We start from the raw sequence: 57,671 nt of genomic DNA, 5'->3' as shown, positions 1-57,671 counted from the left end.
GCCGCCAAGATGATCATTGCGCAACCGGTGCTGCCCACGATCGAAAGCGTCGTTTCGCTATGAGGTGCGGCTATCCATGACGACTTGACTATAAATGACGACTTGGAAGGCTCAAAAGCGCCGTCAACGTCAGACCACCACAAGGAGGTTTCAGTCAAAGCGCGGGAACTCAGCGCGAGCAAGGATCCCCCATGGCCCAACACGGCCAGCGCGACCCCCGCCAGACCAAGGCGCCAATGCGCTGCTAGCGTATTAAGATTAAGGCGCGCGATGGCCATGCCAGCGATGAGGAAAGGAACCCAGGTCACCGCGGGATAGTAGCCGTTGACCATGAGGTTGAAGACCGGGTCGAGGAGGTTGGGGGCAACCGACAGAAGGGAGGAACGGACTTGCGGGAGAACTAATGCCGTAGCGGCAGCGATCAAGCCCAGCTGATATGCGCTGAGCCGATGGAGCGGCAATACCAACAAGAAGCAAATTCCGTAGTATTCTAGGATGACTTCGACCTGGGTACCGAGGCAGCCCAGGATTGAGCCAAGCGCGAGCAAAACAAGGGCACGAATTGCGACTCTGGCGATGGCCTGTCTACCGGCTATCCCCGACTTCGGCGCCTTGCGACCTGTAATCAGGAGGATTGAAAAACCGGCCAATACGGCAAACAGGGCCGACGGCCGCCCATGGGTTAGTTCCATCAGAAACCCGACTAGTCCTCCTTCGCCGGGGTCGGGACCGAGATGGGCGGCATACATCCCGAAGACAGCCAGGCCCCGAGCGAGGTCGATGCCGACCAGCCGATCTACTACCGACCCATTCCTAGCGTCGGCAACCGGTGCCTTCATTACCATGGTAGATTCCCTTGTTGGGTGTGTGGATCGCGGGAGCCGCGATAGGAGAGCCGGTCGGCTGCTGCCGTCGCCTCGTGAAAGGGTTCAAAACATCGCGCCATCTGGCGCATCGAGCCGGCGACAGAGCTGTTCAGCCATTAGCCTGGGGTAAGAACAACAGATCGGCTCACAAAGCCTGTGTCACGGACCTGAAAAGTGGTGTCGCGGAACCGTCGTTTTTTGCATGATGGCTAAGCCGAGAGATCCACTGCACCGACGAGAGACTCAGCGACGTTAGATATCCGATCAGTACGCCGCGGCTCCGCCGGTGACGATCACCCCGGGTGTCAAGGCCAGGGCGTAAACCTGCCATAATCTGTGGTAGTGCGCCCGCGACCAATCCGTTCGACAAAGCTCGGCGCATGGTCGAGCCAATCATATTCTTCCATGTGGCTGTTGCCTGAAAAACCGAAGACGCCGTTCGCTGGTCCAGCTCCAGACCTCGGCCTGCGTCGGTCATTAGAACCGGCGCGCCTGTTTCCCAAATCAATTTGCTGATGCAGCCGCCGGGGGTCACATTGAGCAAAAGTGCCGAGTTCAGGACGGGTTTCATAGGGGCTCTTCGTTTGGCTTTGTTAACGACCCCTTTCTTGCAAGTTGTAGCTGACAGCAGCCTGAAAGCTCCCCAAATAATTCGCTGCCGCCGGTTCAGCCTATTGTCAGCTTCGACCAATAAGATGGGAGCCTTGCCCTCATACCGGAGCTCGGCAGCATGATGCGAATACTGCTCACTGAAGACGATAAGGACCTTGGAAGTGCTATGCACGATCATTTGGTGGCTGGTGGCCACGCGGTCGACTGGGCCAAGAACCTGTCCGAAGCGCGCGATTATGCAGCTGTGGTCGGCTACGACCTTATTTTGCTCGACGTTCACCTGCCGGACGGCAATGGGATCGACTATCTGCGGGAGCTGATCAAGGAACTTGAATCGGCACCGGTCATCATTCTGACAGCCTGCGATCGGATTTCGCATCGCATCGAGGGCTTCAACGCTGGAGCCGACGACTATTTGGTCAAGCCGTTCGATCTGGGGGAACTCTCAGCGCGTATCCATGCAGTGGCACGTCGCCATGGGCATTTTCCGGAGCCGCAATTTTCGGTTGGGACGCTTTCCATACAGGCAGCCGAGCGACGCCTCTTCCGCGACGGGCAGGAGGTCTACCTGACTTGACGCGGATGGGCGGTGCTCGACTACCGTCTGCCCCAGCCCTGCACGGTCGTTTCAAAAGGGAAGATCGTGGACGCGCTTTTCGGCAGACGGCGCTGATTCATACTCTAAAAGAAAATTCGGCTTCCAGTTGCCTTGGCCATGACTTTCCTTCCCGAGAGATGGGTGACAGTTCATTCCGGATAGATGGGTTACACTTTCGGCCCTTTGCAAGGAGAGCAAGGTGCCTTGGAAGGAGTGTAACGTCATGGAAGAGCGGCTGAAGTTCGTCGCCCGGCTGCTGGACGCGAGAAGATGGCGGTGCTTTGCCGGGAGTTCGATATCTCGCGCAAGACCGGCTACAAGATCCTCACGCGCTACAACGACAGCGGCCTGGAGGGCTGACGGACCGATCGCGGCGGCCCTATCGCCACGCCAATCAGCTTCCGTTTCAAATCGAGAAGCTGATTGTGCGCCTCAAGCAAGACAAGCCGACATGGGGTGCGCCGAAGATACGCGAGCGGCTGGCCCGGCTGTATCCGGATGTGCACCGGCCCGCGATCTCGGCCGTGCATGCCGTGCTCGACCGCCACGGCATGGTCGAGCGCCGCAAGCGCAGGCGCAACAGGGCGACGGGGACACCACTTTCAAACGGCTGTCGCCCTAACGATCTTTGGTGTGCCGACTACAAGGGCGAGTTCGGCAGAGAACACGGCCGGGACAGGGGATCACAAACACTTGACCGTTCCAGACCCTGGCAGTGGCGCATCGATTGACCGTTGGCTCTGTTCGTGGGCACCGAAAATAGGGCCTTCTTGGTCCTCGGCAGAGAATATGGCCCGGACGGGGGATAACAAACACTTGACCGTTCCAGACTCTGGCAGTGGCGCATCGATTGACCGTCGACTCTGTTCGCGAGCGCCGAAAATACGGACGACCCCTATGGTCAAAGTGCACTTCTGACCTGCTAGGCACTGTTCGATAACTGGAGGCACCCGCTACGGTGCCCTCGTATTTAAGACACCTGTCAGTTTCAAGCCTGGACATTGACGCGTGGCGCGGCTGCCATTCGTTGACCGCCACGTCGAATTGCCCGCCAACCAGTGTACAGCCGCCGGTGGTCACATTGAGCAAAAGTGCCGAGATCAGGAGGGGTTTCATAAGGCCTCTTCGTTTGGCTTTGTTAACGACCCCTTTCTTGCAATTGTAGCTGACAGCAGCCTGAAAGCCCCCAGATATTCGCTGGCGCCGGTTCAGCCTACTGTCAGCTTCGATCAATAAGGCAGGAGCCTTGCCCTCATACCGGAGCTCGGCAGCCTGATGCGAATACTGCTCATTGAAGACGACGACGACCTTAGAAGTGCTGTGCACGATCATTTGGTGGCTGGTGGCCACGCGGTCGACTGGGCCGAGGGCCTGTCCGGAGCGCGCGGTCATGCAGCTGTGGCCGGCTACGACGTTATTTTGCTCGACGTTCACCTGCCGGACGGCAATGGCATCGACTATCTGCGGGAGCTGATCAAGGGGCTTGATACAACGCCGGTCATCATTCTGACAGCCCGCGATCGGATTTCGCATCGCATCGAGGGGCTCAACGCTGGCGCCGACGACTATTTGGTCAAGCCGTTCGATCTGGGGGAACTCTCGGCACGCATCCGTGCAGTGGCACGTCGCCAAGGGCATTTTCCGGAGCCGCAATTTTCGGTTGGGACGCTTTCCATACAGGCAGCCGAGCGACGCCTCTTCCGCGACGGGCAGGAGGTCCACCTGTCTGGACGCGAATGGGCGGTGCTCGACTGCCTTCTACGCCGGCCCGGTTCGGTCGTTTCAAAGGGGAGGATCGAGCACGCGCTTTATTCATTCAATTCGGAGTTCGAGAGCAACACAGTGGAGGTTTATGTCAGCCGGCTCCGCAAGAAGATCGGCGGGGATAGAATAGCAACCGTGCGTGGCTCCGGATACAGGCTCGTGGTCACATGACGAACTCGAACAGCATGACGAGAAAGCTGATATCGTGGTTAGGCGGGGCAACGCTCCTGGTTTGGATCGCCGCCCCAACCATTGCTGCGTTCATTTTTTGCAATAATGTAAACGAAAGTTCGGATGACTTGCTCCAGGGGAGCGCAGAGTACAGAGAACCAGAGCTGATCAAGGTCTTGAATGGAAAACACGTTGATCAATACAATAACCACTTGCCAACTTATGAAAAGTACTGGACCTATCGTGAGCAGGTTATTAATAAGTACGGGGTAGTGCTTATTTCTGAACCGGAAGAGGGTCAGCAGCCCTTCCCTGATGCTCCCCTGAGTAACGGCTTTTGGCGAAACGCTGATTACCGCGTCTACACAGAGGAGATCCAAGACGGCGTGTATCATCAGTTGGCCGAACCGCTTGATGGCCGCCGTACCACAATCGCGAAGGGCGCACTTTTTGTCTTCCTTCCGACACTCGTGCTCCTGCCCTTTAGCTTAGCTGTTTGGTGGATCGTGATCCGGCGCTCGCTGCGGCCAATCGAGGTACTGCGACAGCAGATCGGATCGCGCGACGGCGGCAATCTGTCACCAATGGACTTGGGCGATTTCCCGGCAGAGTTGGCTCCAATCGCGGCATCCGTCAATCGGCTTCTCGATCGTCTGCGGGCGGCTCTCGAGGCCGAACGCGAGTTCGCCGCAAACAGTGCGCATGAACTGCGCACGCCGATCGCAGGTTCAATCGCTCAGATGCAGAGATTAGTGGCCGAGCTTCCCAATGGGTCGGCCAAAATGCGTGCGCGCGGCATCGAGCAAGCGCTGTCGAGCCTTGGCCGCCTTGTCGAAAAAGTGCTTCAGCTCGCTCAAGCCGAATCGGGGGTTGGCATGGCGGATCACGCGATCGATCTTGTCCGATCGGTTCGGCTGGAAATCGATGACCTGAGGAAAAAGCCGCAATATGCCGGACGCCTGCATCTTAACGTCGACGGCTGCCCCACTTTGATGCGCAAAGTGGATGTCGATGCGTTTGGGATCCTCCTTCGTAACCTGATCGAGAATGCGCTGATACATGGACTGCCCACTGTTCCGACAACAGTTTCCGTCCAAACTGATGGAACCATCGCTATTGCAAACGCCGGACCGGTGGTGCCCCTCCCCGACCTCGAAGGGCTTACAAAGCGATTTAGTCGTGGTGCTACTCCTGCTGCGGGCTCAGGCCTTGGTCTACATATCGCTAACATGGTTATCCAGCGGATCGGTGGCAGTCTAGAGCTTGCGTCGCCCGCCCGCGGTCGCAATGATGGTTTCGAGGCGATCATACGAATTCCTCAATGACACCGGTGAATTCGACGACAGTTGGACACAGGGCGGATTGCTGGCAAGGCTGCTGACAGGGCGAACTGTACGGCAGTATGTATACGGCGTAGAAATCGTACTTCACACAACGCATTTCGGCCGCGGCAATCAATGCCGCTATCATCGTCTGAGCAGTTCGATCGAAGCGACACGACATGATCGGCAAAATCGAAGGCTCCGCCTCACCGCTCGCTCGATTTCGCCCGGGGAGAAAAAAGGCCATCCGAGAAAGTGCAAGCCGCCGCGCAAAGGCGACGTGTCCAATTGTCTGGGTGCCCCTGTGCGCCGGCCCGATCGGGTTGGCGCAGGTCCAGTAAGGACCCGGACCAACCATTCCATTTAGACGACCGGCAGGTTTTAATCGGCGTCCGGATCGCCGTCCCAAAATGCCCCAAGTATACGGCTAGAAAGGCTGCCAACGATCGAGCTTTGGTCGGAGGCGTGCTTGTCAGCGTCTTGGGTGCTTGACCGGCCTTTGCAATGGCCATCGCCATCGCAAGTATCGTGCGTGGCCAGTGAGACCGCAATTTCATCAGCCTGGAGCCGACCGTATCGGTGCTTTTTTATGATTTAGGGATTTTTCGTTTTCCTCTTGGATCATCACGGGTTTGGAGAGGATCTGGTGTTAAGTGCCATTCGGAGCGCCGGCGAACGGCCCGAAATTAATGTGGTCGAGTGATGAAGCCTCCCGAATGCGTTAAACGAGACCCTTTATGGCGGCCCTGGCTGACAACAGTCTGAAAGCTGCAAGCGGCATGCGAAAATGGGGCGATCCTGAATGACGACAGATGCTATCAACATGAAAGAGGCTCGCCCTGAAAGCTGAGCACGCTTTATGCTCAGGCTGCTGACAAGGCCAAAGCAGCGTAAGTGCGTAGTGAAATCCAAGGTCCACATGGGTCGTCGCGCGTCCCATGCGCCTGGGAAGGCGCCGGCCCGGCCAAGCTTTCCCAGCTCGTCCGCATGATGCTTCGCTGAGCGTCAATGGACGTTGGCGCGAGACCAAGGCGTCGTGCGTTGCAATCCGGACGGTCCAGGGTATCAGGAGTTTCACGGCCTCGGCCCGCTTGGCTGGCCACAGTTGAAGCTCCAACGTACCGGCTGGCACCGGGAAATTGGGCTCTGCGCTGCCTCAACGCTGATGGCACGGTCAATGCTTGCCTACCGATGGGGCCGCCCATGCCGTGATGCTGTCGGTCGACGTTCGCAAACCAGACCCTCGCGAGACCCAGCGAAGGGGCTCGCCGGTACGACGAGGGACCTTACCTCTTTATGCGCGGCATCATTATCGAGGATGACATGTTGCCTTACACGTCGTCCCTCGCGCTCGGGTCTTTGTGGGGCGGATGAAGTCCTGATCGCGGTGGCACTGCTGCATGTTTGCGTAAGACCCATCCAGTCACGATCGCGCTGTCCTTCGATGTCGCGGTGCTGATAGGCGGGCAGATCGGTGTGCGCGGCGCCCGCCAAAGGATCGTCGTCACGCCGGAGGAGGCGAGCGTCATAGCCGGCGCGCCGGCGAAAGGCGCTTTCTGTCGGATGCCCGACAATGTCGGATATCGCAAGTATCAAGGTTGGATCAAACCTTGCGAATCGGGGCTTTCTTACTTGGCACGGGGCATGCTCAGGTATCCGCAAACACCCAATGGATAACGAGCAGACTTCCCATGGCCTCACCATGCCGAAAGTTTCCCGGACGCATCCAAAGATGAGGCTCGCGTCAGGCCCAGCAACACGCTGACGGCTCATGTGGCTCGGCGTCGCGTGCCGATCCACTTTCTCCCAATAGGCGTTCGGGAGACATAGATCCTTCAAAATGAGGAACAGATCACTTTGCCAGGAACGCAGCCCATAACCCCACTCTCCCTACCAGAACTACCAAGCAAGCCCCGCACTCATGGGCTTCGCAGGACGTCCGTTGCGTCCGAGTTGGTCGGCGCGGGGCCGGCTCCGATCCCCGTCGCATGGGAGGACGGCAAGGCGAGGGATTTCGTGCTCGACAACGGCATGGAGGTGGTCGTCATTCCCAACCACCGGGCGCCGATCGTCACCCACATGGTGTGGTACAAGATCGGCAGCGCCGACGAGCCGCCGGGCAAATCCGGCATCGCCCATTTCTTCGAGCATCTGATGTTCAAGGCGACGACCAACCATGCGGGCGGCGAATTCGACCGCGCAGTGTTCGAGATCGGCGGCTCCAACAACGCCTTCACCTCCTCCGACTACACCGCCTTCTATCAGACAGTGGCGCCGTCGGCGCTCGAGCTGATGATGAGCTTCGAGGCCGACCGAATGCGAAACCTCATCCTGACCGACGATGTCGTCAAGACCGAGCGCGATGTGGTCATCGAGGAGCGCCGCTCAAGCACCGACACCAACCCGCAGGACGTTCTCCATGAGGAGATCGACGCGACGCTGTGGCAGAACCACCCCTATCGCATCCCGATCATCGGCTGGATGCAGGAGATCGAGCAGCTGAACCGCGTCGACGCCACCGTCTTCTATGAAAAGTACTACTGGCCCAACAACTCCGTGCTGATCGTGGCCGGCGATGTCGAACCGGACACGGTGCGGGCGCTGGCCGAAAAGACCTATGGCAAGGTGGCGCGCGGACCTGACCTGCCGCCGCGCATCCGGCCGGTTGAGCCCGAGCAGAACACCAGGCGCACCGTCACGCTCTCAGACGCCCGCGTCAGCGTGCCCAGTTTTTCGACGCAGTGGGTGGTGCCGTCCTACCACACCGCCAAGCCGGGCGAGGCCGAAGCGCTCGACCTGCTGGCCGAAATTCTCGGCGGCGGTAACCGCGGCCGGCTCTACCAGGCGCTCGCTGTCCAGCAAGGTATCGCTTCCAGCGCCCGCGTCTATTTCCAGGGCACTATGCTCGACGACACCAAGTTCGCCATCTATGGCGCACCGCGCGGCGATGCCAAGCTGGCTGATCTCGAAGCGGCGGCCGCTGCCGAAGTTGCCCGCATTGCCGAGGATGGTGTCAGCAACGAGGAACTAGGCAAGGCCAAGGACCACTATTTGCTCAATATGATCTTTGCGGAAGACAACCTGGACTGGCTCGCCAGCATCTACGGCTCGACGCTGGCCACCGGCGGTACCGTGAAGGATGTCGAGGAACGGCCGAATCGCATCCGCAAGGTTACCCCCGAGCAAATCAAAGCAGTTGCCGCCCGCTATCTCGCGTTCGACCGTTCGACCACGGGCTATCTCTTGCCCAAGACGGAGAATCAAGAGATGACGCTCGGCGCTCGGCCCCATGCTGCGATGAACATCCAGGAGGTGAAGTCCGAAAAGGGCATCATCGCCTGGCTGGTGGAGGACCACACAGTGGAAATCGTCAACATCGGCTTTGCCTTCAAGGGCGGCACCAAGCAGGACCCGGTCGGGAAGGAGGGGATGGCCAAACTGATGGCCGGCCTGTTCATCGAAGGCGCTGGCCATTACGACAGCGGTGCCTTCCAGGTGAAGCTCGACCATGCCGGCGCCGAAATGAGTTTGGACGCGCAAAGCGACGACATCTACGGATCGATGTGCATGCTTTCCAAAAAGCAGGACGCGGCGTTCGGCCTGCTTCGGCTCGCGCTGAACGCGCCGCGCTTCGAGCAGGGGCCGATCGATCGCGTCCGCGCCGAGATTGTCTCCCGCATCGTCGGCAGCGAGCGAGACCCTAACGCCATCGCTCAGCGCAAATGGCTGCGCGCGATCTATGGCGCGCATCCTTGTTCAAGGCTGGGAGAAGGCACAAAAGAGAGCCTGCCCGGCATCACGCCGTCCGACCTCCGCGCCTTCCACCAGGCCATTTTCGCTCGCGACGGGCTCCATATTGCCGTGGTGGGTGACATTGACGCGAACACGTTGAGGGAAAGGCTTGACCAGCTGTTTGGTGATTTGCCTGAGCAACAAACCCTCGTCCCCGTCTACGATGTCGCGCCGAAACTCGGTCAACTGGTGGAGGAGAACTACGACCTGCCGCAGACTTCGCTGACGTTGGCCTGGCCTGGCGTGAAGCCTAGCGCGCCGGATTTCTACGCGGCCGTGCTGCTGAACGACATCCTTGGCGGCTCATACTTGACTTCCCGCCTTTACGAGGAGGTACGTCAAAAACGCGGCCTTGCCTATCACGTCAGCTCTGAACTAACCCTTGACTCGCTTCTGGTTACGACAGAGACACGCTCGGACTGCGCTGCCCAAACACTGAGCATCGTGCGAGATGTGGTAAAGCAGATGGCGCAGCAAGGACCGACCGGGGCCGAGCTCAAGGCGTCGAAGAAGCACCTGATCGGCGCCTATGCCATCGACCAACTGGGCTCGACCCGCTCGATTGCAGACCGGCTCCTGGATTTGCAGATTCACAAGGCCGACGTCGACTACAACCAGCGTCGCGCCCGCAGCATCGGTCGGGTGACGCTCAAACAGGTCAAGGCGGCGGCCAAAAAGCTGCTTTCGGCCGAGCCCGCCATTTTGGTGGTCGGCCCGCCGCTGGGCGGCAAGGATGAGTAAAGAAACTCATCTCACCTTCCTTCTTCATCGGGGCTTCTCGTGGGAAGAGCGAATGTGGAGGCCCGTGGGCCAAGCAGATCATGCAGACGCGCGGAGTCGTTTTCGCCGACCTTGCGCGGCATTGGCGGTCCGGCGGCCTCTCGCCGAAATGGCGCTCCTCAGCATGTATGCCGCCTTTTTGCAGAATTCAGTCGCATGCCACCAGCAGGCATGGTGGATGAAGCAAACATCCGACTGCTTAATCCATCAATTGATGAACCGCGGGCACTCAAACTAACGAAACTGCTGTCTTTTCATCGGGCTAGCGTGGTCTACCAGCTGCTTTGCCGAGGCCCTACGACGAACCCACTGGTGCAGAATACACACTGACGGCCTGTCGACCTGGATGTTCGCTGCGTTGAGGAGGAATCCGGTATTGCCCCTGTGCCTGCCGATGATCCGCCGTCTGAAATCCCCGCACCTGTTTGGAGCCATCGACCGCCTGCCGGCACTCGGCAGACCAGTTGGCAATAAGACGTTCGAGGTCGTCAATCCGTCGACCGGCGAAGTTTTGGCAGAGCTTCCCGATATGGGCGTGGAGGAGACACGTGCTGCGGTAGACAAGGCCTATGTTGCGCAGTCGGGATGGGCCGCGTTGACGGCCCGAGAACGTAGCGACGTTCTTTGGCGATGGCATCAGCTGATCATCGACCATGCAGGCGATCTCGCCGCGATTCTGACTGCGGAAATGGGCAAGCCGCTTGCCGAAGCCATTTCAGAGGTATCGCATGCGGCGGCGTATCTGCAATGGTATGCCGAGGAGGCCAATCGCGTCTATGGCGAGACGATCTCGGCACCCTCGACAGACCGCCGAATGCTAGTGATCAAGCAGCCCATCGGCGTTGTTGGCACGATCACGCCATGGAATTTCCCGGCCTCCATGGTGGCGCGCAAAATCTCGCCGGCCTTGGCTGCGGGCTGCACAATCGTGCTCAAGCCCGCTGAACAGACGCCGCTCGTGGCTGGCGCAATGTTCGCCCTCGCCCATCAGGCCGGCTTTCCCGATGGCGTGGTCAACCTGATCTATGCGTCCGAAGGTGATCGCGTGGGCCGTGAACTCTGCACCAATTCCAAGATTCGAAAGATCAGCTTCACCGGTTCGACCGAGGTCGGACGGCTGCTGATGCGTCAGTGCTCTGACCAGATCAAGAAGGTCAGCCTTGAACTCGGCGGCAATGCACCTTTCATCATCTTCGATGATGCCGACATTGACGGTGCTGTTGACGGTGCGGTCCAGGCGAAGTTCCGCAATGCCGGCCAGACCTGCGTTTCCGCGAACCGCATTTACGTCCAATCGAGCGTTCACGATGAGTTCGTCAAGAAATTCGTGGAAAGAATCCGGCACTTGTCGGTTGGCGACGGATTCGATGCCGGAGTGGACATCGGACCGCTCATCGACAAGCATGCTCTGGCCAAGATCGAGTCTCACGTCGCAGATGCCATTGCGAAAGGCGGCACAATACGATGCGGGGGCCAGCGTATCGGCAAGAATGGCACGTTTTTCGAACCCACGGTCCTCACCGAGATTTCCAGCGTCATGGCAGTCGCGCAAGAGGAGACATTCGGGCCGCTCGCGCCGATCATTCGCTTCAACGATGCGGATCAGGTCGTGCGCGAGGCCAATGACACGATATACGGCCTCGCCGCATACTTCTATGCCTCAAACCTGAAGCGGGTCTGGCGTGTGGCAGAGGCTCTGGAATATGGCATGGTTGGCATCAACACGGGACGCATGTCCTCGGAGGCGGCACCGTTTGGCGGGATCAAACAATCCGGCATCGGGCGGGAGGGTTCCCGTCATGGCCTCGAGGACTATCTGGAAATGAAATATCTTTGCATGGGCGGGATTTGAAACCTGCTGCACTGTCTCTCCGCCCCACCGGGGGGCGGCCTGCGGTCAATGCCGCCACCTAATTGGAAGTTCCAAACGCCGTTGACCTGAAACACGGATGCCCGGCAGGAGACTGAGCTCGCTGTCGGGCCGGACATGCCTTGGGAGGGCATAAGTCAGCGCTCCTAGGGCCGATGGGCCACTCAGTTCGTGCGCCTTTTGCCGATTGCGTTGCATGTGCCGTGCCAAGCCAAAAAGCATTGATAAACCGCCGATGGATCAGCTTTTGCCCTGTTGCGCATTCTACATTGTGGGATATGCGACAATGCCCAAGCGGTTGAATCGTCGTGTTGCAGAACCCCAGACGGGTCATGACTGCTATTCTTAGGACAGTGCGCAGCAAGCCGCTACTCGCTGCACTCCAGGCACACCATTTCCATAATCAAGCGGTGGGTGCTATGTTGACCGAGCTGTCGACCAGGGAACGGTGTGAGGCCTCAGATCCCTCCATATTGTTGCACCCGCCGGTCCAACAGGACTGCAGGTCCGGCCTCAAAGGATCTTGGCTGCTATGGCGACATTGCGGTGCACGCCGCTTTCCGACCAATGATGTGCGTCCAGGTCGAGGCCGGCCCTAATGAACCACCGCCTTGGCACCCTCGCCCATCTCATTTCGGCATCGACAAGCTAGACCAGAGCGCACTTGCAAGGCGCCATGCAGTCCTGTCGGCGGGCGAACTGTTGGTGACGGGTACAGCTGCGAGCGAACGTTCATCCACCGACGCACAGCGCGGACTGTCGCTTTTCAAATTAGGAAATCTCTGTAGCCACCATTCATGAGCGCGCGGCCACGCGAGACGGCCCGACGGATGCGGTCGCGCAGATGATCGCGAGGATCCGCCCAGTCGGCATGGACGCGCCGTTGACCGATGAGAACTTCGGCGAGCTCGCGATGAGGTGCTCCGGCGAGCGAACCGTCGAGCGCACGAAGAACGAAGGACAAACGAACGCCGCGCTTTTCCGGCGCAAACAAGCGGGGGGGCAACTGTTGCCCTAGACTGAGAGCATTGAGGCACTCCAGTCCCCTCAGTCGATGCTTTAAAAGCACCGCGGGCCAGATGGCTTGCGTATGCAGGCAAACAGGGTGGAGGATATTCGCGCCCGAGACGGCGAGCTGCAGCGCGTGGTCCGCATTGCGAAGAAGAACATGCTGGCTCTTGTCGGGCGCCAGCAGGACGATTGCACGACAGGGCAATGCCGAGAGTTCGAACGGCGGTGTCGGCGACGAGGCAGGCAACCGTTCCGCAATGACCGGCAGCACATGGACGCACCAGAGCGGACACCAGAATACGACCGAAGCGCGGCCACAAGACTCCGCGAAACAGAACACCCCAGCGTGACAGGTCGCCGGCCGACGCGACCATATCGAGAAAGGATTGGAGAGACCAAGTCTTGCAATGCTGGCGCGCAGCGGTCAGATCGCGCTGGAACGCTGGATTGCGGCGTAAGAACTCCCAAGCCCACTCCCGCAGCGTCAGGCCAGCGGTGTAGTCGTATGATCTTTCATCCCGCCAATCGGCCTGATCCGCGCCAGTCAGGAGATTCATGACTGACATCCCCTGCCCGCGCCTGCGTGCGTCGAAACATTATGCCACTTCGCAAAGCATCGGCGAAGGCAGCAGACGTCGAAGACCCCGTTTCGTTGAAGCGTCAGCCATCGCCACTGTCGGCGACAGAAGATGTGCCCAAATTGCCACCAGACCGTCGAACTGGCACAGCGACGGCCAGCGCGACCTGGAATTGATCCCGTAACGGTCATCGGCTCCTGCGTCGCGATCCAGACGTCCCTTGAAGGCGCAGTAGCGCGGCAGTGGATCGCACGCTGCTTGTCGGCAAGTTGTCGTAGCGGCGGCGCCATAGGCACGGTCATCGGAGGGTCTCCTGCGGCAAGCTTTCGCCATTGGAGGCCAATCTCCCCGCTAGGGCAGCCTGTGCAGTTGCACAGGTGAAGCGGATCAATCAGGGGGAGCCATGGCGGAAACTGGATGATGGCGGCTTGAGGAGAGCGGCGTATCGAGGCGGGTGATGAAGCCTGCCAGTACCTCTCAAGGAGAGTGATACGCCATGAACGAGACTATCAACACATTGTTCGCCTTCGTCAGCCCGACGAAATCGATGATACCCTGACGGATGTACTTCGCAGCGGCGCGCGCAAATTGCTTGCGCATGCGATCGAGATGGAGGCCGAGGCGTATGCCAAGGCGGTCGACTGCCTGACGAAAGATCATATTGCGTCGCTGGCGCTCTACGATTTCCCCGCCCAACACTGGGATCATCTGCGAACGTCCAATCCCATCGAAAGCGTCTTTGCAACCGTTCGCTATCGCACGGTGCGTACCAAGGGCTCGCTATCCTCGAAAACCGCCCAGCTGATGGTCTTCAAGCTGTTGGCCGCGGCCAGGAAGTGGCGACGATTGAAAGGACAAAATCAGTTGCCGAAACTCATCGCAGGTGCCAGGTTCCTGGACGGAATCCAGGTCATCGAAACGAAGCCGCAGAGCGCCGCTTGATCAGCCTCGTCACCCAAATTCCAGCATAGCTCCATCGGAACTGCCAGCCTTCCTTGCCGATCAGGCGCATATCAGCGCTGACGATACCGAGGACGGCGATGGCGGTCACCTCCAGGCCGCCGAGTAACGACCCTCAAAACACCGCACTGGTCGAGGCCAGCCTGAACCGGTATCTTGTGCCTGCCCTCGGGAGTCGCTCTATCCACCATGTGATCGACACCGACATTGCTAACATCACCAAGAAGATCGTCGCCGGGGGTCACCCGCAAGCGGCTAACACGGCCTTCTGGTGTATGCGGGCATTTTTCAACTGGTGTCGCAAACCGCCGCAACGGCTCATCCGCGGTTTCCCCGCGAGGGATTGGAAAATCCGGATCCGGCCCCGATCGTCAAGCGCAAGCGAGTGGTGAACGATGCCGAACTGGCGGCTATATGAACGGGCTGTGAGCCCGAACCGGGCGATATCGGCTATTCGTTCGGCTCCATCGTCAAGCTGCTCATTCTGACCGGACAGAGGCGTACGGAAGTTGCCGCGATGCGTTGGTCCTCAACCTTGAAGCCGGAACATGGAACTATCGGGTGACCGCACGAAGAACGAAGAGCCTACGCTTATTCCGCTGTCCACACTGGCGGTGTCGGTCCCCCAGACGGTACCGAAGACCAATGACACGTTTTTTTCCCTGCGAGGGGCAACGAAAGAAGCCACTTCTCAGGCTACGCGAAGGGCAAGAAGGCTCTAGACGGCAAGGTCAATACTGACGGGGTGGCTTTGGAGAACTGGACCCTTCACGATCTGCGCAGGACGCTCGCGACAAATCTCGGCAGGCGGCAGGTATTGCCACACGTCATCGAGCACATACTGAATCACAAGGCGGCGTCCTTGACAGACATTGGCGAAATCTACAATCTCTATAGCAACGTCAAGGAGAAGCGCGAGGTGTTGCAGATGTGGTCAAATCACATCGAATGGCTGATCAAGCAGGCTGCGGATGACGCTCTGGCGGCGTAGCTGCTGGCATGGGCGGAAGATGCGGCGCAACAATCGTCAGAGCCTCATCGAATTGGAGAGCATGCTTGACCAGCAAATGCGCGGCCAATGCTTCGATGGCCGACCAGTGATCGAGTACTAGCCGGGCCGTGCAATCTTCGATCCGCCCCCAATCGGGGCGGCGCGGCATCAGGAACCGCAACTCACCATAGATTCGCTTGGCATCCGCGTAGTCGCTGCTCCCCTCATTCCCATCGGACGCATTCATCGCCATATCGCGCGGGTCCAGATAGCCTTCGAATGCGGATTCTGCAAAAGGACCTGCCAGACACGCAACTATCTCCCGGATCGCATCATCGCGTTCCAAACATCGATCCATATCGTCCTCGAAAATCGGCTTTCGCTTCGAGGTGAATCCTTGCGCTGAATAAAAACCCGCGCCTTCGACAACACCACCGCACTCTCCGTCACCGACGTCGGGGTAAATACTAACACTTGAGAAAGCAGGGAGTTCACGGTCGTCGTCGAACGTCTGACGGTGCAAAACGATGGCGGCCACCGCGTGCCCGGCTTCGTGATGCGCCACAAGCGGCAGATATTGGGAGGCTACATTCATGCGGTGCGGCTCTCAGGTCTAGTTTGCTTTTGCGCATAGGACCGCAATTGTCGTGCCAACTGGGAAAATCGTTTCGGGCAATGCGATCGCTCCGATAGCGTTGCGTCTCCTGTCTGACATTGTTGGGAAGTCGACACGCGCCCGTCGCAATGCGGTCGACCTTCCGCGCGAGTTGGGTGACCCGTGAAGGCGGCCGACCAGGACGATGTTGCGCTGATCGGCGACGAAGGCGCGGCCGGGCGAGATCGCGCATCAGGGGGTGACCGGCGTGTCGGCGAAGTCGAAGTCGTCGATGTCCTTGGCCAGCGGCAACTTGGCGACAGCGAACTGGTATTTGATGGAGCGGGCCTGCTTCTCCGATATCTCGGCCTGCAAGAGATCACCGACAATCCTGGGCGGCTCGTGCCGTCGCTTGATGGCGACGCGCCCATGATCTCGTCATAGGCTCTGCGCATTCCGTAGAGCTTCAGCGCTCCCATCAGTTCCAGTACCTCGGTGCGTTCCATGGCTGTTTGTCCTCCTGAGACTGTCATAGCGGGTGCAGTCGGCGACCGCTCGTGAGCTAGCTTCAGCGCTTGGGGAATGGAAAGGATCGTGCCCGGCGCCGGATCGCGGCTGCGGGCCAGGATGTTGAGGATCACCGGCGCCGACGATGCACCGTGCTCGATGGCTTCCTGACAGGCGGCCTCGACCGCGCTCAATCCGTCGGTCAGCACCCAGGTGAGGATCAACACCATCTGCCGGTCGACGTCATCAACCGCCTTGAGCTGCGCCGCACCTTCTCCATTGCCGACCGCACGACCCAGCCAAGGAACGGCGCGCGCCGTGTGCCAGGGATCGTAGGCGACCTCGTTGCGGCCAAAGGAGCGAACGTGTTCTCCCACGACCACGCCATCCTCTGGCGGATGCGATCCGATCGACATAAGCATGGATCTCGATGGGCCGACCGACGGCACTCGACAGCACCGAGTATTTGTTGTTGTCGAAGCGCACCGTGCAGGTCTTCGACACCGACGGGGGAATGCAATGGAAGCCGTCGAAGCGACCGGCAGCCGCTCCCGCTGCGGCTTGGCCGCATTCGCCGACAGCAGCCGGTCCCGCGTCTCACGCCGAGCTCCCATGCGGGGATAGGGCTGGTGCTTGCGCTCGTAGCGGAACTGCGTCTCCTCAGAACGCAGGACCTTGCGCACCACCTTGCGCGAGATCTTCAGCTCACGGCAGATCGCTTTGATCGACTTCCCCTGGACCAGCGACAGCCGACGTATCTTTGCAATCGTCTCTAAAACCAACATCCAAAACACAAATGCCTCCGATCAAGCCGGAGGCATCTTGATGACCCCATCGTTAAGGGGTCCCGTTTGGACGAAAATCACCCTTTAAACAGGGTCCCCATTCCACGAAAAATCAATGCACTACCTTCCAAAGCTGCGAGAGATCGCCACCGACCGCTTTGAAGGGGCTTTCGGCGGTCTCGTCAGCGAGGTTGTGGCATGAAGAAACATCAATCCACAGCATTGGGCCGAAGCATGCCACGGGCTCATGCCGCGGGAGAGCGGGAAGATATTCTTGAAAGAAGAAGCGGTCTCCGACATCAATACCGACAGGATGGGCAGCTTTCTCACATCACTTGAGGTCGAGCGTGGCAGTTGCGACCCGCAATGCAAGGCTGGCGGCGATGCATGCCTTTGCGCGGTTCCTGATTTCGGAGCACCCCGAATATTAGGATACGCTGCAACTGGTGGTGACACTTCCCTTCAAGAGGGCGCGTGGGTGGCACCTGTCGAATATCTCGATGAGCCCGGAAATCAAGAGCGTCCTGGCGCGTATCGTCCGCCGCACGCCTTCTGGACAGCGGGATTACGCTCTGTTTTCGCTGATGTTCAATACGGATGCACGAGTTCAGGGATCCTGAATCTTCGATTGTGACCTTCGTCTGGTATCGCCCTGTCCCGCCGAGCAAAGCAACGACCGCCCCACACTGCTCACCCGGTTCGGTGTTCCATACTTGCTGCGCACACATGGCTGCGGGCGAAGGAACCACCATGGCGGAAAAAAGCATCCATCATCGCCCTTTGCGGGACACGACGGCCATCCACCTCGTCAAGGCGGGTGTTGACATCGCCACCATCAGTCGATGGCCAGGCCACTCGGGCTGAACTAACGATGCGCTACGCCCAGGCCGGTATCGATATGAAGCGGCAAGCGCTCGAACAAGGCTTCCCCGACGTGATGTCATCGGCAAAAGATCAGACGATCATCGCTTTGATGGCTGGATGTTTGGCTGGCTGCACCGCTTGTAGACGCTCAGTTATGTGGAGTTGTATCGCGGGAAGTCGCGCGTCTTGGGCTTTTGCGGTGTCAGCTCCACATCTCTCCGCAGTGCACGTTGTCACTGTTGAAGAGCCGTTTGTTCAATCTTCGTCCTGGCACGGCAAGGGTTGTCGATATTGTGGGCGTCTTGCGCTTGCCGAGCTTGTCCGAAATCCAGCGCCGGATCAGGCGTGAACACTGTTGCGTAGTTCGTCAGCCAGAGCGCGGAGAACGTCGGCGCTTCCTTCCAGCGCCGTAAAAGCGTAGGGATTGAGGAACTGTCGGCCCCAGAACAGATTGCGATCTGTGCCGGATAGCGTAGCTTCCTCGCTGACACGCGGCCAATTCTCCGCAATGCATCGGAGCTGGCCTTCAACAATCGCAAGAGCTTCCGGCGCGCTGAGCAGGAAGTGATGCGCCGCTTCAAGGCAGGACGCTATCCGGCTCATGCGGTTATTGCCGCTGATGAGCATGGCCTGGCTGGCCTCCTGGCCACTGCGGGCCTGCGGACAAATATCGTACGCAGGCGTGAGGGTGAGCTTAGCGCCGTCCCAGAATGCCGCATGGTTGCGGGCATGATCGTCGGTGTTGCCGCAAAGTATGTTGAAGACAATGCGGCTGAACAACTCGCGCAGAGTTTCCGACGGCGCGGTGAATCGGTGGCGAATGATCTCCGCCAAATCCTGGTAGCTGGCGTAACGCGCCATCATCTCATCGAGCGCGAGCATCGTCAGCGCTGAGACCATGGATTTGCGTTGCCAGCCGCCCGTGACCTTGATCCGGTCGAATCGCTCGACGAGCAACACGTCGTTGCCTGCGGCGCGAACGAGCGAGACGGATGCCGCTCTGATGCCGCACAAGGCGGCAAGCCGCATGGCTATGAATTCTCCTTTGACGACGCTGTAAAGGTCGGCAGACGAGGAAAATTTCGCGACATGCTTGACGGCGTCACCCTCGATCAGCGCCTTTGGCCTTGCGCCGCCGATCGAGCTGCCGTGATGCAGCGCCTGATCTAATTCGGGGGTGAGCGGAATACCTTTCTCTACCCGCTCCGCCGATTGGACAAGCTCTTCGAGAGTGGCATTGGCCAGTGCGCGCGGCTCGTAATGCATTGGCGAAAACTGAAAATCGAGCGCGCCGATGCGGTCCGAGCCTGATTCCAGCAAGAACGTCAGTTCTGAAATATCGAGCCGCGCGATTTCATCGCCCTTCACACCGAATTTGCGGTTTAGGATAACCCGTCGTCCCCAGGCATCAGGGGCAGCATCGCGGATGCATCCCGGCATGGTTAGGCCAGGAAGCAAAGGCAATTCGCCTGCCTTCAGGGGCAGTTCCGGGAGATAAAGCGGGATCGCGCTTCCCAGTTCACGAAAGCTCCTGCCATAGTTGAAGCTGACGAGTCCGTCATGGGCATATAGCCGCCCGGCGACAACCGGCGCGGTCTCGCCCGGCAGCCAGACCCAGACATAGGCTTCGTCGTACTTGGGGACCTTAGAACTCATCGACGATCTGCTTGCCGGCCTTGTAGACGTGCTTCGGCAGCAGCGCGATGCGATCGTCCATGCGGCCTGTGAGGGCTGTGATGCCATTGCCGTCGGCATCGAACAGCTTCACACCGACAATGGCAGCAGCTTCGAACATCAGTCCGATTTCGACTTTGGGATCGCCCTTCTCGATGCGCTGCAGGGTGCTGCGTGAAACACCGATTCTCTCGGCTAACTCCTGTGCGGTTAACCGGTGCTGCATCCGGCCAAGCCGGATGGTCTTACCGAAAAGGCCAAGCGCTTCCATCGCGTAGCGCGAATAGGTGCGTTTATACGTTGCCTTCATTCGGGTCTCTGTGACCTATGCATGATCCATATCGCCTTCTTTCGAACTTTATATAGGTAATGTCACAGAGCGACTGCCAAAGTCAAGACTCCGTATCGCAAGCGTTACCCATCCGAACGAGGAAGGCGGATATTGCCGACGGCTCCTGCACAACCGGCCAGCTCTGCGCGTCTCGGGCGAGGCGGAGATCTGGCGCTGGATCGCGGACAGCCTTGAGACGCCTCGCATGAGTCATTCATGGGCGGTCCCTGGTGCGGGGCCGCGGCGCTCGACTGCTGGCCGACATTCTCGGCGGCGGGACCCGCATCCGGCTACACCAGCACTTTTCGACCGCATACGCGCCCAGCTTCTCTCCGAAATCATTGCCAATGAGCGCGAACCTCATGCGATCGCCGAGCTGGCCTGGCGGCGCGGAATCTACGCACGCATCCGTATTCGAGACCGCCCAAGGGAGGCTGACTAGCGTAACGCCCTCCGATCTAAGCGCCTTCCACAAAGCCGCTTTCGCACGCGACGGGCTGCATGTGGCGGTCGTAGGCGACATAGATGCCAAGCCCTGAGAGTAAGGCTCTACCAGCTGTTCGGCGATTTGCCTCAGAAACTGGCGCTTGCCGGCGCGAACCAGTGGTATCGCGAGGGCGAGCACGCCGAGCGCTTTTCCTCCGCCCTCCACTGACCACAGACCCGCACGCAACGAAGCCGCGCTCGATCTTATCGTGGCGTGGCTAGGTGCAATGTTTGCTCTCGCCATCAGGCCGGCTTTCCCGATGGCGTGGTCAACCTGATCTATGCGTCCGAAGGTGATCGCGTGGGCCGTGAACTCTGCACCAATTCCAAAGATCAGCTTTACCGGTTCGAACGAGGTCGGACGGCTGCTGATGCGTCAGTGCTCTGACCAGATCAAGAAGGTCAGCCTTGAAACCGGCGGCAATGCACCTTTCATCATCTTCGATGATGCCGACATTGACGGTGCTGTTGACGGTGCGGTCCAGGCGAAGTTCCGCAATGCCGGCCAGACCTGCGTTTCCGCGAACCGCATTTACGTCCAATCGAGCGTTCACGATGAGTCCGCCGAGAAATTGTGGAGAAGGTCCGGCACTTATCAGTGGTCCGACGTCTACTCCCGGAGCGAAGCCGTCGCCAACCCAAGATCGAGTCCCACATCGCAGATGATAATTCGATGCGGGGCCGAACGATAAATATGCATGCTTTGGCCACCCCGAGGCAGGGCTCATTGAGATGATCCGACCGCCTTGGAACAAAGATGGGGTAGAGCAGATGAAGCGTTGGCAGCGTGTCTCCATTCGACGCGAGCGCTTAGGATGGGATCACGATCATTCGCATCACGCGCAGCCGCAAGGGCGATGCCATGGCTACTTTGGAATCGTTGAAGTGGTTTGAGCCGGACAGTCACAAATACACCCGTTACGCCGCGGCTCAGGAAACGGGGCGGCGTCCGGCGGTGGAGGTGCTCGCTGACTTAAAAAGGGTGCGGGCAGTCGTTGCGCTTGAGAGCGACGACATTTGGGATCCGGCACGGGGTGACCTGCTGCCAATCGGCAGTTAACAGGGTCCGACAAAAGTGTGCACAACATGCTGCTGAAGTGGCCTCCGGAAGCGCTACCGGAAGTTACGCGTCTTGAACTTGATAGGGTCGATATGGTCATACTGCATCGACGATGTCGCGCCCCTTCGGCATGCCGCGCGGATCGATGCCCGATCCGCCGTGATGAGCCTCGTCCCTCGGCCGTGCGGCAACGGAAACGGCGTCTTGCGGTTTCCCACGCTGGCCAGCCCGGCCGACAGATCGGTCAGCTCGTGGGCGACGAGGTGCACCACCTCCTCTTCCGTCGGATGCGTCCGCGGACGCCGAGCATGGCCGAAGCAAGAAGCACGCGCCGGAATTTCTCGAGAGATCTTGACCCAGACGACGACGTTTGCCGCACCCGTCTCATCCTCCAGAGGAACATGAAGCCTTTGGCCGAGCCCGGCCGCTGCCGGACCAGCACCAGGCCGGCGGCCTCGAGCCAGCTTCTGCCTCGCGCCTGCATAGCATCCTGACAGGTCACGGTGCGGCGCCGGTTAGGCGGCACGCCGATTTTGGCAACGCTAGCCTGTGAACTGAAGAATGAAGGTCGGACTTGCGGCACATCGATTAGGTTCAAATGATAAGTTGCTGCCCGGCGAGGTCGTTTCAGCGCATCTCGACTGGTGGGTCGGCAAGACAATGCGGAACGGAAATGATCGCAGGCGTAAAGGACGGCTTTCGGGGCCGGAAGCTTCAGGCCTGGAACCGGACCCCAGTTTGGCGCAAGCATCGTGGCCTCCGCCCGGTCAGGCATTCACCGGCTCGCGAAATGCCAATTGATTCTGCTTAACCGGGCATACCTAAACGGCCACTTGCGTTCCGATCTCGACCACACGTCCGGTCGGGATCTGGAAATACTCCGTCGCGTCGGCGGCCGTGCGCGCCAAGCCGATGAACAGCTTGTCCTGCCACACCGGCATGCCGGAGTTGGGTGACGCCTTGAGCGAGCGACGCGACAGGAAGAAGGACGTCGTCATGATGTCGAACTTCCAACCCTGCTTGCGGCAGATCGCCAGCGCACGCGGGATGTTAGGCTGTTCCATGTAGCCGAAGGTCAGTGTCACCCGCATGAACAGCTCATTGATCGTTTCCATCTTGATCCGCTCGCTGTCGGGCACCACGGGCTGCTGCGCCGTCACCACAGAGAGGATGACGTTCTGTTCGTGCAGCGCCTTGTAGTGCTTCAGGCTGTGCATCAACGCGGTCGGCGCACTGGCGGGATCGCTGGTCAGGAACACGGCCGTACCGGACACCAGCTGCGGTTTCTTCTTCAACAGATTGCCCGCAAGGAAATCGAGCGGAATCTGGTTCCTGCGCGTCTTGTCAAATAGATACCTGCTGCCTCTTATCCAAGTCCACATGGTCATCACGATCACTGCGGCAATGGCAAGCGAGGCCCAGCCGCCTTCGAATACCTTGACGATGTTAGCTGCAAAGAAGCCGGTATCGATGAAGACGAACACCGCCATTAAGGCTATCGCGACGCCGAGCGGCCATTTCCAGATGCGCGTCATCACAACAAAAAGCAGTATGTTCGTCACCAGCATATTGCCGGTCACCGAAATACCGTAGGCCGAGGCCAGCCGGCTGGATTCGCCGAAGCCGACCACCAGCAGCATCACCACCAGCGCCAGCATCAGGTTGATGCGCGGCAGATAGATCTGGCCCGACTGTTTTTCCGACGTGTGCTGGATGACGAAACGCGGCAGCATGTTGAGCTGTACCGCTTGCCTGGTCAGCGAAAAGGCGCCGGAGATCACCGCCTGGCAGGCGATCACGGTCGCCGCCGTGGCAAGCACGACCATCGGAATAAGCGTCCAGCCCTGGTTCATCTCGAAGAACGGATGACCGACAACGCCGCCATTTGCCAGCACGAAGGCGCCTTGCCCGACATAATTGAGCAACAGACAAGGGAACACGATCGCCAGCCAGGCGAGCACGATCGGCTTGCGGCCGAAATGGCCGAGGTCGGCGTAGAGCGCCTCGGCTCCGGTGACGGCGAGGAAGACTGCACCAACCGTAACGAAGGCGACGTCAGGCGAGTTGACCAGGAACGACACGATGTAATGCGGGCTGATTGCCAGCAGGATTTCCGGGTCGTCCATGATGTGGTTGAGCCCGGAAAGGCCGATGGCCAGGAACCACAGCGCGGTAACGGGTCCGAACACCAATCCTACGCCGCCGGTGCCAAACCGCTGTACCGCAAACACGATCGCCAGGATGGCCAGTGTCAGCGGCACCACATAGGGCTGGAACGTCGGCGTGACGACATTCATACCTTCGACCGCCGACAGTACCGAGATTGCCGGCGTAATGACGGCGTCGCCAAAAAAAAGCGCCGCGCCGACGATGCCGATGCCGATGCCGATGCCGAGGATCACCGCAGAGCAGGTCGGGAAACTGTTGCGCGCCAGCGCCATAAGCGACAGCACTCCGCCCTCGCCTCGATTGTCGGCGCGGAGCACGAACATGATGTATTTGATCGTCACGGTGATCGTCAGGGACCAGATGATCAGCGAGAGTACGCCGAGGATGTCGCCACGGCTGGCGACGTTGCCACCCGCTGATGCATGCAACGCCTCGCGAAATGCATAGATCGGGCTGGTGCCTATATCGCCATAAACGACACCTAGTGCGCCCAACATCAGCGCCTTGGTGCTGTGCTGCTCGACCTCAGAATGGCTCGATTGTTCGACAGGTTCTGCCTCGTTACCAGCATTGGTAAGGGCCATGGACGACACTCCGATAAGCGCGCGGTGCTCTACGCTTGCTGCACTGCAATATCAAGTTCCGTCACGTAATGTCTGCCGTCTCGCCTGTCGTTGCTCGCCTTGGTAGACTCGCCAGCCCGCAGCCCTACCGAGCAGCAATAGCGCCCCGGCAGAACCCTCAATCGCCCAGATCAATGAATGGTTATCGCCCACAGTGCCCCCCCGCGATGCGGCCGATGGCGACCAGGGTGTCGTGGGCGCACAAGGATGGCGCTTTCCTGATGACGCCGTGCTCCAGGTGTGATCGCACCGTTGCTGCGCAAGCCATTTACTTGCTCGTCCCAGCGAGGACCGTGGCCAACTGGAACGCAGGGCCACGCCGCTCACCGGCCGCACTTTGCGGCGCAGATAACGATTCGATCTCCGCGGCGAGATTCTGGTTGAAGAAGCCACCAAGCTTGTCGAAGGACACACGGTCGTAATATCGACATGCCAGTATCCGCAACCCAGAAAAGCTCCTTGGGCTCCGCTGCGCGCGCCACGAACAACCCGATCTTCTCTGCGAAGAGGACGCCGTAATCCTTCAGGTTGAAGCCAAACCGGGGGGCGGCCGTGACGTATGGGCGAAGGGCTAGGAGGCGGGTTCGGTGAGGAACGGCATTGATGTCCACGCCGTCTCCTGGAAAGACAGAGGAATGCGGTGTCACCGACTGGCGCCGGAGGTTGATCCGGTGATTAGGAGGAGCACTCGTTGTCGGATTCTCGACGATGTCGGACATCTGACACAACGCTGCCAGAGCGATCACGTTGTTCCGAAACGATTTTCCCAGTTGGCACGACAATTGCGGTCCTATGCGCAAAAGCACTGCGATGCCGCACCGACTGGAAGAACTCATCAATGATCACGCTTTTCGAACATGTGGGCGCCGCTACCAACACTAAGCGTTCCCGATCAAACGGAAGCCTCTATCCCTTCTTTCTGAAGGCTGTCCGGACATGAACGCATTTGATGTCCGTCCAACGCTGGATGCTCCCGACGACGATCTCTATCTTTGGCTTGAAGATGTGGAAGGCGAGCGGGCACTTGCCTGGGCCGCCGGCCAGTCGGCAAAGACCCTGAAGCACTTCAGTGGAACGCAGTTCGAGCGCGACCGCGCGACTCTGAAGGCAGGCCTGTTCCCTAAGCGGCGTCGCATCTCCCCCGGCCGAGTCGCATGGCTTGAATCCGATATCAGGGCTTGGATGGAAACTAGATCTGAGAGCCGCACCGCATGAATGTAGCCTCCCAATATCTTCTCCCGTCTGTGGCGCATCACGAAGCCGGGCACGCGGTGGCCGCCATCGTTTTGCACCGTCAGATGTTCGACGACGACCGTGAACTCCCTGCTTTCTCAAGTGTTAGTATTTACCCCGACGCCGGTGACGGAGAGTGCGGTGGTTTTGTCGAAGGCACGGTTTTCTATTCAGCGCAAGGATTCACCTCGGAGCTAAAGCCGATTTTCGAGAACGATATGGATCGACATTTCCAACGCGATGAAGCGATCCAAGAGATAGTTGCGTGTCTGGCAGGTCCTTTTGCAGAATCCGCATTCGAAGGCTATCTGGACCCGCGCGATATGGCGATGAATGCGTCCGATGGGAATGAGGGGAGCAGCGACTACGCGGATGCCAAGCGAATCTATGGTGAGTTGCGGTTCCTGATGCCGCGCCGCCCCCGTTGGAGGCGGATCGAAGATCGCACGGCCCGGCTAGTACTCGATCACTGGTCAGCCATCGAAGCATTGGCCGCGCATTTGCTGGTCAAGCATGATCTCCAATTCGATGAGGCTCTGACGATTGTTGCGCCGCATCTTCCGCCCATGCCAGCAGCTACGCCGCCAGAGCGTCATCCGCAGCCTGCTTGATCAGCCATTCGATGTGATTTGACCACATCTGCAACACCTCGCGCTTCTCCTTGACGTTGCTATAGAGATCGTAGATTTCGCCAATGTCTCCGGTGCGGGCTCACAGCCCGTCCATATAGCCGCCAGTCTGCTGCCTTCGAGTGGCCCATGTTGGCCGCGGCCAGGAAGTGGCGACGATTGAAAGGACAAAATCAGTTGCCGAAACTCATCGCAGGTGACGGTCTGGTGGCAATTTGGGCACATCTTGTGTCTCGTCGCCAGTAAACACGGATGCCCGGCAGGAGCTGAGCTCGCTGCCGGCGGAAATCGTAGAGCGCCAGCGACGCATTCTGATCTTTCGTCAGGCAGTCGACCGCCTTGGCATACGCCTCGGCCTCCATCTCGATCGACCTGAACCGGTATCTTGTGCGCCATCCGGACGATCTGGGAAAGCTTGGCCGGGCCGGCGCCTTCCCAGGCGCACGGGAAGCGCGACGACCCATGTGGACCTTGGATTTCACTCCGCACTTACGCTGCTTTGGCCTTGTCAGCAGCCTGAGCATAAAGCGTGCTCAGCTTTCAGGCCGAGCACTCATCCATTGTTGACAGCACCTGTCGTCATTCAGGATCGCCCCATTCTCGCAGGCCGCTTGCAGCTTTCAGGCTGTTGTCAGCCAGGGCCGCCATAAAGGGTCTCGTTAAACAATTCAGGAGGCCGTTCCAATGAACAATCAGTTTGCGAGACTTTTTCGAGGACCAGGTATGCAGGCTTGTTTCAGGACAAAGAACTTTCTGGCGGCAACCACCGCGATGACGACGGTATTCCTGCCGGCTGTGTCTCTCGGGGTGGGTCTGGTAGCATTTCCAACTGGAGAAGCGTTGGCCGACGACCCGATTTCGATCCCGCTGGAGTATGTCGGGGAAGGCCATGACCGCCTGGGCATCTGGGCCAAGATCAACAATGGCAACGCGCAGCGATACGTATTCGACACGGGCTCGGACCAGCTCAACACGCAGATCGGGTCAGAGGTGACCGGGGTCCGCCCGATTGCCGACACGCCTTACGTATATACGTACGGGGACGGAACGTATGGTAATAAGCTTCAGAACGTGGAAATTGATAAATTTACATATGTCGATCCAGATCAAAAGATAACAATCGACGGGCCGTCTGTAAGCGATAAGAAATACCGGGCTGCTCGCATTCTCGATTTTGTCTATACCCATGCGTATTGCAAGGACAACAATCTTAAGTGCACGCCGGGATCCGTGACGGATGGACTTAAAGATATGTATGGTCAGGATCTCCAAGAACCTTATCACGCCGATAAGGAGCAGCGGGCGAAAATGACCGCTGGCAAGATGGCAGACGAAGGCGGCGATTTCGCAGGTACATTCGGGGCCGGCGATTTTCTTGGCAAGACAAGTGTCTGGGGCATGATGGGCAGTGTCACCAGGTCTGGCTACGTGGTCTCCGCCAATGTGAATCCGGATTCCGAGAGCGACCAAACGCCTGGCTGTTCCCCCTGCACGATTGTCAACCTCAATCCAAGCCTCCGGGCCCAATATACTAATGCCATGCCATGGGGAGAACCCGAGGAAAAAGATCAGGATTCTTATCAGAATTTTCCTGGCTCTGGCGCCAATGCCTCGACCGAATACGAAGGCAGCTACAATCTGCAGTACACGGTTAAGGATGGAGCCCCACCAATCACCGACCCCAACAAGACCGCGGTATTGCTCGACACCGGCACACCGGGCGGTGGCAGTCTGGAGATCAGTGATGCGATGCTGAAGCAATTTCAGGATGCGGGCGTCAAACTTAAAAATGTTCGGAGAAATGAGCAACGCGAGATCGTAAGCGCATCGGGCAACATCCCGAGCGTTACAATCGCAGGAACGGATGGCGATCCGGTAAGGCTGGACAATATCGACTTCACCTACACCAGCGGCACGACGGAACAACCCAATGACCAGACCAGTTTTGTTGCCGGTCTTGACTTCTTCAAAAACAGATCGGTCATTTTCGATCTGGAGAAGAAGTATACCGCTTATACGTCACATTTCGTCACTGCCAGCAACTTCTCTACCGATTCATCCGCACCCGAAGGGACCGGTCTGAGCAGGATCACGACGAGCATGGGGAATGAGGGCGGGTTCGGCATAGCGGGTGTCGTCTCCGGCTCCGGATCGCTGACGCTTGATACAAAGACGGTGGTCCGGATGACGAATGTCAACACCTACACCGGCGAGACGAATATTGCTCAGGATGCCTATCTCTCGCTTGCGGGGCTCGGCAACATCCAACGGTCAGCGAAAGTCGTTGCAGACGGCACGTTCGATATCTCCGAACATGGAAATGGCAGCGACTATTGGGGAATCTCCGACGCCTACAACGATGCCCGTATTCGTAGCCTGAGTGGCAGCGGAACGGTCGAACTGGGCAAGCGTACCCTGGTGCTAACGGATTCGAACGACACGTTCGCCGGCAGCATCAACGACCTCGACGTTGATAACAATAATATGGGCGGCAAACTATTCGTTGCCGGTGGCGTGCAAACGCTGAGCGGAAAGAACAATTTTTCCGGCATGACGACGGTCGGTTCCGGCGCGGGATTGCTGCTTGCCGATACAGGTGTGCTTTCCCATGATGCGACCACGTCCGGCTTTCTCGGGAATGACGGGCAGATCGGGGGCACGGCTATCGCAAACAGCGGCGGTGTCGTCGCAGGCGGCGGCACCTACGGTGCGGTCACCATTTCCGAGGGCGGCACGGTCGCTCCTGGCAGTGCGACCGATCCGAGCAGGATCGTCACCACACTGACTGTCACGGGCGATTTCGCGCAGCAGTCCGGATCGATCTATCAGGTCGACCTCGCAAGGTCGTCCGATCTCATCGATGTTGGCGGAGCAGCGGCGATCGACAGCGGCGCGCAGATCGAGCTGCTGCGGCAGGGAACGCTATCGGTCGATGCCCGATATACTCTGCTCTCCGCAGCAGGCGGCGTAAGCGGCACCTATGGCGGGCTGACGGGGGCTCTGGCGACAGACGCGACGCCCTTCGTCGATTTCCAGCTCGTCTACGATGCCAACAATGTCTATCTCGATATCAGCCGCACATCGACGGCGTTTGCCGATGTAGCCAGCACCTTCAATCAACGCTCGGTCGCCGCAGCGGCTCAGGCGCTTGGAAGCGGTAATCCGATCCAGGACAACATCCTGTTCCTGACGGCGCCGGAAGCCCGCAACGCTTTCGATATGCTATCAGGCGAGGTTCATGCTTCCATTCATAGCGGCCTCATCGAGGACAGTCATTCTGTACGCGATGCCGCGAGCGAACGGATCCGTGCGGCGTTCGACGGCGTCGGTGCCTCCAGCGTTCCGGTGATGACTTATGGGCTGGGTGGTCTGGAACTGGCCCCGGCAACGAGTGAGAATTTCGCCGTATGGGGCCGTGGCTTCGGCGCCTGGGGTCATCTCGACAGCGACGGCAATGCCGCCGGTCTCGATCACTCGACAGGCGGCTTTCTGGCTGGCGGTGACGCGGCTGTCGGCGAAAGCTGGCGGCTCGGCCTCATCAGCGGCTACAGCCATACCTCCTTGGAGGCGGACGATCGCGCGTCGTCGGGCTCGAGCGAGAATTACCATCTCGGTCTTTTTGCCGGCACGCAGAACGGCAATCTCGGTTTTCGTTCCGGCCTTGCCTATACCTGGCACAGCATCGAGACCGGCAGGTCCGTGGTCTTTCCAGGCTTCGCCGACAGCCTTTCGGCCGATTACGACGCCGGCACGTTCCAGGCCTTTGGCGAGCTCGGCTACCGTATCAATACGGCTTCGGCTTCCTTCGAGCCCTACGCTAATCTCGCTTATGTGAATTTTGACGCCGATGGCTTCACCGAGAATGGCGGCGCAGCCGCCTTGTCGAGCGGGGATCGCTCGAGCGACACGGCGTTTACCACGCTAGGTCTGCGTGCGTCGACGGTACTGACCCTCGGCACCGTGACTGCTACCGCGCGCGGCGGTCTTGGCTGGCGCCACGCCTTCGGCGACGTCAGGCCGGATACCGCTCTTGCCTTTGCTGGCGGTTCCTCCTTCGCCATCAAGGGCGTGCCGATCGCAAAGAACGCAGCTCTGCTCGAAGCTGGGCTTGACGTAAACATCACCGAGAACGCGACGTTCGGCATCGCCTATCAGGGACAGATCGCCTCGGATGCCCAGACACACGGGTTCAGCGCCAAGCTCGGCGTCCGTTTCTAAATCACCCGCAAAAGAGATTGGTTATGAAGTCAGTGAGTGCATTTTCTTTTACCGTCGTTCTCGGCTCAGCGACGGTGATGTCTGTGTCCGCCGCGCGAACGGACGATGCCTGCTACAACAAGGCACAAAGCCTATGATGACGCAATGTTCAATCGACGACCTGAAGCCAGTCGATGGCGAGCTTGACAAGCTCTACAAGGAGATGGAGACCCGGCTCAAAGAGTCCCGGCGCATGTCCAGGAACTGGTCGAGACCGCGAGGGGCTACAACGCCACCTCGGAGAACACGCGCGACGCCTACCCCAAGGATTGGCGGCATTTTTCCTCCTGGTGCCGGCGCGCTGGCTTCGATCCCCTGCCTCCGGGCTCGAAGGTGATCAGGCTCAATATCAGCGCCTGTGCCTCGGGCACCGCCGCCGGCGATCCGAAGCGTGGCGCCCCTGCCCTTTAGTTTGCGACCATCGAGCGGCGGCTTTCCGGCCTCGCCTGGAACTTTACCCAGCGCGGCCGGCCGTTGGACCGCGCGGAGCGGCATATCTATAAGGTTCTTGCCGGCATTCGCCGCAAGCACGCAAAGCCACCGCGGCAGAAAGAGGCGGTCCTGGCGACGATCTGCTGGCGATGATCGCCACGCTCGGCCACGACCTCAGGGCCTGCGCGACCGCGCTATTTTGCTCCTGGGCTGTGGCGGCGGCCTGCGGCGCTCCGAGATCGTCGGTCTCGACGTCATGCGCGACGACAACAGCGATGGCGCCAGCTGGATCGAGATTTTTGACGGCAAGGGCTGCTGGTCACCCTGCGCGGCAAGACCGGCTGGCGCGAGGTCGAGGTCGGCCGCGGCTCCAGCGACCACACCTACCCCGTAGTCGCGCTCGAGAGCTGGATCCGCTTTGGCCGCATCGCACGTGGACCCCTGTTCCGCCGCATCTTGTCGATCAGGTCGATATAATACGAAAAAGCCGCCGCCATTCGGGACGGGCGTCGGCTATCATGTCCAGCCATTATGCGGCGAGCGGATAGCTTTCGCCGGACCAGGCAGAGAACTTGGCGGCAAAAGCCTTCATCTCGTCGACCGCGAATGTGGTGCGCGGTTGCGAACTCGACTTGCTGGGCGAGAGGGACCTCGCCGAGAAAGGCGCTGACATGAGCGGGATGCTGCTTGGCCAAATCGAGATCCGCAAAGCAATCGGCCAGCGCCGCGTCGTCCAGCTGTACGCTGCAGGGCGCGTTCACGTCGTCAAGACGGATGCCAAATGCTTGCTCATAATGGCCGCAAGGTAATCGTTTCGGGTCGGAGACACAAGTTGCCGCCTCCTTCGCCGTAGAGTGGCCCGATACAATCACGATCGATATTGCCACCTCTTATCGATAGTGATCGCATAGTTCCCTGATTCGACTCTCAACCGCTCATATCAAGCGATTACTTCCATGTATCTGCTGCGCTAGCCCGTCCTGGCCTTGGAGTGTCGCTCCTCACCTCCTCCACCACTCACCAGCCCGATGGGAGTATCGCCCGCCAGCAGCTTCTCCTTGCTGAGCAGCGCGGCAACCTCAATCGCCTCGAAATCGGGCAAATCCCGCAGTGTGTCGAGGCCGAAGTGCAACAGGAAGGTCTTGGTCGTGACGTAGGTGTAAGGCGTGCCAAATTCAGCGGGCAGGCAGACGTTGACCCACAACAATCAAGGGGACGGTGCAGGCCAAGATTGCGGCAGGGCTTGGGCCCCCCACCCTTCTCCTCAGAACTCCGCTGCTTCCAGCTGGCGGCTGAAACTCACAGGCGCAGCCAGCTTGGTCTCTAACAGCATCGATCGCATCATGGTGTCTGCCATGAATCCGTGTGCGTGAAGCGCTCCAGAGCGAAGATGTTGGGCGTCAACCAGGTTCACTCCAATGAGCTTCACTTCTCGAGTTCTGCACAGTGTCCACGACTGGCGCCGGAGGTTGATCCGGTGATTAGGAGGAGCACTCGTTGTCGGATTCTCGACGATGTCGGACATGTGACACAACGCTTCCAGAGCGATCGCATTGTTCCGAAACGATTTTCCCAGTTGGCACGAAGGTTGCGGCCCTATGCGCAAAAGCACTGCGATGCCGCACCGACTGGAAGAACTCATCAATGATCACGCTTTTCGAACATGTGGGCGCCGCTACCGACACTGAGCGTTCCCGAGCCGACGGAAGCCTCTATCCCTTCTTTCTGAAGGCTGTCCGGACATGAACGCATTTGATGTCCGTCCAACGCTTGATGCTCCCGACGACGATCCCTATGTCTGGCTTGAAGATGTAGAGGGCGAGCGGGCACTTGCCTGGGCCGCCGGCCAATCGGCAAGGACTCTGAAGCACTTCGGTGGAACGCAGTTCGAGCGCGACCGCGCGGCTCTGACAGCCATTTTCGACAATCGCGACAATCTTCCCCTGATCGCGCGCCGTAGTCAGTACCTCTACAATTACTGGCGAGATGACGGTAATCCACGCGGACTGTGGCGCCGGACCACCCTTGCCGCCTACATGAAGGCGGATCCCCAATGGGAGCTACTGCTCGATCTGGATGCTCTCGCGGCTAGCGACGGAGAGGACTGGATCTGGGACGGCGCGTCCATCGAGCCGGAGAGACGGGAAAGAGCCGTTCTGCGCCTGTCGCGCGGCGGCAGCGACGCGGTCGTGCATCGCGAATTCGACCTGATTTCTCTGAGCTTTGTCGCCGACGGCTTCAACCTCCCCGAGGCCAAAGGCTACGTTAATTGGCTGGACCCTGACACGCTTCTGCTTTCCAGTGCGCTTGGTAATGGCATGGCCACCCGCTCCGGCTATGCGCGCACAGTTCGACTGTGGAAGCGTGACGCGGATCCCCTCACCACGCCGGCAATCTTCGAGGCCGGGTTCGAAAGCTTCCAAGTGTCTGGTCATTCGGACCGCACCGGCCGCAGCGAGCGCCTTTGGTTCATCGAGCAGCCGGCCTTCTTCGAGAAGATCAGCTGGATCGGCGATAGGAGCGGGCCGAGGAGGCAGATCGATCTTCCTCGCGACGCGTCGTGGCGGGTCTTCGGCGACTGGCTGGCGGTAAGGCCGCGCAAGCCCTGGACGGTGGGAGGCACCACCCATCCCGCCGACGCGCTGATCGTCATCTCGCTTTCCACTTTCCTCGCCGGCGGACGCCGTTTTGAGACCCTGTTTCAACCAGGGGAAAGGCGCTCCATGCAGTCATTCTTCTGGAATGACGGGAAGCTCATTATCTCTTACCTCGTCAATCTCGCACCGCGTTTCGAGATGTTCACTCCCGGCCACCAGGAATGGACGCGCCGAGTCCTGAACACCCTGCCCGCCGAAGGTACTGTCGACGTCTGGTCATTCGATGCGGCAGTTCACGAGACCAATGGAGAGGTCCTGATCTGTGCTCAGGATCCGATCACGCCGCCGCAGCTCTTGCTGTTCGATCTGAATGCCGCGCCGTCTCTCAGCGCTTCAGCAATCCTGAAGCGCAGCCCGGAGAATTTCGATGCATCCGGACTGGTGGTCACGCGCCACGAGGCAGTCTCTATCGATCATGAGCTGATCCCCTATACGCAGGTTGGTCCGGCGAACGGGAACGGAGATGCTCCGATTCACCTTTCCGCTTATGGCGGGTTCGGCGTATCATTCCTGCCCTACTACAACTCCCCGCTGGGCAAGCTGTGGCTCGAGCGCGGTGGCACGTGTGTCGAGGCGAACATCCGCGGCGGCGGCGAGTTCGGCACCCGCTGGCACGAAGCCGGGCGCAGGGAGGGCAAGCGTCTCGCCCACGACGATTTCGCCGCCGTTGCCTCCGACCTCGTGCGAAGGGGCATCACCCTGCCGAGGCGGATTGCCGCCGAGGGTGGCTCAAATGGCGGCCTGCTGATCGCAAACATGCTGACCCGCTATCCTGAGCATTTCGGGGCTCTGTTCTGCACAGCACCGCTTATCGACATGCGTCGCTACACCAAGCTCTTGGCGGGCGCGAGCTGGATCGACGAATATGGCGATCCGGACAAGGTTCACGATTGGGCTTTCCTGAAGGAAATCTCCGCCTATCACGCCGCAGCGCCGGGACAGCCCTATCCGCCTATCCTGATCGCCACCACGAAACGCGACGACCGCGTCCATCCGGGCCATGCGCGCAAGATGGCCGCAAAACTGCAGGCTCTTGGCTATCCCGCTTACTTCTACGAGGCCAGCGCAGGCGGGCACGGCTGCGGCGAGGACAATCGGGAGCAAGCCGCATTCATCAGTCTAGGCACCAATTTTCTCCGCAGCGCAATCGGCTTCAACGATCACCCTCCGGAGACGGCGGAACGCGTTGCAACGCAAGAGGGGCATTTGAGGTCCATCAACAATTCATTCGAGCAGGAGACGAAATAGTGCAGTGCATCCTTTCTGAACATCAAGGAGTGAATCTCATGGCGAGAACGCGAATGGGCGTAGCGCGGGCAACAGCAGCGGCGGTGGCCCTGATCATGGTGGGACAGCAGGCCGTCGCCGCGGAGCCTGCGCAAGCAGAGACCGTCCTGGCGGAGACGGGAGCCTCGGTCACCGAAGCGCCAATCCCTTGGCAGGTCCGCCTGCGGGCGTTGGGCGTCGTTACGAAAGATCTGGGCTACGTTGATACGCTTCCCGGCTCCGGTCTTTCGTATTCGGACACGGTGACGCCGGAACTCGATATCTCGTATTTCTTCACCGACAACATCGCCGCCGAACTCATACTCGGTACCACTTATGCCAACATCGCGGGCCAAGGGACGATCGGAGGGTTGGGCAACATCGGCAAAGTTTGGCTGCTGCCGCCGACACTCACGTTGCAGTACCATTTTACCGATCTCGGCGCGTTCAAGCCTTATGTCGGCGCCGGCGTGAACTACACGATCTTCTACAACCAGGACACTGGCAGCGCTGATGCTCTCAAGGTGAAGAACACGTTCGGCACGGCGCTGCAGGTCGGATTCGACTACATGGTGGACCAGCACTGGGGCCTCAACTTCGACGTGAAGAAGCTTTTCCTGAAGCCGGACTTCGACGTCACGGTGACCGGCGCGAAGCTGACGGGGAAGGCGGAGCTCGATCCCTGGCTGATAGGCGCAGGTGTCACCTACCGCTTTTGAATATCAGAGTGAAGTCTGCTTCCCGACTGCCGGTTTAAATGAAGGGCGCCTCGCGCGCCCTTTTTTACGGTCGACACTGCAGCGCAAGACCTCATGAAGCTATTGTCGGGCGGGGTTCTCTTCCGGCGGACCAAGAAGATGCACTGGCCAACCGGCCTTGCGCCTGAGGTGGAGTGCTTAGAAGCGCTTTGGATCGGGACGGGCTTTGGTATTGTGGGTGGAATGCTTCAGCCAGACCATTTGCCAGCATCGTCTCCCGGACGTCATGTGTGAGCTTCTTTGTCAGCGCAAGGCGAACACGGATCTCCTAGCAGGCCGTTGAAGAAGTGTCCCGTTTGGCCTTGAGGATTGCCTCGTCGCCGTTGTGATAGAAGGTGATGTCGATGGAGCCGTCGTCGAGCAGTTCAGCATGGCCGTCGCCTGTGACCTCGTCCATTTCGTCGAATCCGACCCATGTGAAGAAGACCGTCGACGGGCCGTAGCCGAGTTCGAGGGTTAGATGAGCCAAACGCCAGTGGGGCGTCCTGGGGACGACGCGCGCGAGATTCTGGTCGTGGTGGCCAGCCCAATACGATGTGAGAAGTTGCTGCCGGTGCGGGTACCGGAGGTCGCCGATAGTGACAGCCGATGTTCGACAGCGGCAAGGACATGCTCAGCCGTCAACGCGCCGAGGGCTTGGCCGGGAATGGTGGTGATGGAACCAATCCAGAAAGCGGCGGCTGCCCAGGAGAACGCCTTCGCGGGACTTTGACTCCAGTCCGCACACCCTGCTCAGATAGTCCGAAAAAGAGGTCAGAAGCGGAGCATCCGGATTATTATCTACACTGGGAACAGAAGCATGGAAGCGTTCTGGAGCCACTCGCCGCGCGTTTACCAGTGCCGACACTGCTCCAAGCTGACTATCTGCCATGACCACCTGCCGAACGTAGTCCGTTGATGCCACCGGTACCCTTCGCGGTCTGCTCCAGCGGGAAGATCGGGTCTGATCGACCCTGCTGACCTGTGCGGCGGCCTCTCTCGCTAGGGCGTCCCCCTTCCTGTCGTCCTCCTCCGCCGCTTTCGGCTGCTTTCGGCCCGCCGCCCTCGCCAAGGCGTCGTAGTCGGTAAGCGCGTCCTCCGTCTCCTTTAGGGGCTTCATCGCGTGACTAGAGTTTAGCGCGTGTTTGTAGGCGGCGGACCGAATGGTCGTCGAAATGCCACTCAGCGCCACCGCAAGATGCCCTAGGGCTTCCGCCTCATGATCTGACAGCGGCACGTCACGATTAGAGCCGATTGCCCTGCCTTCTTCCAGTTTCACAATGTTTGTAGTCATTTCCTGCTCCATCGCGTTGACTGAGATACGATGGAGACGGAAGTGGAGAACAAATTTTTACAAGCAACTAAGATGATATTCTCGTCAACGGGACAATAGTGGACGTTGAGGGCGGCGAACAGGGTGGTGGTGCCGTTGCGCTTGTAGTCGTGCCTCATCGTACCGAGCCGCCCCTTCTTCATCGGCAGGCCGGGTGGGTGCGGTCGAGCGCCGGATCTGGCTCTTTTCATCGACCGACAGAACGATGGCATGGGCCGGCGCATCGAGATAGAGGCCGACGACGGCGCGCAACTTGTCGACGAACTTCGGATCATTGGAGAGCTTGAACCTGGCGCCAGCGGTGGGGTGCGAGACCATGCGCCTTCCAGATGCGCCTGACGGCGCTGGCGCTGATTGCGGCGGCTTGCGCCATCATGTCGGCGGTCCAGTGGGTCCTCTCGCCCGGCGGATCGGCAAGCGTCAGTGCCACGACGCGCTCGCCGACATCGGGACCGAGCGGCGGAATGCGCCACTGTCGCGTCTTGTCGCGCAGCAGCCCGTCACAGCCTTCCGCGGCAAAGCGCTCCTGCCAGCGCCAGACGTCGGTCTTCGACTTGCCGATGCGGCGCATGACCTCGCCGGTGCCGACGCCGTCGGCGGGCAAAAGCACTATCTCGGCGCGCCAGACATGCTTTTGCGGGGCGTTGCGATCCCTGATCAGCGCCGTCAGACGGACGCGATCGGCCGACGAAACGGTGAACGATCTTCCTGTGCGCATGCGCCAGACTCGCACGCGCAGGCCAGAAAGGGAATCTCTGATTGGACTCCTATGTCAGGCGGGAACCACTAGACGCCGAGACCGCCGATGCAGACATGTTTGGTGTCGAGATAATCCACGATGCCCTGGAGGCCGCCTTCCTTGCCGAGGCCCGATTCCTTGACGCCGCGGAACGGCACCTCCGGCGTGGTGATCAGGCCTTCATTGACGCCGGTACTTCAGTCCTTCCATCACGCGGAAGGCGCGACCGAGATCGCCGGTGTAGAAGTAGGCCGCGAGGCCGAACTCGGTGTCGTTGGCGAGCGGCGTGCCCGACCTGAGACATGGGTGACGTTTTGTACCGGACACGGATGAAGTGCACCCCTCGGGTGAGCGTTTGCTCGATAATATCCACTGAAGTGAAGCAGTCGGTCTTAATGCTGGAACTCATGCCACCCGACCGACCCGGGAATTCGCAGCAGCGGCGCCGTCGAGTGCAGAACGAATGCCGTCAACCAAGGGGTCGATCTCGCTTTCGGTGATTATATAGGGCGGACAGATTCCAAGCACTTCTCCCATATTGCGGATCATGACGCCGTGCTCGCGGCACCGCCGCTCGACATCGCCGATCCTCAGCTCGGGCGCGAAGACGCGACGGGCGCACGATCCTCGACGATCTGAACCCCCGCGATGAAGCCGCGGCCGCGGGCTTCACCGACAAGCGGATGGTCGCCGAGCGCGTCCGCGAGGGCTCCATGCAAGTGATCGCCGAGACGACGCGCCTGGGTCACGAAATCGATCTCGCTGTAGATCCTGATCGCCTCGGCGGCGACGGCCGCTATCACCGGATGACCGGAGTAGGTGAAACCGTGACCGAACACGCCGACCTTGTGGGCCTCGTCAGCGGCGCATTGATAAATCTTGTCGAGATAATGACGCCGCCAATGGGCAGGTGACCGGATGAAAGCCCCCCGGCGATCGAGAGCATGTCCGGTTCCATCCCAAATGTCTGGCTACCAAACCAGTTCCCGGTGCCTCCGAAGCCGCAGACCACCTCGTCGGACAGCATGAGGATAATTTCTCACTTTCTTGCGAAGATCGGGGGTGTCCACGGTCATTCGTATTACGCGAGATCCGCGAGGCCAAAAACCATCATACCAGAGAGGCGAAACTGCTATCTAGGTGTTTAGATGCAAGAAATTAATCCTGCATTGTTCCCGCACCAGGAACACCCGAGAGGATACCAAGCAGTATTGAACCTTGTTGAAAATGCTCTCGGCGCGCTGGGCGTTATAATTTCTCGAAGGCGATCACAAGGACGTCGCGATAAGCGTACGGCATTTTCAGGTTTTCGGCCACAATCGACGATACATCGTGAAAGGTTTCGCGGTCGTTGCAGATCACAAAATCATTCGGGGAGTTCATTTCGACCTCGCCGAGGAACTCCTTTGAGGCGTCGGTGATCATGCTCATGCCGCCGGTGACGTTGACCCGCCCAATCATATAGCAAGCAATGAAGTCCACCCCGTCCTGGTGAAGGCCCTCGGGTGCCGGTTTGCCATTTACACCATCGCGCGCGACAATCCGGTAGGGATGGATCTTGATATTCCAACGATCATGTCGGGCGGCTTCACATAGAATTCTGCAGAAACCTGTCAGAATCTTTTCTAAGACGGGATGGTCTATAAAGGAGTTTTCAAGGGGCTCGAAGTGGCGCTTGAAGCCGCCATTCAGATGATTGACACTTTTTGATTGTTCGTAGGGGGCGTGGGGTAGGAGCCTAAAGATTCCGTCAGTCGCGTCATATTCAAAAGCGCTATAGCGCCGGTAACGATATGTTCCGCCGTCACGCATGTATTCATCGAGAAGAAGTCGATTCCAATGGTCAGCAAAGTTCTTCCAGGCTGCATCAATTTCGATGCCAAAGCAGGCTTCGGCGCGCTCGCCTTTTGAAAACCACCATCCATTTGTCACCAGACCGTCAGTGCATTGTTGACTGAGGTTGGCCGGCGCCTGGGGTGCGTTGTTTTCCACGGGTGTCTCCCTTTTGGTGACTTGGCGAGGACGGAACGCTTTGGACAACGCTATGTGGGTTGCGGCTTGGTATTCCCAAAGGTCGCGGTCCCTAATGTATCTCGGCGTCCTGGCTCGGATCGACCGAGGTAAAAAGCGTGTGTGATCGACTATGTAGCTGACGCTCCCGCTAACGCCCTCGAGGGCGGATGCAATGGCCCGTTCGCACATCTGGTGAATAGTACTGCCCCATGCACCTGAAACCGCCTCTTGGGACCAGGCTTGCTCAAGCCCTTGCTTCAAAACGATTGATGCCACGTCAAGAGAAGCGGTTTCGAGGTGACGCAGCGCGTCGAAGATAATGGCCGCGGCAGGGGCCTCGCGGACTTCGAGAACCTTTTGGCCGGTTGTGATGTGTTCAAGCCCGACAAAGCGGCCGTGCCCGAATTTGCCGACCGTGTTATTCAGGAACGGGATTGCGTCGACCAATGCAACATCACGGTCATCAATTGACACGAGACTTCCGTCTGCAAACCCGAGTTTGATCTCTACCGGCTGCTCTGCGGGAATGTGGCGCGTCCAAGCAAATGCCTCCTCGGGGATGGAAAAGTTCTCGGGATCTTCCAAAGGCCCCGACTCGAATTCCCGACACCAGAGGTTTTCGTCCGCGCTCCACGTGCGGTCCGCCACAAAAGTCGCTCCACACTTGGACAGGTCGGAGGTCTTCTGTTGTCGGGATATCACAGAGCATTCATACGGACTGCCGAAGTTGCCGGAAAATCCTGAGCGCTTAATGCTATTGTTAAGGCGCGGAAGACTGTTTTGAGAAAGGTTTGCTGTATGAAGAACCAGCCGTGAGTTGATTGACCTAGCATGATTAACAACCAAAGATGCGATTATGGGACGGCTCAACGAACTGCTCAACGGATAGATGCCAAGGTACTTGGCGTGGGCTCGAATGGCTGATTTCACGCCTTGTTCGACAAAGGCATCCCGCCCTTCGAGGCAGACAAAGCGCGCGCCGAACATGGCTGCCGTCCGTTCCAACAAAGGCTGATCGATGCGCGTTCCGACATCCGCTGCGACAGCTTCAATGTTCGCAAAGCCAAGGCTTTGCAGCTTGTAGAGAAGATAGGTGCTGTCGAGACCGCCGCTGAACATGGTTGCAACTGGTGCGGTTCGGTCCGGAAAAGCCTCCAGATCTTCAAAACTCGAAATGCCGCCGATGGCGGGTTTGGTGGAAGCCAAGATGGGGTTCATTTGGATGTCCTGCTCTCAAACCAGATGCCAGCAAACGTCGCAGCGAGGACGAGGCCTGCGCCTATCAAGCTCGGTACTGTCAAAGGCTCATTCAGAAGAAGGTGCGCTAGAACGAAACCAAAAAAAGGTTCTGTTCCCATCAAGAAGCCAACCCGTGTCGGTGTGGATTTTCTCACTGCGGCATTTTGAATGTAGAATGCAGCGAGGGTGCAGAAGAGTGCAAGGAAGGCAACAGCGCCCCAAAACTGAAGGGTGGCCCTCACAACAAGGCCTGAAATTCCGAACTGAGCGACGGCCAAAACGAAAGTAAGTGTTGCCACCGTCGATCCTTGGATGGCCGTCAGGGCTGCAGATGAAATCTGCCGGCCGGCCAGAAGGCGTTTGGTGGAAACGACCATAACCGCTCGCAGAATCGCGGCCCCCAAGACAAGCGCGTCACCCGGGCTGAACCTGCTGATCCCGCCAGTGAGAATGCCGACACCGATGCACGCTATGGCAGCACTTGCCAAAATGCCCGTAGGTGGAAGTCGCCGTGATAGCCCATAGTCGATGCTCGGCGTGAAAATCACACAAAGCGATATGATCAAGGCCGTGTTCATTGCGCTTGTCGATGCAACGCCGTAAGTTTCAGCAATAAAGATGCAAAAAAGTATTGTTCCCAATGCGAAGCCGCGGATGAAATCGCCCCAGGAGACCAATGCGATCTCATGTCTTGCAGCCACTGCCGTAATGATCGTAGTAATCAGGAAGCGATAAAGAACAAGTATCGAAACCGGCGCGTAGAACAGTGCGCCTTTCCCGACCGGATAGCTCGCCCCCCAAACGAATGCGACTCCCAGCAAGGCTAGATCCACCGAGAAAGATGGCGTCCGTGTTTTCCTGACAGGTATTGGAGAACTTTCGAAAACGTCCACCTTCAAAGTTTCCTTTGTGTTAGCCATCCACCCCTGCTGCGAGGGTCAAACAGATCAGGTCGTTCAGCCTCTTGGGCGATCCGTGCCGCGGCGTACTTGTTTTTGGTAACGCAAGTGCCGTGCCGATTCGGAAAACCATTGCTAGACAACAACCTGGTCGCCTTGATAGTTCGGCGGTTCATGTCCATTGTTGTCAGAATGCCGACAATGACTTCAACTGCAGGGATCCTACCGGCAGGGCCTCAAGGCGAACACGCGGCTCCAAGATGCCGACACGATGGCTGGTTCAGCCATGCTTCGACAGTTGCCTGTTTTTTCAGTTCCTTTGCTGTTCGTGCGCTAACCGCAACGCTCCATACTAGTCTCGCGTGGCTGTCCCCGTGGGGTGGGCGGCAGAAAGCGATTAGGCCCGCTGAAAGAGGCGAACCGCATCCGAAGGATCGTAACCAAGAGAAGGACCTGAAGCGAGAGCGAAGGTTGCGGGAGGCCGCGGCGGGCCTAAAAGGCAATGCCGACCGCCCCAGGAAAGGCTGACAAAAACCGCAGCGGCCGACTGTCCAATAGGGTGCGCCGGGCCAGGGCGAGCCAAATGGCAGGGGCTGCCGGGGGACCCTAAGAAAAGCCTGGGTTCACGAGCACCCGGCGCGCGCCATCAGGCGGCCAGCTACTTGGAGGGCGGGTGTATCATGCCTGTTTGTCGGGCCGAACCAGATCCATGTGGCTGACGCCGAGGGCCAATGCCAGTTCATAGATCGTGATAATTGTCGGATTTCTTCGGCCTTTCTCCAAGCCGCTGATGTACTGCTGACTGAACCCGGAAATCTCCGCAAGCTGCTCCTGCGTCAGGCGCTTCCTTTGCCTGATCCTCTGCACATTCCGTCCGACCAACTTGCGCATATCCATGCACGCAAGCCAGCGGATCAGGCGGCTTGAGTTTATCAACTATAATATGTAATCCACATTTAGCAGGCACAGGGCTTCGCGGGTCCATTGGCCGGAGATAGAATTAGCGATGTTGCAGCCCAGATCGAACACGCCGTTCGCCGACGAGGTCCCCTGGTCGGACCGCATTACAGCCTACGACAAGGACCACTTTACAACCTATATGAGGCTCCTGGACGCCTCGGCCGACAACGCCACTGAAGAGGAAATGGCCAAAGTGATCCTCGGCATTGATCCGGCACGCGAACCTGAGCGCGCACGCAACGTTCTTCGCAGTCATCTCGACCGTGCAAACTGGGTGGTGACGAGCGGCTACAAGGATTTGTTCGCCAGTTGACGAAATGGGCGGTGCGGTCGCTTCGCTTCAAGCAACGAAGTCGCGCAACCGCCATGCATCGACGTATCACCACAGCGCGGATGGCCCAGCGCTTCGCTGTCTCATCATTTTGTCCTCCGCTCGCCAATGGCTGCTTCCCAGGAATGGGTGCGGCGGCGAATCATGACAGGAACGGGTCCGCCGTCTGAGCCGCACCGCATCCGAAGGGCCGGATGGACAACCTACTGAAAGCTCACAGCTGGCTAAGGGTTGCGGGACGCCGCGGCGGGCCTAGAAGGATGCGGCGCCACCTGCTGAGAAAGGCACAAAACAGAGCGAATTGCGAGAGTCTAACGACGCGCTAGGAGGCGCAGCGGAATGGTCGAGACGCCAGAGCCAAGAAAATCGGGGCTCGACCCACCGGCACACGGCACGCGCGGTGATGGGCGCGGGCGCCCACTACGTGCGCAGGCTCAACAGAATCTCACACGGATCAGCATCGAGGGCCGCAGTTACGTCGAGAAACTCAATGACATCGAGACGCCGTTCGCCACCCTCATATTTCGCCACGAAAGATTGCGGACGACCAAGCTTCTCAGCCACCTGCGCCTGCGTCAGCCCTTTGACATTGCGCAGTGAGATCAACTGGGCCAGAAACCGCTGGTGGCGGGGAGATCGAAGAGATTTGGGCATTTAGGTGAACCGGCAGGTAGAGACCGGCTCAGCGACTAATCCCCGTTTCGGATTATCCCATTTTGGGATATTCTGCCTTGGATCCAGCGATCAACATGCGAGGTTCGCGGCAGACATGAATCAATCAACGGGAACAGATAGGACTCAAAGCTCAACACTGCTCGACGAAGTCCCTTGGTCTGACCGTCTTACCGCCTACGACAGGGCGCACTTTACCATCTATATGAGGCTCCTGGACGCCTCAGCCGATGAGGCGCCCGAAGAGGAAATGGCCCAACTGATCCTCGGCATTGATCCGGCACTTGAACCGGAGCGCGCCAGGAAGGCGCTTCGTAGTCATCTCGACCGTGCGAACTGGATGGTGACGAGCGGCTACAAGGAATTGTTCGCCAGCTGACAAATTCGCAGTGCTCGGTCATAGAAGCGTTCCTGTGCCATTGGTCAGGCTGATCGGGGCCTGCACCACAGACGCGCCGGCAAAATGGACCCGGTGGCGAGCACAATTCAGTTCCCAGGAAATCGGGGTTTGGCAACTGTCCGAGCGTCTGACGTGATAGAAGGTTCCGCTCTGTCTGGATGGGTATTAGCCCGGAGCAGCACTCCATATCGTACCGGCGCTCGACGAAGGGTCCACCTCTTCGCTTTCAAGCCGCATAACCGATAGCCATCGCCCTAAGTCAAGGGTTAGAGATTACCGGCAGGCAGGTATGCAAGCGGGCCATCCTCGGAAACTATATAACCGCACGACTAGCTGTGAGCTTTCGGGAGGTTGTCCATTCGGACCGGACCGGGGAGACTGGAGTTACCAAGCTTCAGCACTCACCGGAGGGTCCGAATGAACATCCATAAGAATGCCCGTCTCACACCGCTGCGTCGAGAGGAGATGGCGCTGTCGGTGATAGAAGGCGCTTTCTCCAAAGCCCATGCGGCGCGTGTCTACGGCGTGTCGGCCAAGATCGTGGCGCGCTGGGTCGAGCGCTACAAGTCCGAAGGGCGGGCCGGCATGATCGACCGTTCCTCGCGGCCCGCCAATATGCCGCAGGCCACCGCTGCGTTGATCGCCGAGCGCATCATGGCGCTGCGGCGGCAACGTTGGACCGGCAAGCACATCGCCCATGAGGTCGGCGTCTCGCCCGCCACCGTTAGCCGGGTTCTCAAGCGTGCCGGACTGTCGCGGTTGCGGGATATCGAACCGGCCGAGCCGATCCGACGCTACGAGCGCGAGCATCCTGGCGAGATGATCCATATCGATATCAAGAAGCTCGGTCGTTTCGAGCGCATCGGTCATCGCATTACCGGCAAGCGCACCGGCAATGCCAGCTCGCGCGGCAGCAGTTGGGAGTTCGTCCATGTCTGCATCGACGACGCCTCCCGCATCGCCTTCTCGCAGATCCTGCCCGACGAGAAAAAAGAAAGCGCCATCGCCTTCCTCAAGGCGGCGGTGGCCTATTACGCCAGCCTCGGCGTCACGATAGCCCGCGTCATGACCGACAACGGCTCCTGCTACAGATCAAAGGCCTTCGCCAAGGCCTGCCGCGATCTCGGCCTCAAGCACGTCACGACAAGACCCTATACGCCCAAGACCAATGGCAAGGCCGAGCGCTTCATCCAGACAGCACTGCGCGAATGGGCTTATGCCATCGCTTATCCGACTTCAGATCACCGCGCCGCAGAGTTGCCGGTCTGGCTGCACAGATACAATTGGCACCGTCCCCACGGGAGCCTAAAGTCCAAAACACCTATCAGTCGCCTCGCTCTAACCGAGGACAACCTGTTGAGGCTCCACAACTAGCTCGTCAGCGACGACACACCCGCTCGAGCACCCATAGACTATGATCACCGGCGCGGACTGGAAGAATACGGCTGCATCGCCCGAGCCGGCGGAACAGAAGATCTCGGCATCCAGTCAACGCTCGATACAAAGCGCGCGATCGAATGGCCCGAGCACAAGGGGATCAAAAAGCTTCTCAGACAATTGAGGACCCTTCGGACCCCAAAAGGGCTATAGCCTGATTTTGGGTTCGCACGCCTAGCTTCTTCTTGGCATTGTCCAAATGAAAAGCGATCGTGCGTGGCTTGATACCCAAGATGCGGCCGGTCACCCAGGCTGAATTACCCCGCGCTGCCCACCTCAGGCACTCATATTCGCGGGATGTCAGCGAAACCCCATCCACTGTTCGATCGCTCGGCAATTTGCGGCGAACGCAACGATGAAAGCAGGCCGCCATCAGTTGAAGAGCTTGTTCGTACCGCTCAGCGACCCGAAGAAATACTGGACGAGGCTCATCGGCGGCAAAAGTAACCGCAGCGATGCGGCCGCGGAGATCGACAATTGGGATCGTCAAACCGCAGCAGATGCTGAATTGAGCCGCCTCATCGAATAGCTGCTGTTGAGCCGGCGACATTTTATCGCCTCCCAAATTCGATCCCCAGTGAAACGGGCAGCCGCCATTTCGAGCACGCAAGACCACAGGATCGAGTTTCTCATACTGATTTTCCAGATACTGTCTGGTCCAGCGGGGTGGATAGTTTGAAATTAACCTCGGTTTGCCGGAAGGCCGTGCTGGCAAGGAGAGGTAGGCAAAGAAGATTAGGTCAAGTCGTCCGGCCGCCTCAGCCATGGCATCCCGGAAATCTGCCTCATCGATACTCTGTGACAGTCTTTCAAGGAATGTCTCGAAAACAAGTGGCATGTGCCTCGTCATCGTCGCGCTCGATTCTTCCTCTTTCTGCACGCCTTCCGGCTGCGTCGTGTATGTCCCGACAAACGTGATTGAATTCGCGGGCGTCGCTGGGCTGACCGGGCTCCAGAATGCTGCCACACTTTCGATCTTCGTCGGTCATCCCAATCATGCTGGGCTCACCCGATGGGCGTCTGGCAGACGCCTCATGATCTCAACAGCTCAATCAGAGAATCTCCATGCATTAAATCATGACCGCCCCTGCACCGACCAAATCAGGAGAAATCATCCTGCGCTGACCAAAAGCCATCATTGACCCCAGCTTTTGCAGGAATTTGGGTCGGCATTAGCATAACAATTCGGATAGCCGCTCATCCCCCACCCGGGGCGCCGTGATCCGCAAAGAAGTGTTGCGATGCTTTCTTTTCTTTGATAGGCAAATCGTCTCAACAATATTAAAATGCCTTTCCTTGTGAACGGGGTGGCGTGTGAGTATCGTCCTTCTATATACCTGACGTGATAAAATTCACCGCAATGATTATGGCCCGCTGCAATGATGTAAAGGGCACGTCTAAGCTCAATCTGCATCGGAACGTGCAGATGACCTTTACCAGACCCTCGATCCCGCACGGGCCATAATGATACTGATTACGTGGGTCAAAAAGGGCGCCCTGCCGGCGGGGAGGTACACCCGCAGGGCGCGCCGCACAGAGGTCCTGGTCGTTGGGCAACAGGACAGCGGCGGCAGAACTGATTCGGTTACAAATCGTGACTGAAATAGCCCGGAGCATGCTCAAGATCAGATATCTGGAATTCAACAGTTTTGGGTCTGCTCGGCGCAGTAGCGCGCAGGGACATGCCTGCCTCCGGACTCGCTCCTTCGCGATCGCAAAATCATACGGCACCCTCGGCCTTCAGCGCGCGATAGGTGGTATCGACCGACTTTACCGTCGCGTCGACAATGATGTCGATCTCTTTTCGGGTAATGATCAGGGGGGGGGCATAACCGAGGATGTCGCCATGCGGCATGGCCCGTCCGATGACACCATTCTCAAACAGAGCAGCTGCAGTGCGCACCCCGACCTGAAGGTCGGGTTCGAATGGTATCCTTTGTTTTGGGTCCCGCATCATCTCTACGGCCGACAGGATACCCACTCCGCGAACTTCACCAACGATGGGATGTCCCGCCAGCTCGGCCTTCATCCGGTCTTGCCAATACGGTCCAACATCGCGGACATGCTCCAGAATATTTTTTTCTTTAAGCAGTCGAATATTGGCGAGCGCGGCTGCGGCACAAAGCGTGTGCCCCGAATATGTCCAGCCGTGGCCGAGTGCGCCGTGCTTCTCAGTTCCTTGTTCCAAAACCGACCAGACACGGTCGCCAATGATTGACCCGGAGATGGGGAGGTAGGCGGAACTCAAACCCTTTGCGATGGTCACGAAATCCGGACGCATGTTATACAGGTGGGAACCGAACTTCTCGCCGGTTCGCGCGAAGCCACAGACCACTTCATCCGCGATTAGAAGGATATCGTATTTGTCGAGCACCGCTTGAATGGACGTCCAGTACCCTTTGGGGGGCGGCACAATACCTCCTGTCCCAAGTACCGGCTCTCCGATAAAAGCTGCAACCGTTTCCGGTCCTTCGGCCAGGATCAAGGCTTCAAGCTCATCGGCACAGCGCCGGGAGAACGCTTCCTCGCTCTCCTCGACACGCGCCTGGCGGTAATAGTGCGGCGTGGTTGTATGGCGCACCAAATCCAGAGGCAGGTCGAAGAAATTGTGAAAGAAGGGAAGGCCAGTTAGGCTACCCGTGACCAATCCAGACCCGTGATAGCCGCGATTTCGCGAGATGATCTTTTTCTTTTCGGGCCGGCCAAGAATGTTATTATAGTACCAGACCAGCTTGATGTTGGTTTCGTTGGCATCGGAACCGGAGAGGCCGAAATAGACCCTTCGCATGTTCTGACCGAAATACTCGACCACGGCCTCTGCCAACAGGGCGACCGGCTCCGTACCTTGGCTGGCATAGACGTGCGCGAACGGCAATTCGTGTGCTTGCCTGGCAATGGCCTCGGCGATCTCCGTGCATCCATATCCCATGTTGACGCAGTAGAGTCCTCCGAAACCGTCGAGGCTCCTTCGGCCTTCGGTGTCCCAGATATAGACGCCTTCCGCACCGGCCATAATCCTATTTGGCGTTTCGCCTCGGCTGTGCTTGGCCAGATGCGTAGAAGGATGGAAGACGAAGCTTCTATCCTTCTCCCGGAGTTGCTCGGTTCCCAGATTGCTCAAGCGCATGTCCCTCTCCTCGCGATAAATTGGCGGAGGGCACTCGGCCAGCCACCTGTTTAGCAAATAGCATACCGGAAACGTCCCTTGAGTTTCTCGGGAATGCAGGTTATTCGCCGTGAAATTCGCGGGATCGGCCCGAATTGCCGTGAAAACTAAGGCGTCACCTTCGCCTTAGCCGAGGGTCGGGGGCGCGTCCTGCAAACACGAACAGCTTACGACGCGCATGCGCCCAGCATAGTGCCCGATTAGCGGGCGATATTGACGGATGAATAGCGCTCGGGACGCTGTTCCCGCCGGCCGCGCGAGGCACGATAGAGCGCCGGCGGCCATGTTCCGCCGAACTGCCGGTCATCCCTTACATTCTGACGGTCCGGATCGGTCTTGCCCTTCCCAAGGGTGGTAATGAGGTGATCAGGGGCAAAGCACATTCGCCTCGATCAGCAGGCAGCGGGTTCCGTGCCGCGGCACAGGCTCCAACCTGGTTGGCCAGCGCTGAGAGGCTGAGGTCGTGCCCTCGCGCATATTGATAGCTTTGGCGGTGCGGCGGCTGGTGCTCGGCAGACTTCTCGAAGGAGCATAGCCAGAAGGTTCGGCCCGGCAAAGACGCGCGGCGAGAGCTCCTTGCCATTGACATCTTGATTCGCAGCCGACCAGCGCCGCCAAGTTCTATCGTCAGCGTGTTGCCTTTCTTGCGATCGCAAATTCGTGGTTGCTGCGCAGGGCGAGCCGAGCTGCGGCTCGCAGGAGGGGGCGAGCCGACAGAATTGCGCGGCCTGAAAAGCTGCCTCCATCAATGCTGGCCGCTCGTGCAGTCTCGAAACGCTGGATCAAGCCTCAAACATCGAACAGCCGCTCCTTTTCCTCGCGAAACCAGCGCCCTCGCGCGACATGATCTTGTCTGACGATCCGACGCTTCGAGCGGGGCTCCTCTAATAGGTTGCACATGACCTGCAGCTTTCAGCCAAACTCAGCAAATCGGACGTCGTGCTCTTCTTATCATCGCTCGGCAAGCTCGGAACACGCTGGCGGACGTTGCTAAGGCTAGTCGCCGCCAGCGGATGGCGAGGATGTTTGGGCGGCTAAGTGCTTTTAGGTGGCGATTATAAGCCGAGATCGCGATAGGTGCTTTCGCCATAGCTCCTGGCGCCATCGCCACGCTGAGCGTTTGAAAGCCGATGAAATTCGCTCGGCCAATTGGCTAGCGCGTGCTTGATGGCCTTCATCTTGAACGGCACGTGCACAACACATTTGTCCCTGATGATAGGCGGACAGCTCACATCTTGTTGCCGCGAGCCGTTAAGGTTTGCTGCGATTATCGGCAGACCTAGATCAAGAGCCAATTCCATTTCCCAGCGCACGAAGCGAAAAAGGTTTTTCGTCTTCTCACCGATCAGGACAAGTACCTGGCTCGATCCATTCATTCTGTTGCGAAGATTGCGTTTAACATAATCTTCGTCCTGTGCTCGGCTCGTCATATTGTCCAGATCGTGAGCGTTCGCGAATTCAAAACTCACATTCTCGCTGGCGTTCCACCCTTTCATAAAGCGGTATGCCCAAGCGTCTTCATCGCCGTCAAATATTACATAGGTCGGATCGCTGTATGCCATTGTTGTCTCTTAGTTGTTTTGACGAGCAACCCACTGGGTGTGCTCCCGTGAGAAAGCCAGTTCGGCTTCGTTCACCGCGGCGGAGAATGCCTCATCCGAGTTGGCGTCCGTAATAAGGTCGGCAGTCAAGCCGATCTCGTGAGCTGTCAACGTGTAAGCCGATGCCAATTCGTTAAATTTCTTGATCTGGGTCCACCCAATAAGGGAGGCGGCGATGACAATTAGCGGCTCGGTCGGCCAGCCTGGCATCGCGGGGTCAGCGATGCGTACTACGATGAACGAGAATCCCAGAGCGTATGCAAAAATACCAAGGCCCATCCAGACTTTCGCGGACCTCTTGTTCGAGCGCGCCTTCTTCTCGTACCACTTCCGTTGGTCGCAGATTCGTCTCTGCAGATATAGGTCTTTTCTTTCTTTTAGCGGGGAGTCCCTTATCGACATCATCTGGTCGGTTGTTTGGGGGGATGCTGAATCGGTGCCGCTCAACGCGCTACCAAGGTGACGATTGCTATCAAGGATACCTTCCATGAGCTTTCGAAAATCAGCTCTGGCGTCAGCGGCGCGCGCGTCATCGAACGGCTGTGCTCGCATCGCGAAGCGCCAAGTCAATGTCTTCACCGACTCTGCCAGAGCTCGAGCCTGATACCAGACCTGCTCGGGCTTTGTGACCGACCGGAAAATGAGGACTCCCATTGAGCAAAGAAATACCGCAGCATAGACACCGAAATAGGCTTTTGATGGCGACAAGTCCAAAGAGAGCACCGACGCTAAAAAAAGAAGAACGTACTCTGCCCGGATCAGGCGCAGAAACGTCGCCTGCTGCTCGTTGGATGCCACGTCGGCGCTATTATAGAGTCCAGGATATTTCATTTTTGAAGCACACCAGTCTATTTTGTGGCGGTAAATTCTTTAAGCCAGGATTTGGCAAACGTGAGGTTAGCAGTCGAGCTTACAGAGCCTATTCTTGAGCGAGGCGCGGTCCCTCTGTTCATAAACAGGAATGCAGGTCCTGTCCCATCAATGTAAGGGTATAGGCCCAAAAATTCTTGCCCGGAGAATGTTTCCGAAGAATTTTTTGCCACGGGCAGAACCGCTACCGCGGTCCGAAACCCATCGAAAAAGCCAAGCTCCCAAGGCATCCATCTGGATCCTGGAGAATTGTTTGAATGCACATAGATTAGCGTCTTTGACTGCCTCATACGGGTCCGCAGCAACTCGGCGGTGGCCGAGGAGACTTTTGTGCGGTCCAGTTGTGAATCTTCGACCCAATCTACGTAAGCAGTGAACCCAAGCTCCTCGAAAATTCGCTTCACACCGAGAACGATCTCTGCGTCCTTGAAAGAATGTGACAGAAAAACGTCGAATGACGATCTGGCTGTAGCTGCGGCCGTCTCTTCCTTTAGAACGATCGATGCGGCTCTATGTCCTCGACTGGCATTCGCAACTCTTTTCAGCTCTGCCTCGGTCAGTAGCACTATTCAAATCCCCCCATGATCTGTTCGCAATCTATGAACTTGACGCCCATTCGATTAAGCGACCCTTGTCTTGTGAAAACTGGCACCATGCTCTCCAGCCGGTAGCGCAACCTCCACCTTCTCAAAGACCACGTCGGGTGGCAGGAGTGACCGGCCTTGTCACCCACCTACGCGATCCCGGCACAGCCATGCTCCTCGCTTAGAAGGCTGCGGAGACCAGCAATGTCAAACAGGACAGACGATCTCCTAATCTCGAACAGCAACGAACTTAGGACGTAAAAACGCGATCTCCGAATGTCCGCAGGCGTCGAGGGCCGGGTTGGTCGCCAAGGCCGAGCGGGCCAGCTTGCACTCCCGCTACCCGTCGGCTTGCCAAACCCTCGCTGTAGATTTCGCCCCCTACACGGATGCGCTGACCGCGACTAAGCTCAATCGCCACTGATCGCCAATCCAGGGCGAAAGTTCCCCCCTTGAAGTAGCGGTAGAGGCATTTTTCGGCACTTCGCATCTTAGATATGGACGCCTCCTCAACCAGGCACGATCCGGTTTGGCTTCTCGCCGTAACCGTGCTGGGCAAGTGCGTCCGATGGCTGCTTCGATCCTCTCCTGGAATAGATCGGTTCCAGATTGCTCAAGCGCATCGTCCTTGCTCGCGATCAACTGGCGGATAGCGCTCGGCCACCTTTTTCCAGCAATTAGTATACCGCAAATGTCCCTTGAGTTTCGTCGGAATGGGTGCCTTTTGCCGACGAATCTACGGGATCCGTGCCAAACGCCGTTGAAACTTAGCTTTTGGGTTACCGTTGCCTCAGGGCGGACAAAGGTATCGGTGAATTGGACTTCACTGGTTTCGTGACGACAAGGCTATAGTATTGATCAATCCCCAAGCCTGCCTGCAGCAGTCCCTCCATGAAATCCTGATAGGCGGCCATAGAACGAGATGCGACCCGCATCAGATAATCCACGCGCCCCCCAATTGCCCAGCAGTCCAGGATTTCCGGAATGTCTTGGATAGCAGTTTCGAAGTGTCGTTGGTCCTCAAGACGATGACGATCCAGCACGACCTCCACCATCACAAAGATCATGCCGCCGATGAGGGCAGGACTCAGCCGCGCATAAAATCCCTCAATAATCCCCGCGGCCTTGAGTGCTCGGAGCCGCTCCGAACAGGCGGACGCCGAAAGATGAACTCGTTTTGCAAGCTCACTTTTTGAAATCCGACCGTCTGCCTGAATTTCGGAGAGGATCCGCAGGTCCCAACTGTCGAGTTGCACGGGATCGGGTTTCGACTTCATAACCTATGCTCTCAGCGATGACATCGCGTTGTGTGCCGATCAATTCTATCATCAATTGAAACGAGCGAATGTAGCAGTGGAAGGCATCCGTTCCAGGCCCGAGATGTGCCAGAATGGGGTACGAAAATCAGCTGAGGGTGAGCGATCCGCTGAGAAAAGCTGCAGAAGTAATTTGGCTATCGCCCCAACGCCCAACGGGGCAATGGTGCAGCTGGAGAGAATAGTCGGCGGCGGCGGAGACCATGATAAATAGATAACCGATTTTCTTGAATCTCGCTGCCGTACTTGATAGACGCGCGACTGCATTCGACCCTCGATCGCATGGACGGCATACTCAATGCAGTATTCACTCGCACATTCAACTATTAGGGTGAATTGAAGGCCTTGCTTGGCCGGCTCGCCGAGGCGCAGGGCACCGCAAATGCCGCTCGTCTTATGGCTTGCCCGATAATTTGGCGCTCGGGTCTGGCCGAAATCGCCCAACCGGAAAGACTCAAACACCGATGTTGCGTGCGATGCTGTCGGCTGCCATACGCTTACGCCACTCAAGAGGCCCGGAATTGTGAATGGAGTTTCCCTCAACATCGACAGCCATGACGACGGGCATGTCCTGCACATCGAATTCATAGATGGCTTCCATGCCCAGGTCTTCAAAGGCGACAATCCGCGCCGCCTTAATCGACTTTGAAATCAGGTACGCAGCGCCACCCACTGCAGCAAGGTATGGCGTTCTGTGTCTTACAATCGACGCGATGGCCGCCGGTCCCCTCTCCGCTTTGCCCACCATCGCGAAAAGGCCGGTTTCGGCGAGCACCTTGTCCGTAAAATCGTCCAAGCGGCTGGAGGTTGTTGGACCGGCGGGTCCAACGACTTCATTCCTCACTGCCCGGACGGGACCGACGTAGTAGATCACGCGGCCCCTCAGATCGACTGGGAGCGGCTTGCCGGCATCAATCAGTTCGACCATTCGTTTGTGGGCAGCGTCACGGCCCGTCAGCATCTTTCCAGAAAGCAGGAGCGTTTCACCGCAGCGCCACGATGCCGTCTCTTCCTTCGTAAGCGTATCTAAATTGACCCGCCGGACGCCGGCTGGGTTCAATTCGTCGGCTCCGATGTCGGGCCATTCGCGCAAATCGGGCGGCTGGAGGCTGATGGGTCCAGAGCCGTCCAAAGTAAACTTCAGGTGCCGGTTGGCGGCGCATTGCGGGATGAGCGCCACAGGCTTGGACGCTGCATGAGTAGGATAGGTCGCAACCTTGACGTCAACGACTGTCGTCAGACCACCAAGGCCTTGGGCGCCGATACCAAGCGCGTTGATCCGCTCATAAAGCTCAATCCGCAGCCCCTCTTCTGCGCTTGACGCCCCCCTTGCGATCAGTTCCGCCATATCTATGGGCTCGTTCATGGCCTCCTTGGCCAGCAGCATCGCCTTTTCAGCGCTACCACCGATGCCGACAGAGATCAGTCCAGGTGGACACCACCCGCTGCCAAGGGTCGAAACGGTATTGACCACCCAGTCGGAAACGGAGGCGGTGGGATTGAGGGTGGTAAAACGTGCCTTGTTCTCCGACCCGCCGCCTTTCGCGGCGATGGTGATCTCAATCTGGTTACCTTGCACCAGGTCGACATGGACAACTGCCGGTGTGTTGTCGCGGGTGTTGACCCGTCTAGCGAGGGGATCCGCAACGATCGATGCCCGAAGGGGATTGTCCGGATCGAGATAGGCTTGACGTACGCCCTCATTCACAAGATCCGCGAAACTGGCTGTTGACTTAATGCGGGCATCCATGCCGACCTTTGCGAAGACAACCACAAGTCCGGTGTCCTGACAAATCGGGCGCCGCCCAAAGGCCGCCATGCGGGAGTTCAGCAGAATCTGACCTATGGCATTCTTCGCCGACGGGCTCTGTTCTCGCGTGTATGCGTGAGAAAGAGACCGGATATAATCTGGAGGATGATAGTACGAGATGTACTGAAGGGCGTCGGCGACGCTCCTTGTGATGTCGCTACCGGCCATGGTCCGTGTTCTGTTTCCCACCGGATTTTATCCAAATGAACCGAGGCCATTGACCATTTTCAGAATCTGGAAGCTTCGCACCCCCTGCTCGCCGCCTTCATATCCATAGCCGCTTTGTTTGACTCCTCCATAAGGGGCATCAGCGGAAACCCCTTTCAGGTAATTCACACTAACAGCGCCCGCAGAAAGACCGCCCACAAGCCTCTGTTGCGTATCGGCCGCGCCAGTAAACAAGTAGGCGGCCAGACCGTACTCCGTGGCGTTGGCTTCATCGATCGCCTCTTCGATCGTATCGAAAGGAGCCACGGTGAGAATTGGTCCGAACGGCTCTTCATGAAGCACTCTCGCTTCCTTCGGTACGCCAGTCAGGATGGTTGGCGGCCAGTAAAACCCCGGTCGGTCAAGGGGGATGCCACCGGTCTCGATTTGGGCGCCGCCCTCTACCGCATCTTTGGTCAGGCGTTGCATGGCCTCGATTCGCCGCGCGTTTGCCATGGGACCCATCTGCGTTGCAGGGTCATCCGGTGGACCGATCCTGATTTTTCGGACCGCCTCCGTCATCCGGAACAGGAATTCCTCATAGCGGGATCGGGCGACAAGAATCCTGCTGGGCGCATTACAACTCTGGCCCGCGCACTCGAATTTGTATTCCGAAATAGCCGGTATCGCCGTTGCCAGGTCGGCATCTTCGCACACAATAACCGGGGAATGTCCACCGAGCTCAAGGATGCAGCGCTGCAGATTATTCGCGGCCAGTGTGGCCAGCTGTTTCCCAACAGCGGTCGACCCCGTGAACGTCAAGACTTTGACAATTGGCGAACTGAGCAGATGCCGTGATATATGCACAGGAACACCGAACACCAGGTTGACCACGCCTTCCGGTATCCCTGCTTGACGCAAAGATTCCACGACATGGACAGCCACGCTTGGCGTCTCTTCGGCCCCTTTGAGGATCACCGGGCAGCCTGCCGCCAGCGCGGGGGCGAGCTTGCGGGCGATGAGAACGGCTGGATAGTTCCACGGCGTAAAGGCAGCGACGACACCGAGGGCCTCCGGGACGATCATCCTGTTCGGACCCAACGGAATCGGGGTCGACAACTCATCGGCATGCCGGCCATTCCATTCCAGCGTTTCGACTGCGCGCGCGTACTCTCCTGTTGCTTCGGCAATCGTCTTTCCCTGTTCGGACGACAGGTCCCTGGCTGCGGCGCCAGCTTTCTCAGCCAGATTGCTGGCGGCAGAGACGAGGATCTCGCCACGCTCTTTGGCGGGGCGTGAGGACCACGCCTTGCGGCTGCGTTCTGCCGAAGCAAGAGCTTCATCCAAGTCTGGAACCGTAGCCGAGGCCACTGAGGCAAATACCTTCTCCGTCGCCGGGTTGATCACCGGCAAAGTGGCTCGGCTACCACCGGCTCGCCATTTGCCATTAATGAAGAGCTCGTAGCTCCTGGCGTGGGACATCGCGGGCTCCACTTGTGATTCTGGCCATGCGAGCGCCGTTTCAATTTTCGAAGCCGCTGAGCTCGCTTGAGCCAGTTTCATCGCGATGGTCGCAGCGGGTCAAATATCGATTAGTGCCTAAATCCATCTGGAATCCAGATCGATCTGTTCCGACAGGAAGGAAGTCATGCCGTTGTTTACAGATCGATGGTTCTCAGGTCGCGTCAGGAGCCGATGCTACCCAGCCCCGGCTCTCAATCAATTCTCTGGCGACCTTCGGAATGAGCTTGCGGACCGCAGAAACGGCCGCAGAACGCTCATCTTTGGGATTTACAGCAAGCACCACGGAGCGGGTAATTACCGGATCGACTATCTTGACCGTCCGGACCAGCCCTTGAGAGGCTTCTTTCTGAACGGCAGACGGGGCGAGAATAGAATGCGCTTTTCCCTCTACGACCATGTTGATGATCGTTGAGAGCGAGTCCACTTCAAACTTGACGTCCATCGCGCAACCGTGTTGTGCGACGACATCAGCCACCGAACGCCTGACATTGTTGTTGCGCATGGGAACCGCCAGGGGGAATGCATGCAGGTCGGCCAGAGATATCGCATCTTCAAACGGTGGCTCGCCGGACGGAACCACCAGACAAAGGTCTTCGCGCGCTAGCACAGTCATTCGCCCCACACTGTCCGCAGTGCGGTACAGAACCGCCAGATTGAAGCGTCCAGCCGCCATCCATTCCTCTAGCGGTCCCGTCATACCCTCGACCATCTTGAGGGACACCTTGGGCAGTTCGTGTCTTACCGTCTCAAGCAGCGGACCGCTCAGGACGCGAGCAGCTCCAGACGGAATGCCAATAGTCACCTCCCCGGCGGGGGAAGCGGCTGTGTTGGTCAATTCCACCTCGGTAATTCGAATTTCTTTGAGAATCGCCCGCGCCCGCTCCAGGAGTTTGGCTCCTGACGCCGTCACGCTCACGCCGGTCCTGTCGCGTATCAGCAGCTGAGTGCCGAAGCCTTCCTCCAATTGGCGCACATGCAGACTCAGCGCACTCTGGGCGACATTCAGAAAG

The 57,671-nt window shown here is 58.6% G+C and carries 41 protein-coding genes and 13 pseudogenes (2 of these 54 cut by a window edge); 23 read left to right on the top strand and 31 right to left on the bottom strand.

The genetic code is table 11. The features are described 5' to 3' along the window. A protein-coding gene (locus tag LB556_RS23565) for a DUF418 domain-containing protein (RefSeq protein ID WP_063169274.1) crosses the window boundary here: on the bottom strand, window positions 1-845 show its 5' portion. 277 nt of this gene lie to the left of the window's left edge; the window shows 845 of its 1,122 coding nt (coding positions 1-845); its start codon is at window positions 843-845; its stop codon lies off the left edge, out of view. Window positions 846-1,596: 751 nt separating this feature from the next. Here LB556_RS23565 and LB556_RS23560 point away from each other — a divergent pair. From LB556_RS23560 to LB556_RS23530, 7 genes and pseudogenes are all read left to right on the top strand, one after another. Continuing rightward, window positions 1,597-2,055, top strand: a complete 459-nt coding sequence (locus tag LB556_RS23560) for a response regulator transcription factor (RefSeq protein WP_224570033.1) — start codon at window positions 1,597-1,599, stop codon at window positions 2,053-2,055. 220 nt (window positions 2,056-2,275) lie between these two features. Further along, window positions 2,276-2,750, top strand: a pseudogene (locus LB556_RS23555) (helix-turn-helix domain-containing protein); the annotation flags it as partial. A 601-nt stretch (window positions 2,751-3,351) separates the two neighbouring features. Further along, window positions 3,352-4,011 carry a response regulator transcription factor gene (locus tag LB556_RS23550; RefSeq protein WP_024505389.1) on the top strand — a complete coding sequence of 220 codons (660 nt, stop codon included), beginning with the start codon at window positions 3,352-3,354 and terminating at the stop codon, window positions 4,009-4,011. Continuing rightward, entirely contained in the window at window positions 4,008-5,336 is a 1,329-nt protein-coding gene (locus tag LB556_RS23545) for a sensor histidine kinase (RefSeq protein ID WP_063169275.1), read from the top strand. Before LB556_RS23550 ends, LB556_RS23545 begins: the two co-directional genes overlap by 4 nt. Window positions 5,337-7,286: 1,950 nt before the next feature. Continuing rightward, window positions 7,287-8,591, top strand: a pseudogene (locus tag LB556_RS23540) (M16 family metallopeptidase); the annotation flags it as partial. A 9-nt stretch (window positions 8,592-8,600) separates the two neighbouring features. Continuing rightward, entirely contained in the window at window positions 8,601-9,866 is a 1,266-nt protein-coding gene (locus LB556_RS23535) for a M16 family metallopeptidase (RefSeq protein ID WP_128311092.1), read from the top strand. A gap of 415 nt (window positions 9,867-10,281) precedes the next feature. After that, window positions 10,282-11,757: an NAD-dependent succinate-semialdehyde dehydrogenase gene (locus LB556_RS23530; protein WP_095769043.1), complete on the top strand. Its 1,476-nt coding sequence runs from the start codon at window positions 10,282-10,284 to the stop codon at window positions 11,755-11,757. 784 nt (window positions 11,758-12,541) lie between these two features. Here the strand turns inward: LB556_RS23530 and LB556_RS23525 are convergent. Next, window positions 12,542-13,057, bottom strand: coding sequence for a DUF2285 domain-containing protein (locus LB556_RS23525; RefSeq protein WP_224570032.1), 516 nt, complete (start codon window positions 13,055-13,057; stop codon window positions 12,542-12,544). A 115-nt stretch (window positions 13,058-13,172) separates the two neighbouring features. After that, window positions 13,173-13,343: pseudogene (locus LB556_RS32060) on the bottom strand (transcriptional regulator domain-containing protein); the annotation flags it as partial. On the opposite strand from LB556_RS32060, the gene LB556_RS23515 reads away from it, so the two are divergent. The 4 genes and pseudogenes from LB556_RS23515 to LB556_RS31705 all read left to right on the top strand — a co-directional run bounded on the left by LB556_RS23515 (window position 13,342) and on the right by LB556_RS31705 (window position 15,315). Further along, a complete protein-coding gene (locus tag LB556_RS23515) occupies window positions 13,342-13,548 on the top strand; it encodes a hypothetical protein (protein ID WP_127388388.1) in 207 nt (68 codons plus the stop codon). The pseudogene LB556_RS32060 and the gene LB556_RS23515 sit on opposite strands and share 2 nt — an antisense overlap. A gap of 386 nt (window positions 13,549-13,934) precedes the next feature. Continuing rightward, window positions 13,935-14,306: pseudogene (locus tag LB556_RS23510) on the top strand (transposase); the annotation flags it as partial. 760 nt (window positions 14,307-15,066) lie between these two features. Beyond that, window positions 15,067-15,183: pseudogene (locus LB556_RS32055) on the top strand (hypothetical protein); the annotation flags it as partial. Between the two features lie 3 nt (window positions 15,184-15,186). Then, a complete protein-coding gene (locus tag LB556_RS31705; RefSeq protein ID WP_135907184.1) occupies window positions 15,187-15,315 on the top strand; it encodes a hypothetical protein in 129 nt (42 codons plus the stop codon). On the opposite strand, the gene LB556_RS23500 is transcribed toward LB556_RS31705, so the two are convergent. From LB556_RS23500 to LB556_RS23490, 3 genes and pseudogenes are all read right to left on the bottom strand, one after another. Next, window positions 15,281-15,910: a hypothetical protein gene (locus LB556_RS23500; RefSeq protein WP_063169279.1), complete on the bottom strand. Its 630-nt coding sequence runs from the start codon at window positions 15,908-15,910 to the stop codon at window positions 15,281-15,283. The two genes, LB556_RS31705 and LB556_RS23500, sit on opposite strands and share 35 nt — an antisense overlap. A gap of 192 nt (window positions 15,911-16,102) precedes the next feature. Further along, window positions 16,103-16,416 (bottom strand): annotated as a pseudogene (locus tag LB556_RS23495) (ATP-binding protein); the annotation flags it as partial. Further along, window positions 16,349-16,960, bottom strand: a pseudogene (locus LB556_RS23490) (Mu transposase domain-containing protein); the annotation flags it as partial. The pseudogenes LB556_RS23490 and LB556_RS23495, both read right to left, overlap by 68 nt. 516 nt (window positions 16,961-17,476) lie before the next feature. On the opposite strand from LB556_RS23490, the gene LB556_RS23485 reads away from it, so the two are divergent. Further along, window positions 17,477-17,836, top strand: a complete 360-nt coding sequence (locus LB556_RS23485) for a hypothetical protein (protein WP_126066776.1) — start codon at window positions 17,477-17,479, stop codon at window positions 17,834-17,836. Window positions 17,837-18,405: 569 nt separating this feature from the next. On the opposite strand, the gene LB556_RS23480 is transcribed toward LB556_RS23485, so the two are convergent. Together LB556_RS23480 and LB556_RS23475 are read right to left on the bottom strand one after the other, a co-directional pair. Next, complete coding sequence (locus LB556_RS23480; protein WP_063169281.1) at window positions 18,406-19,722, bottom strand: type II toxin-antitoxin system HipA family toxin; 1,317 nt, start codon at window positions 19,720-19,722, stop codon at window positions 18,406-18,408. Beyond that, entirely contained in the window at window positions 19,712-20,050 is a 339-nt protein-coding gene (locus LB556_RS23475) for a helix-turn-helix transcriptional regulator (RefSeq protein WP_063169282.1), read from the bottom strand. Before LB556_RS23475 ends, LB556_RS23480 begins: the two co-directional genes overlap by 11 nt. Before the next feature lie 725 nt (window positions 20,051-20,775). Between LB556_RS23475 and LB556_RS23470 the strand changes: the two are divergent. Further along, a pseudogene (locus LB556_RS23470) lies at window positions 20,776-21,124 on the top strand (aldehyde dehydrogenase family protein); the annotation flags it as partial. 546 nt (window positions 21,125-21,670) lie between these two features. Here the strand turns inward: LB556_RS23470 and LB556_RS32050 are convergent. Further along, window positions 21,671-21,889: a hypothetical protein gene (locus LB556_RS32050; RefSeq protein WP_063169286.1), complete on the bottom strand. Its 219-nt coding sequence runs from the start codon at window positions 21,887-21,889 to the stop codon at window positions 21,671-21,673. A 549-nt stretch (window positions 21,890-22,438) separates the two neighbouring features. Then, complete coding sequence (locus tag LB556_RS23460) at window positions 22,439-24,370, bottom strand: potassium transporter Kup (RefSeq protein WP_063169287.1); 1,932 nt, start codon at window positions 24,368-24,370, stop codon at window positions 22,439-22,441. Between the two features lie 975 nt (window positions 24,371-25,345). Here LB556_RS23460 and LB556_RS23455 point away from each other — a divergent pair. The 5 genes and pseudogenes from LB556_RS23455 (at window position 25,346) to LB556_RS23435 (ending at window position 31,769) form a co-directional block, all read left to right on the top strand. After that, window positions 25,346-25,624: a helix-turn-helix transcriptional regulator gene (locus LB556_RS23455; protein WP_063169289.1), complete on the top strand. Its 279-nt coding sequence runs from the start codon at window positions 25,346-25,348 to the stop codon at window positions 25,622-25,624. Further along, window positions 25,621-26,253 carry a hypothetical protein gene (locus LB556_RS23450; RefSeq protein WP_063169290.1) on the top strand — a complete coding sequence of 211 codons (633 nt, stop codon included), beginning with the start codon at window positions 25,621-25,623 and terminating at the stop codon, window positions 26,251-26,253. The genes LB556_RS23455 and LB556_RS23450 overlap by 4 nt, the downstream gene beginning before the upstream one ends. Before the next feature lie 702 nt (window positions 26,254-26,955). Next, window positions 26,956-30,489, top strand: a complete 3,534-nt coding sequence (locus LB556_RS23445) for an autotransporter domain-containing protein (RefSeq protein WP_082826570.1) — start codon at window positions 26,956-26,958, stop codon at window positions 30,487-30,489. 243 nt (window positions 30,490-30,732) lie between these two features. Then, window positions 30,733-31,416, top strand: a pseudogene (locus LB556_RS23440) (integrase); the annotation flags it as partial. Between the two features lie 116 nt (window positions 31,417-31,532). After that, window positions 31,533-31,769 carry a hypothetical protein gene (locus LB556_RS23435; protein ID WP_063169293.1) on the top strand — a complete coding sequence of 79 codons (237 nt, stop codon included), beginning with the start codon at window positions 31,533-31,535 and terminating at the stop codon, window positions 31,767-31,769. Window positions 31,770-31,930: 161 nt separating this feature from the next. Here the strand turns inward: LB556_RS23435 and LB556_RS23430 are convergent. Both LB556_RS23430 and LB556_RS23425 read right to left on the bottom strand, forming a co-directional pair. Next, window positions 31,931-32,131 (bottom strand): annotated as a pseudogene (locus LB556_RS23430) (SMC-Scp complex subunit ScpB); the annotation flags it as partial. 93 nt (window positions 32,132-32,224) lie between these two features. Further along, entirely contained in the window at window positions 32,225-32,485 is a 261-nt protein-coding gene (locus tag LB556_RS23425; RefSeq protein ID WP_095769041.1) for a hypothetical protein, read from the bottom strand. Between the two features lie 217 nt (window positions 32,486-32,702). Between LB556_RS23425 and LB556_RS23420 the strand changes: the two genes are divergently transcribed. Next, on the top strand, window positions 32,703-34,865 hold the full coding sequence (locus LB556_RS23420; protein ID WP_082826571.1) for a prolyl oligopeptidase family serine peptidase: 2,163 nt from the start codon (window positions 32,703-32,705) through the stop codon (window positions 34,863-34,865). A 38-nt stretch (window positions 34,866-34,903) separates the two neighbouring features. Next, entirely contained in the window at window positions 34,904-35,602 is a 699-nt protein-coding gene (locus LB556_RS23415; protein WP_063169295.1) for an OmpW/AlkL family protein, read from the top strand. A 307-nt stretch (window positions 35,603-35,909) separates the two neighbouring features. Here LB556_RS23415 and LB556_RS31700 read toward each other — a convergent pair whose 3' ends face one another. The 9 genes and pseudogenes from LB556_RS31700 to LB556_RS23380 all read right to left on the bottom strand — a co-directional run bounded on the left by LB556_RS31700 (window position 35,910) and on the right by LB556_RS23380 (window position 42,740). Continuing rightward, window positions 35,910-36,038, bottom strand: a complete 129-nt coding sequence (locus tag LB556_RS31700; protein ID WP_263485462.1) for a hypothetical protein — start codon at window positions 36,036-36,038, stop codon at window positions 35,910-35,912. A 216-nt stretch (window positions 36,039-36,254) separates the two neighbouring features. Continuing rightward, window positions 36,255-36,914 carry a hypothetical protein gene (locus LB556_RS23410; protein ID WP_063169296.1) on the bottom strand — a complete coding sequence of 220 codons (660 nt, stop codon included), beginning with the start codon at window positions 36,912-36,914 and terminating at the stop codon, window positions 36,255-36,257. Window positions 36,915-37,015: 101 nt separating this feature from the next. Continuing rightward, window positions 37,016-37,671, bottom strand: a pseudogene (locus LB556_RS23405) (IS630 family transposase); the annotation flags it as partial. A gap of 68 nt (window positions 37,672-37,739) precedes the next feature. Continuing rightward, window positions 37,740-37,974: pseudogene (locus LB556_RS23400) on the bottom strand (aldehyde dehydrogenase family protein); the annotation flags it as partial. Window positions 37,975-38,282: 308 nt separating this feature from the next. Further along, window positions 38,283-38,531, bottom strand: a complete 249-nt coding sequence (locus tag LB556_RS31695; RefSeq protein ID WP_063169297.1) for an aminotransferase class III-fold pyridoxal phosphate-dependent enzyme — start codon at window positions 38,529-38,531, stop codon at window positions 38,283-38,285. Next, window positions 38,492-38,719: an aminotransferase class III-fold pyridoxal phosphate-dependent enzyme gene (locus tag LB556_RS31690; protein ID WP_263485461.1), complete on the bottom strand. Its 228-nt coding sequence runs from the start codon at window positions 38,717-38,719 to the stop codon at window positions 38,492-38,494. Before LB556_RS31690 ends, LB556_RS31695 begins: the two co-directional genes overlap by 40 nt. A 221-nt stretch (window positions 38,720-38,940) precedes the next feature. Further along, the gene (locus LB556_RS23390; protein WP_063169298.1) at window positions 38,941-40,923 is read right to left on the bottom strand and encodes an argininosuccinate synthase-related protein; all 1,983 of its coding nucleotides are present in this window, start codon (window positions 40,921-40,923) and stop codon (window positions 38,941-38,943) included. After that, the gene (locus tag LB556_RS23385; RefSeq protein ID WP_082826572.1) at window positions 40,920-41,864 is read right to left on the bottom strand and encodes a DMT family transporter; all 945 of its coding nucleotides are present in this window, start codon (window positions 41,862-41,864) and stop codon (window positions 40,920-40,922) included. The genes LB556_RS23390 and LB556_RS23385 overlap by 4 nt, the downstream gene beginning before the upstream one ends. A 657-nt stretch (window positions 41,865-42,521) precedes the next feature. Further along, window positions 42,522-42,740: a helix-turn-helix transcriptional regulator gene (locus tag LB556_RS23380; RefSeq protein ID WP_029354714.1), complete on the bottom strand. Its 219-nt coding sequence runs from the start codon at window positions 42,738-42,740 to the stop codon at window positions 42,522-42,524. A gap of 109 nt (window positions 42,741-42,849) precedes the next feature. Between LB556_RS23380 and LB556_RS23375 the strand changes: the two genes are divergently transcribed. Beyond that, entirely contained in the window at window positions 42,850-43,116 is a 267-nt protein-coding gene (locus LB556_RS23375) for a DNA -binding domain-containing protein (protein ID WP_063169299.1), read from the top strand. Between the two features lie 438 nt (window positions 43,117-43,554). Here the strand turns inward: LB556_RS23375 and LB556_RS23370 are convergent, their stop codons facing one another. Beyond that, on the bottom strand, window positions 43,555-43,788 hold the full coding sequence (locus LB556_RS23370; RefSeq protein WP_082826573.1) for a helix-turn-helix domain-containing protein: 234 nt from the start codon (window positions 43,786-43,788) through the stop codon (window positions 43,555-43,557). A gap of 115 nt (window positions 43,789-43,903) precedes the next feature. On the opposite strand from LB556_RS23370, the gene LB556_RS23365 reads away from it, so the two are divergent. Together LB556_RS23365 and LB556_RS23360 are read left to right on the top strand one after the other, a co-directional pair. Continuing rightward, window positions 43,904-44,185: a DNA -binding domain-containing protein gene (locus LB556_RS23365; RefSeq protein ID WP_063169301.1), complete on the top strand. Its 282-nt coding sequence runs from the start codon at window positions 43,904-43,906 to the stop codon at window positions 44,183-44,185. A gap of 438 nt (window positions 44,186-44,623) precedes the next feature. Continuing rightward, window positions 44,624-45,580 (top strand): IS481 family transposase, encoded by a 957-nt coding sequence (locus LB556_RS23360; RefSeq protein WP_140671221.1) that lies wholly within the window; start codon window positions 44,624-44,626, stop codon window positions 45,578-45,580. 175 nt (window positions 45,581-45,755) lie between these two features. Here LB556_RS23360 and LB556_RS23355 read toward each other — a convergent pair whose 3' ends face one another. The 9 genes and pseudogenes from LB556_RS23355 to LB556_RS23315 form a co-directional block, all read right to left on the bottom strand. Then, window positions 45,756-46,481 carry a LuxR family transcriptional regulator gene (locus LB556_RS23355; RefSeq protein ID WP_411908607.1) on the bottom strand — a complete coding sequence of 242 codons (726 nt, stop codon included), beginning with the start codon at window positions 46,479-46,481 and terminating at the stop codon, window positions 45,756-45,758. Between the two features lie 882 nt (window positions 46,482-47,363). Continuing rightward, on the bottom strand, window positions 47,364-48,770 hold the full coding sequence (locus LB556_RS23350; protein WP_063169303.1) for an aminotransferase: 1,407 nt from the start codon (window positions 48,768-48,770) through the stop codon (window positions 47,364-47,366). Between the two features lie 190 nt (window positions 48,771-48,960). Beyond that, window positions 48,961-49,381: pseudogene (locus LB556_RS23345) on the bottom strand (IS66 family transposase); the annotation flags it as partial. Window positions 49,382-49,864: 483 nt separating this feature from the next. Further along, window positions 49,865-50,371, bottom strand: a complete 507-nt coding sequence (locus tag LB556_RS23340) for a TIR domain-containing protein (protein WP_063169304.1) — start codon at window positions 50,369-50,371, stop codon at window positions 49,865-49,867. 9 nt (window positions 50,372-50,380) lie between these two features. Further along, window positions 50,381-51,241 (bottom strand): DUF4231 domain-containing protein, encoded by an 861-nt coding sequence (locus tag LB556_RS23335; protein ID WP_063169305.1) that lies wholly within the window; start codon window positions 51,239-51,241, stop codon window positions 50,381-50,383. 1,402 nt (window positions 51,242-52,643) lie between these two features. After that, on the bottom strand, window positions 52,644-53,141 hold the full coding sequence (locus LB556_RS23330; RefSeq protein WP_063169306.1) for an Lrp/AsnC family transcriptional regulator: 498 nt from the start codon (window positions 53,139-53,141) through the stop codon (window positions 52,644-52,646). Window positions 53,142-53,634: 493 nt separating this feature from the next. Further along, window positions 53,635-55,158: a fumarate hydratase gene (locus tag LB556_RS23325; RefSeq protein WP_063169307.1), complete on the bottom strand. Its 1,524-nt coding sequence runs from the start codon at window positions 55,156-55,158 to the stop codon at window positions 53,635-53,637. A gap of 27 nt (window positions 55,159-55,185) precedes the next feature. Next, on the bottom strand, window positions 55,186-56,619 hold the full coding sequence (locus LB556_RS23320; RefSeq protein ID WP_063170369.1) for an NAD-dependent succinate-semialdehyde dehydrogenase: 1,434 nt from the start codon (window positions 56,617-56,619) through the stop codon (window positions 55,186-55,188). Window positions 56,620-56,812: 193 nt separating this feature from the next. Then, window positions 56,813-57,671, bottom strand: the 3' portion of a protein-coding gene (locus LB556_RS23315; RefSeq protein ID WP_063169308.1) for a LysR family transcriptional regulator. 68 nt of this gene lie beyond the right edge of the window; only the last 859 of its 927 coding nucleotides appear in the window; the start codon falls outside the window, past its right edge; its stop codon occupies window positions 56,813-56,815.

It is taken from the genome of Mesorhizobium sp. ES1-4, assembly GCF_020164745.1.
GTDB lineage: Bacteria > Pseudomonadota > Alphaproteobacteria > Rhizobiales > Rhizobiaceae > Mesorhizobium.
Note: the sequence above shows the minus strand (reverse complement) of the source record. Positions and strands in the feature narration are given on the sequence as shown.

Coding starts and splice junctions, on each gene's coding strand:
- LB556_RS23375 (WP_063169299.1), top strand. CDS start 42,850: ATGTTGCAGCCCAGATCGAACACGCCGTTCGCCGACGAGGTCCCCTGG.
- LB556_RS23330 (WP_063169306.1), bottom strand. CDS start 53,141: ATGAAGTCGAAACCCGATCCCGTGCAACTCGACAGTTGGGACCTGCGG.
- LB556_RS23390 (WP_063169298.1), bottom strand. CDS start 40,923: ATGAACCCCATCTTGGCTTCCACCAAACCCGCCATCGGCGGCATTTCG.
- LB556_RS31700 (WP_263485462.1), bottom strand. CDS start 36,038: ATGGACGAGGTCACAGGCGACGGCCATGCTGAACTGCTCGACGACGGC.
- LB556_RS23420 (WP_082826571.1), top strand. CDS start 32,703: ATGAACGCATTTGATGTCCGTCCAACGCTTGATGCTCCCGACGACGAT.
- LB556_RS23500 (WP_063169279.1), bottom strand. CDS start 15,910: ATGAATGTAGCCTCCCAATATCTGCCGCTTGTGGCGCATCACGAAGCC.
- LB556_RS23410 (WP_063169296.1), bottom strand. CDS start 36,914: ATGACTACAAACATTGTGAAACTGGAAGAAGGCAGGGCAATCGGCTCT.
- LB556_RS23360 (WP_140671221.1), top strand. CDS start 44,624: ATGAACATCCATAAGAATGCCCGTCTCACACCGCTGCGTCGAGAGGAG.
- LB556_RS23445 (WP_082826570.1), top strand. CDS start 26,956: ATGAACAATCAGTTTGCGAGACTTTTTCGAGGACCAGGTATGCAGGCT.
- LB556_RS23450 (WP_063169290.1), top strand. CDS start 25,621: ATGAATGTAGCCTCCCAATATCTTCTCCCGTCTGTGGCGCATCACGAA.
- LB556_RS23425 (WP_095769041.1), bottom strand. CDS start 32,485: ATGTCCGACATCGTCGAGAATCCGACAACGAGTGCTCCTCCTAATCAC.
- LB556_RS23515 (WP_127388388.1), top strand. CDS start 13,342: ATGACTGACATCCCCTGCCCGCGCCTGCGTGCGTCGAAACATTATGCC.
- LB556_RS23370 (WP_082826573.1), bottom strand. CDS start 43,788: ATGCCCAAATCTCTTCGATCTCCCCGCCACCAGCGGTTTCTGGCCCAG.
- LB556_RS23350 (WP_063169303.1), bottom strand. CDS start 48,770: ATGCGCTTGAGCAATCTGGGAACCGAGCAACTCCGGGAGAAGGATAGA.
- LB556_RS23415 (WP_063169295.1), top strand. CDS start 34,904: ATGGCGAGAACGCGAATGGGCGTAGCGCGGGCAACAGCAGCGGCGGTG.
- LB556_RS23560 (WP_224570033.1), top strand. CDS start 1,597: ATGATGCGAATACTGCTCACTGAAGACGATAAGGACCTTGGAAGTGCT.
- LB556_RS23320 (WP_063170369.1), bottom strand. CDS start 56,619: ATGTCCCACGCCAGGAGCTACGAGCTCTTCATTAATGGCAAATGGCGA.
- LB556_RS23340 (WP_063169304.1), bottom strand. CDS start 50,371: ATGGCATACAGCGATCCGACCTATGTAATATTTGACGGCGATGAAGAC.
- LB556_RS23325 (WP_063169307.1), bottom strand. CDS start 55,158: ATGGCCGGTAGCGACATCACAAGGAGCGTCGCCGACGCCCTTCAGTAC.
- LB556_RS23475 (WP_063169282.1), bottom strand. CDS start 20,050: ATGAAGGCAACGTATAAACGCACCTATTCGCGCTACGCGATGGAAGCG.
- LB556_RS23385 (WP_082826572.1), bottom strand. CDS start 41,864: ATGGCTAACACAAAGGAAACTTTGAAGGTGGACGTTTTCGAAAGTTCT.
- LB556_RS31690 (WP_263485461.1), bottom strand. CDS start 38,719: ATGCTGTCCGACGAGGTGGTCTGCGGCTTCGGAGGCACCGGGAACTGG.
- LB556_RS23455 (WP_063169289.1), top strand. CDS start 25,346: ATGAACGCATTTGATGTCCGTCCAACGCTGGATGCTCCCGACGACGAT.
- LB556_RS23355 (WP_411908607.1), bottom strand. CDS start 46,481: ATGCCACTTGTTTTCGAGACATTCCTTGAAAGACTGTCACAGAGTATC.
- LB556_RS23460 (WP_063169287.1), bottom strand. CDS start 24,370: ATGGCCCTTACCAATGCTGGTAACGAGGCAGAACCTGTCGAACAATCG.
- LB556_RS23380 (WP_029354714.1), bottom strand. CDS start 42,740: ATGGATATGCGCAAGTTGGTCGGACGGAATGTGCAGAGGATCAGGCAA.
- LB556_RS23535 (WP_128311092.1), top strand. CDS start 8,601: ATGACGCTCGGCGCTCGGCCCCATGCTGCGATGAACATCCAGGAGGTG.
- LB556_RS23365 (WP_063169301.1), top strand. CDS start 43,904: ATGAATCAATCAACGGGAACAGATAGGACTCAAAGCTCAACACTGCTC.
- LB556_RS23480 (WP_063169281.1), bottom strand. CDS start 19,722: ATGAGTTCTAAGGTCCCCAAGTACGACGAAGCCTATGTCTGGGTCTGG.
- LB556_RS23550 (WP_024505389.1), top strand. CDS start 3,352: ATGCGAATACTGCTCATTGAAGACGACGACGACCTTAGAAGTGCTGTG.
- LB556_RS23335 (WP_063169305.1), bottom strand. CDS start 51,241: ATGAAATATCCTGGACTCTATAATAGCGCCGACGTGGCATCCAACGAG.
- LB556_RS23545 (WP_063169275.1), top strand. CDS start 4,008: ATGACGAACTCGAACAGCATGACGAGAAAGCTGATATCGTGGTTAGGC.